At 47.5% G+C, this 57671-nt stretch carries 56 protein-coding genes and 1 pseudogene (1 of these 57 running past the window's edge); 44 read left to right on the forward strand and 13 right to left on the reverse strand.

The features are described from left to right. The first annotated feature begins 284 nt into the window (after positions 1 to 284). A complete protein-coding gene (locus ACO9K6_RS00005; protein WP_424765479.1) occupies positions 285 to 1226 on the forward strand; it encodes a tyrosine-type recombinase/integrase in 942 nt (313 codons plus the stop codon). Positions 1227 to 1354: 128 nt separating this feature from the next. On the opposite strand, the gene ACO9K6_RS00010 is transcribed toward ACO9K6_RS00005, so the two are convergent. From ACO9K6_RS00010 to ACO9K6_RS00020, 3 genes are all read right to left on the reverse strand, one after another. Beyond that, positions 1355 to 2158, reverse strand: a complete 804-nt coding sequence (locus tag ACO9K6_RS00010) for a hypothetical protein (protein WP_424765480.1) — start codon at positions 2156 to 2158, stop codon at positions 1355 to 1357. 109 nt (positions 2159 to 2267) lie between these two features. After that, positions 2268 to 3098 (reverse strand): sugar phosphate isomerase/epimerase family protein, encoded by an 831-nt coding sequence (locus ACO9K6_RS00015; RefSeq protein WP_424765481.1) that lies wholly within the window; start codon positions 3096 to 3098, stop codon positions 2268 to 2270. Between the two features lie 154 nt (positions 3099 to 3252). Further along, the gene (locus tag ACO9K6_RS00020; protein ID WP_424765482.1) at positions 3253 to 4215 is read right to left on the reverse strand and encodes a cation diffusion facilitator family transporter; all 963 of its coding nucleotides are present in this window, start codon (positions 4213 to 4215) and stop codon (positions 3253 to 3255) included. Between the two features lie 80 nt (positions 4216 to 4295). Between ACO9K6_RS00020 and ACO9K6_RS00025 the strand changes: the two genes are divergently transcribed. The 9 genes from ACO9K6_RS00025 (at position 4296) to ACO9K6_RS00065 (ending at position 13982) form a co-directional block, all read left to right on the forward strand. After that, the gene (locus tag ACO9K6_RS00025; RefSeq protein ID WP_424765483.1) at positions 4296 to 4733 is read left to right on the forward strand and encodes a GNAT family N-acetyltransferase; all 438 of its coding nucleotides are present in this window, start codon (positions 4296 to 4298) and stop codon (positions 4731 to 4733) included. A 51-nt stretch (positions 4734 to 4784) separates the two neighbouring features. Beyond that, positions 4785 to 4952 (forward strand): hypothetical protein, encoded by a 168-nt coding sequence (locus tag ACO9K6_RS00030; protein WP_424765484.1) that lies wholly within the window; start codon positions 4785 to 4787, stop codon positions 4950 to 4952. A gap of 111 nt (positions 4953 to 5063) precedes the next feature. Next, entirely contained in the window at positions 5064 to 6014 is a 951-nt protein-coding gene (corA, locus tag ACO9K6_RS00035; protein ID WP_424765485.1) for a magnesium/cobalt transporter CorA, read from the forward strand. A gap of 22 nt (positions 6015 to 6036) precedes the next feature. Then, positions 6037 to 6873, forward strand: coding sequence for a hypothetical protein (locus ACO9K6_RS00040; protein ID WP_424765486.1), 837 nt, complete (start codon positions 6037 to 6039; stop codon positions 6871 to 6873). Between the two features lie 27 nt (positions 6874 to 6900). Next, on the forward strand, positions 6901 to 9456 hold the full coding sequence (gene hrpB, locus ACO9K6_RS00045) for an ATP-dependent helicase HrpB (protein WP_424765487.1): 2556 nt from the start codon (positions 6901 to 6903) through the stop codon (positions 9454 to 9456). A 61-nt stretch (positions 9457 to 9517) separates the two neighbouring features. Continuing rightward, entirely contained in the window at positions 9518 to 9808 is a 291-nt protein-coding gene (locus ACO9K6_RS00050; protein WP_424765488.1) for a DUF1294 domain-containing protein, read from the forward strand. 76 nt (positions 9809 to 9884) lie between these two features. Beyond that, positions 9885 to 11963, forward strand: coding sequence for a HelD family protein (locus ACO9K6_RS00055; protein WP_424765489.1), 2079 nt, complete (start codon positions 9885 to 9887; stop codon positions 11961 to 11963). 82 nt (positions 11964 to 12045) lie between these two features. Continuing rightward, positions 12046 to 12891 carry an EcsC family protein gene (locus ACO9K6_RS00060; RefSeq protein WP_424765490.1) on the forward strand — a complete coding sequence of 282 codons (846 nt, stop codon included), beginning with the start codon at positions 12046 to 12048 and terminating at the stop codon, positions 12889 to 12891. Then, entirely contained in the window at positions 12888 to 13982 is a 1095-nt protein-coding gene (locus ACO9K6_RS00065) for a nitric oxide synthase oxygenase (RefSeq protein ID WP_424765491.1), read from the forward strand. Before ACO9K6_RS00060 ends, ACO9K6_RS00065 begins: the two co-directional genes overlap by 4 nt. 1 nt (position 13983) lies before the next feature. Here ACO9K6_RS00065 and ACO9K6_RS00070 read toward each other — a convergent pair whose 3' ends face one another. Next, positions 13984 to 15480 carry a phytoene desaturase family protein gene (locus tag ACO9K6_RS00070; protein ID WP_424765492.1) on the reverse strand — a complete coding sequence of 499 codons (1497 nt, stop codon included), beginning with the start codon at positions 15478 to 15480 and terminating at the stop codon, positions 13984 to 13986. Between the two features lie 205 nt (positions 15481 to 15685). Between ACO9K6_RS00070 and ACO9K6_RS00075 the strand changes: the two genes are divergently transcribed. The 7 genes from ACO9K6_RS00075 (at position 15686) to ACO9K6_RS00105 (ending at position 21440) form a co-directional block, all read left to right on the forward strand. After that, positions 15686 to 16813 carry a glycosyltransferase family 2 protein gene (locus tag ACO9K6_RS00075; RefSeq protein ID WP_424765493.1) on the forward strand — a complete coding sequence of 376 codons (1128 nt, stop codon included), beginning with the start codon at positions 15686 to 15688 and terminating at the stop codon, positions 16811 to 16813. Beyond that, positions 16803 to 17330 (forward strand): glycosyl-4,4'-diaponeurosporenoate acyltransferase CrtO family protein, encoded by a 528-nt coding sequence (locus ACO9K6_RS00080; RefSeq protein ID WP_424765494.1) that lies wholly within the window; start codon positions 16803 to 16805, stop codon positions 17328 to 17330. Before ACO9K6_RS00075 ends, ACO9K6_RS00080 begins: the two co-directional genes overlap by 11 nt. Before the next feature lie 2 nt (positions 17331 to 17332). Then, complete coding sequence (locus ACO9K6_RS00085; RefSeq protein ID WP_424765495.1) at positions 17333 to 18487, forward strand: DUF3900 domain-containing protein; 1155 nt, start codon at positions 17333 to 17335, stop codon at positions 18485 to 18487. Positions 18488 to 18532: 45 nt separating this feature from the next. Then, positions 18533 to 18892, forward strand: coding sequence for a Lin0512 family protein (locus ACO9K6_RS00090; RefSeq protein ID WP_424765496.1), 360 nt, complete (start codon positions 18533 to 18535; stop codon positions 18890 to 18892). Positions 18893 to 18922: 30 nt separating this feature from the next. Then, positions 18923 to 20236: a hemolysin family protein gene (locus ACO9K6_RS00095; protein ID WP_424765497.1), complete on the forward strand. Its 1314-nt coding sequence runs from the start codon at positions 18923 to 18925 to the stop codon at positions 20234 to 20236. A 51-nt stretch (positions 20237 to 20287) separates the two neighbouring features. Then, on the forward strand, positions 20288 to 21076 hold the full coding sequence (bacA, locus tag ACO9K6_RS00100; protein WP_424765498.1) for an undecaprenyl-diphosphate phosphatase: 789 nt from the start codon (positions 20288 to 20290) through the stop codon (positions 21074 to 21076). Positions 21077 to 21386: 310 nt separating this feature from the next. Further along, positions 21387 to 21440, forward strand: a complete 54-nt coding sequence (locus ACO9K6_RS00105) for a hypothetical protein (RefSeq protein WP_424765936.1) — start codon at positions 21387 to 21389, stop codon at positions 21438 to 21440. 194 nt (positions 21441 to 21634) lie between these two features. On the opposite strand, the gene ACO9K6_RS00110 is transcribed toward ACO9K6_RS00105, so the two are convergent. Then, the gene (locus ACO9K6_RS00110; RefSeq protein ID WP_424765499.1) at positions 21635 to 21928 is read right to left on the reverse strand and encodes a DUF3817 domain-containing protein; all 294 of its coding nucleotides are present in this window, start codon (positions 21926 to 21928) and stop codon (positions 21635 to 21637) included. Positions 21929 to 21948: 20 nt separating this feature from the next. After that, positions 21949 to 22569 carry a TetR/AcrR family transcriptional regulator gene (locus ACO9K6_RS00115; protein WP_424765500.1) on the reverse strand — a complete coding sequence of 207 codons (621 nt, stop codon included), beginning with the start codon at positions 22567 to 22569 and terminating at the stop codon, positions 21949 to 21951. 140 nt (positions 22570 to 22709) lie between these two features. Between ACO9K6_RS00115 and ACO9K6_RS00120 the strand changes: the two genes are divergently transcribed. Together ACO9K6_RS00120 and ACO9K6_RS00125 are read left to right on the forward strand one after the other, a co-directional pair. After that, positions 22710 to 24935: an MMPL family transporter gene (locus ACO9K6_RS00120; RefSeq protein WP_424765501.1), complete on the forward strand. Its 2226-nt coding sequence runs from the start codon at positions 22710 to 22712 to the stop codon at positions 24933 to 24935. 149 nt (positions 24936 to 25084) lie between these two features. Continuing rightward, positions 25085 to 25663 carry a hypothetical protein gene (locus ACO9K6_RS00125; RefSeq protein ID WP_424765502.1) on the forward strand — a complete coding sequence of 193 codons (579 nt, stop codon included), beginning with the start codon at positions 25085 to 25087 and terminating at the stop codon, positions 25661 to 25663. Here the strand turns inward: ACO9K6_RS00125 and ACO9K6_RS00130 are convergent. Further along, positions 25647 to 27059 (reverse strand): hypothetical protein, encoded by a 1413-nt coding sequence (locus ACO9K6_RS00130; RefSeq protein WP_424765503.1) that lies wholly within the window; start codon positions 27057 to 27059, stop codon positions 25647 to 25649. The two genes, ACO9K6_RS00125 and ACO9K6_RS00130, sit on opposite strands and share 17 nt — an antisense overlap. Positions 27060 to 27200: 141 nt before the next feature. Between ACO9K6_RS00130 and ACO9K6_RS00135 the strand changes: the two genes are divergently transcribed. Continuing rightward, the gene (locus tag ACO9K6_RS00135; protein WP_424765504.1) at positions 27201 to 27641 is read left to right on the forward strand and encodes a DUF6376 family protein; all 441 of its coding nucleotides are present in this window, start codon (positions 27201 to 27203) and stop codon (positions 27639 to 27641) included. A 26-nt stretch (positions 27642 to 27667) separates the two neighbouring features. Beyond that, entirely contained in the window at positions 27668 to 27940 is a 273-nt protein-coding gene (locus ACO9K6_RS00140; protein ID WP_424765505.1) for a hypothetical protein, read from the forward strand. Between the two features lie 93 nt (positions 27941 to 28033). Here the strand turns inward: ACO9K6_RS00140 and ACO9K6_RS00145 are convergent, their stop codons facing one another. Next, positions 28034 to 28651: a DedA family protein gene (locus tag ACO9K6_RS00145; protein ID WP_424765506.1), complete on the reverse strand. Its 618-nt coding sequence runs from the start codon at positions 28649 to 28651 to the stop codon at positions 28034 to 28036. Between the two features lie 269 nt (positions 28652 to 28920). Between ACO9K6_RS00145 and ACO9K6_RS00150 the strand changes: the two genes are divergently transcribed. From ACO9K6_RS00150 to fabI, 13 genes are all read left to right on the forward strand, one after another. After that, on the forward strand, positions 28921 to 30312 hold the full coding sequence (locus tag ACO9K6_RS00150) for an MDR family MFS transporter (RefSeq protein ID WP_424765507.1): 1392 nt from the start codon (positions 28921 to 28923) through the stop codon (positions 30310 to 30312). Between the two features lie 19 nt (positions 30313 to 30331). Then, positions 30332 to 31261, forward strand: coding sequence for a serine hydrolase domain-containing protein (locus ACO9K6_RS00155; protein WP_424765508.1), 930 nt, complete (start codon positions 30332 to 30334; stop codon positions 31259 to 31261). Positions 31262 to 31626: 365 nt separating this feature from the next. Then, positions 31627 to 32952, forward strand: coding sequence for a 5'-deoxyadenosine deaminase (locus ACO9K6_RS00160; protein WP_424765509.1), 1326 nt, complete (start codon positions 31627 to 31629; stop codon positions 32950 to 32952). Between the two features lie 93 nt (positions 32953 to 33045). Further along, entirely contained in the window at positions 33046 to 34149 is a 1104-nt protein-coding gene (locus ACO9K6_RS00165) for an XdhC family protein (RefSeq protein WP_424765510.1), read from the forward strand. Beyond that, complete coding sequence (locus ACO9K6_RS00170; protein WP_424765937.1) at positions 34082 to 34681, forward strand: nucleotidyltransferase family protein; 600 nt, start codon at positions 34082 to 34084, stop codon at positions 34679 to 34681. Before ACO9K6_RS00165 ends, ACO9K6_RS00170 begins: the two co-directional genes overlap by 68 nt. A gap of 23 nt (positions 34682 to 34704) precedes the next feature. Next, positions 34705 to 35646 (forward strand): FAD binding domain-containing protein, encoded by a 942-nt coding sequence (locus ACO9K6_RS00175; RefSeq protein WP_424765511.1) that lies wholly within the window; start codon positions 34705 to 34707, stop codon positions 35644 to 35646. 5 nt (positions 35647 to 35651) lie between these two features. Beyond that, on the forward strand, positions 35652 to 37946 hold the full coding sequence (gene pucD / locus ACO9K6_RS00180) for a xanthine dehydrogenase subunit D (protein WP_424765512.1): 2295 nt from the start codon (positions 35652 to 35654) through the stop codon (positions 37944 to 37946). Continuing rightward, positions 37936 to 38436 (forward strand): (2Fe-2S)-binding protein, encoded by a 501-nt coding sequence (locus ACO9K6_RS00185; protein WP_424765513.1) that lies wholly within the window; start codon positions 37936 to 37938, stop codon positions 38434 to 38436. The genes pucD and ACO9K6_RS00185 overlap by 11 nt, the downstream gene beginning before the upstream one ends. Next, complete coding sequence (uraD, locus tag ACO9K6_RS00190; RefSeq protein ID WP_424765514.1) at positions 38433 to 38948, forward strand: 2-oxo-4-hydroxy-4-carboxy-5-ureidoimidazoline decarboxylase; 516 nt, start codon at positions 38433 to 38435, stop codon at positions 38946 to 38948. The genes ACO9K6_RS00185 and uraD overlap by 4 nt, the downstream gene beginning before the upstream one ends. Before the next feature lie 52 nt (positions 38949 to 39000). After that, positions 39001 to 39957 carry a factor-independent urate hydroxylase gene (pucL, locus tag ACO9K6_RS00195; protein WP_424765515.1) on the forward strand — a complete coding sequence of 319 codons (957 nt, stop codon included), beginning with the start codon at positions 39001 to 39003 and terminating at the stop codon, positions 39955 to 39957. Beyond that, entirely contained in the window at positions 39954 to 40334 is a 381-nt protein-coding gene (uraH, locus tag ACO9K6_RS00200) for a hydroxyisourate hydrolase (RefSeq protein ID WP_424765516.1), read from the forward strand. The genes pucL and uraH overlap by 4 nt, the downstream gene beginning before the upstream one ends. A 94-nt stretch (positions 40335 to 40428) precedes the next feature. Continuing rightward, positions 40429 to 41490 (forward strand): adenosine deaminase, encoded by a 1062-nt coding sequence (add, locus tag ACO9K6_RS00205; protein WP_424765517.1) that lies wholly within the window; start codon positions 40429 to 40431, stop codon positions 41488 to 41490. Between the two features lie 236 nt (positions 41491 to 41726). Next, on the forward strand, positions 41727 to 42503 hold the full coding sequence (gene fabI / locus ACO9K6_RS00210) for an enoyl-ACP reductase FabI (protein ID WP_424765518.1): 777 nt from the start codon (positions 41727 to 41729) through the stop codon (positions 42501 to 42503). A gap of 139 nt (positions 42504 to 42642) precedes the next feature. On the opposite strand, the gene nagZ is transcribed toward fabI, so the two are convergent. Further along, positions 42643 to 43872, reverse strand: coding sequence for a beta-N-acetylhexosaminidase (gene nagZ, locus ACO9K6_RS00215; protein WP_424765519.1), 1230 nt, complete (start codon positions 43870 to 43872; stop codon positions 42643 to 42645). Between the two features lie 329 nt (positions 43873 to 44201). Here nagZ and hisA point away from each other — a divergent pair, with 329 nt between their 5' ends. From hisA to ACO9K6_RS00235, 4 genes are all read left to right on the forward strand, one after another. Beyond that, positions 44202 to 44957, forward strand: a complete 756-nt coding sequence (gene hisA, locus ACO9K6_RS00220) for a phosphoribosylformimino-5-aminoimidazole carboxamide ribotide isomerase (protein ID WP_424765520.1) — start codon at positions 44202 to 44204, stop codon at positions 44955 to 44957. A 105-nt stretch (positions 44958 to 45062) separates the two neighbouring features. Beyond that, complete coding sequence (locus ACO9K6_RS00225; protein ID WP_424765521.1) at positions 45063 to 45998, forward strand: aminoglycoside phosphotransferase family protein; 936 nt, start codon at positions 45063 to 45065, stop codon at positions 45996 to 45998. Next, positions 45995 to 46414, forward strand: a complete 420-nt coding sequence (locus ACO9K6_RS00230) for a hypothetical protein (protein ID WP_424765522.1) — start codon at positions 45995 to 45997, stop codon at positions 46412 to 46414. The genes ACO9K6_RS00225 and ACO9K6_RS00230 overlap by 4 nt, the downstream gene beginning before the upstream one ends. Positions 46415 to 46669: 255 nt before the next feature. Further along, positions 46670 to 47401 (forward strand): ZIP family metal transporter, encoded by a 732-nt coding sequence (locus ACO9K6_RS00235; protein WP_424765523.1) that lies wholly within the window; start codon positions 46670 to 46672, stop codon positions 47399 to 47401. A gap of 126 nt (positions 47402 to 47527) precedes the next feature. Here ACO9K6_RS00235 and ACO9K6_RS00240 read toward each other — a convergent pair whose 3' ends face one another. Further along, positions 47528 to 47668 (reverse strand): hypothetical protein, encoded by a 141-nt coding sequence (locus tag ACO9K6_RS00240; RefSeq protein WP_424765524.1) that lies wholly within the window; start codon positions 47666 to 47668, stop codon positions 47528 to 47530. 284 nt (positions 47669 to 47952) lie between these two features. On the opposite strand from ACO9K6_RS00240, the pseudogene ACO9K6_RS00245 reads away from it, so the two are divergent. The 6 genes and pseudogenes from ACO9K6_RS00245 to ACO9K6_RS00270 all read left to right on the forward strand — a co-directional run bounded on the left by ACO9K6_RS00245 (position 47953) and on the right by ACO9K6_RS00270 (position 53585). Then, positions 47953 to 49127 (forward strand): annotated as a pseudogene (locus tag ACO9K6_RS00245) (benzoate/H(+) symporter BenE family transporter). Positions 49128 to 49210: 83 nt separating this feature from the next. Then, positions 49211 to 49381 (forward strand): hypothetical protein, encoded by a 171-nt coding sequence (locus tag ACO9K6_RS00250; RefSeq protein WP_424765525.1) that lies wholly within the window; start codon positions 49211 to 49213, stop codon positions 49379 to 49381. Positions 49382 to 49589: 208 nt separating this feature from the next. Then, complete coding sequence (locus ACO9K6_RS00255) at positions 49590 to 50822, forward strand: aminopeptidase (RefSeq protein WP_424765526.1); 1233 nt, start codon at positions 49590 to 49592, stop codon at positions 50820 to 50822. A 57-nt stretch (positions 50823 to 50879) separates the two neighbouring features. Then, positions 50880 to 51788, forward strand: coding sequence for an NAD(P)-dependent oxidoreductase (locus ACO9K6_RS00260; RefSeq protein WP_424765938.1), 909 nt, complete (start codon positions 50880 to 50882; stop codon positions 51786 to 51788). Between the two features lie 4 nt (positions 51789 to 51792). Beyond that, on the forward strand, positions 51793 to 52776 hold the full coding sequence (locus tag ACO9K6_RS00265) for an aldo/keto reductase (RefSeq protein WP_424765527.1): 984 nt from the start codon (positions 51793 to 51795) through the stop codon (positions 52774 to 52776). Positions 52777 to 52868: 92 nt separating this feature from the next. Further along, the gene (locus tag ACO9K6_RS00270) at positions 52869 to 53585 is read left to right on the forward strand and encodes an SDR family oxidoreductase (protein ID WP_424765528.1); all 717 of its coding nucleotides are present in this window, start codon (positions 52869 to 52871) and stop codon (positions 53583 to 53585) included. Positions 53586 to 54054: 469 nt separating this feature from the next. Here the strand turns inward: ACO9K6_RS00270 and comA are convergent, their stop codons facing one another. The 3 genes from comA to ACO9K6_RS00285 form a co-directional block, all read right to left on the reverse strand. After that, a complete protein-coding gene (gene comA / locus ACO9K6_RS00275; protein WP_424765529.1) occupies positions 54055 to 54921 on the reverse strand; it encodes a phosphosulfolactate synthase in 867 nt (288 codons plus the stop codon). Positions 54922 to 55115: 194 nt separating this feature from the next. Beyond that, complete coding sequence (locus ACO9K6_RS00280) at positions 55116 to 56411, reverse strand: MFS transporter (RefSeq protein ID WP_424765530.1); 1296 nt, start codon at positions 56409 to 56411, stop codon at positions 55116 to 55118. A gap of 1119 nt (positions 56412 to 57530) precedes the next feature. Then, a protein-coding gene (locus ACO9K6_RS00285) for a sensor histidine kinase (RefSeq protein WP_424765531.1) crosses the window boundary here: on the reverse strand, positions 57531 to 57671 show its 3' end. It continues 1212 nt past the right edge of the window; 141 of the gene's 1353 nt are visible here — the last part of the coding sequence; its start codon lies off the right edge, out of view; the stop codon is at positions 57531 to 57533.

Here is a 57671-nt window from a genome sequence, read left to right on the forward strand (position 1 = left end):
TTTGTGCGTATTTTTAGAATTCAACAAAAACGGGGCTGCCAGAAGTCAGTTTTCACTGACTTTCTGGACAGCCCCTTTTTGTATGGATGATATATGGAATATAGAAATAGAGGGATAAGATTTACTGCGAGGAGGGTGGTTGCACTCTTCTTTTTTCACGGTAAAAAATTGCGTGAAATACATATTTCGTGCAATTTGCTTTTAAAACGACTTTTAAGCTATGATGATAGAGTTCTATCTGCTTAATTAGAGCACCATATGGCATTTTTTACGGAGGCATGACTTTGCAAACTAGACAACATGATCTATTGGAACATTATAGTACTGAGCTCGAGCTATTTTCCATCTGGATGAAAAATAAAGGGATGACCAAATCGACGCACCAAGCTTACATGAATGACGCGTCGCATTTTCTGAATACCGTCTATCCAACCGCAACAAAGGAAATGACAAAAATGGACGTGATGCGTTTTCTATCAGTATGTCGGGAAAGAGGGGCGGGTGATGAGGCGCGCAATCGAAAACTGTCCTCGCTGCGATCATTTTTCAAGGCACTTATTGAAATGGAGCATCAGGACAGTAATCCCGCGGCTTTCATTGCCAAGTCCAAGCAGGAGAAAAACCGTATTCCAGTATATCTTGAGGAAAATGAGCTGGATGCGATGCTACAGGCGATGCAAGGGAAATACTACATAAGAAATGTTGCGATTGTGCTGCTGATGGCTTATGCGGGACTGCGCGTTGGAGAAGTCCATCGTATGAATATACAGGATTTACGTCCGGACGGATCTCTGCATATCCTTGGAAAAGGACGAAAATGGCGCGTGATTCCACTGCCTGAGGCGCTGCATAGTGTTTTGCAGGAATCTCTTCTAGAGCGCAGAGATGCTAGACAGGGGAAGGAGAAGCCGTTTTTTGTTTCGCAATTCGGTAGAAGGCTGTCGATTAGAATGATCCAGACCATTGCGGATAACTCATTTCAGCTGCTGAAGGAGGGTATGCCGTCACTTATGGACAAGAAGCTTTCCAGTCACAAGCTTCGTCACTCCTTCGCGACGATGCAAATTCGTAGCGGAACAGATATTCGAACGCTCCAGGAGCTGCTTGGACATGCAAGCATTGAAACGACGCAAATTTACACACATATCGATAACAAACAGCTTAGAAATGCAATGAATAACATTTCAAGTAAAATTCCCGCCCGTAAAATTAATGTATTTACGTAATTATAATTATGTAAACTAATTGCACTTTAAAAAGGACTACGGATTCTAAAACGGGGCTGAGACAACCTTCATTCATTAAAAAAAGCTGATGACGGATACGAGAGGGTATCTGTCATCAGCTTTTTCGTTTATGTTGCTGCAGCAGCAAGGACCTGCCGGCGTTTTTCTTCCCGCTCCTCAGGCAGCATTCGCGGACACGTATAGCATTTCTGTCCGTCGACTCGGCAATCGTACATGCAGCAGGAGGAACGCAGCATGAATTTGCCATCGGGCGGAGACCAAGGATTATCGATGTAACGCGGCTTATGCTCGAATGGATTCCTCTTTCGATTAAAAACCGCAGGTGGAAGTCCGATGAGCACCTTGAACCCTTGTTCAAATTGTTCAAGGCTTGGCTTGAAATTCTCGTGCTGACGAATATAATCTCGAATTGAATGATATTGACCGCCAAATTGGCCCCATATCATATCCGACTTCATATTAACGCTCTCAGCAACGGCTTCTATCATCATATTGATTTCCCGCTCGAAATAGGATGAAAAATCAGCAATTAAAAAAGCATTGCGGGCTGCGTTGTCCCCAGGCAAGTCAGTCCAGCGCAAATCGTTGATTTTAAAGCCGAAATGAGCAAAATTTCCATGTTTTTCAAGCTGAAAGGTTAAGTTGTTTATAGTTAAGTCCAACAAACGGTTATATTGTGCTGCGAAAATCAGCTTCGTAACGCATAAGTTAAAGAATGACATTCCTATGAAGGATGTGGCTAATTGCATGCCAATAGCCTGAACCAAGTCTCCGCCCTTCATGATGGCTTGGCGTGCTTTCTGCCGATCAAGGAAGTCCGTCGCAGGCATTTGAAATGTGGGATTCCTCGCTCCGACAGGCGAAATATGAAAAAAGGTTTCCACGAGCGTAAAATTCATATCCTGTGTCATTGCAGTTCTCCTCTTAAATAGATATATGATGATTCATCATTGTCTATACGAGCGATAATGATTATCATCACCTTGATTATCTAAGTATAGGAGCTCCGCTGGCGTTATGTCAATTGATATAAGGCGTTACAATTGCTTTAACTCGATCGAGTCCTTCCCACATATCGCCAGGTCCATCATAGATGAGAACATATGCGCCATCAAAGCCCGCGTTTTTGACCTCATTAAGGTAGTTGACCAAGGAGGTCTCATCCGGATATCCGTTTTCGTCATAGTTCGGCTTTACATGAACCGAGACGCTCAGCGGTGTTGTTGCAGCAATTTCAGCTAACTTCCTGTCATCACGATAATTGCCAAAGTCGGTAATAAAGCCTACGTGGTCACCTGCGTATGCAAGCAGCTTAAGTGAGCTGTCAGCGGTAGAGGTCAGTGACTTAAAATTTTCCGTGACGACCCGCACATTCCTTGCAGCAGCATATTGCGCCAGCTCTGCCAATGCGTCAGCGGATTGACGAATGGCTGCTTCATCAGATGGAGCAGCTTCTCCGGCGACGATGCGTATTTGCTTGGCACCGCTAAGGGAGGCAATGTCAACCCATTGGCGCATTAGCGATAAGTCAGCGGCTGCTCTAGTTTTATCCGGGTTTGTTAAGTCACCATAATCCACCAGCAGGGTATCAAAGGAAACATCTGCAGCCGTAAAGGCTTGGCGAAGCTGCTCTAAGTAAGAGGCTTCCATAGCAGGGAAGTGGAAATGACATACCTCAATAGCTTGATATCCTTTTGATGCAGCTGCAGCAGGGAGCTCGAGCAAGGTTAACTCCTGGGGCTGCTCCAGTGCTTTCGTTTGATGGCTTCCGGTTTCTGTATCCCAATTCGTTAAGTGGAGAGGACCTAGTAAGCGATGTAAGCTCCAGGTGCTAACGGATAAGTATGACAAATTCGTTCCTCCTCATTTCTTTGTGACTAGCTTATGTTTAAGGATAGCATCACGGCAGAAGAAAAGATTGTCCCTGATTTGGTCATTTATTGTGCTCGTTGGTCTTTCCATAAAAAAAAGCGACCAGTTGAGCGCTGATCGCCTGATTTTTGAATTATTTGGTGGTGATCCAGGTATTCACGCCATTATCATCCAGTATGCCAAGCGTAATATCCGAAATATCAGTATCTGTTAGCAGCTTATCACGGAGCCTCTGCATAATTACGGTTGCATCTGCCAAAGAGAGCCCTTTATGAAGCTCTATGTAGGCATCGACATGATAACGCCGGCCTTCCTGTGTGATTCGAAGTCTGTTAATATCGGTAACATCGTTACCTGAGAGGATCATCTCGGCAATCCGCTCCTCCACGTCCTTAGGAGCTGCAACACCAATAAGTCCGACCATGTTATCATAACCAACCTTAAAGGCTACCCCTATCATCAAGAAAGCGATGAGTATGGTTGCTATACCATCCATGGCTTTAAAGGAAGAGAACTGGGCAAACATGACAGCTGTGAGAGCGAAAACAGCACCTAAAGTCGCAACGATATCCTCATAAAACACAAGGCGTGTCGGAGGTGCAGCCCGATTGGCGTTACGGAAAGCCGAGGCAAATATACCAAAGCCCTTGGCATCGGAGCGGGTTTCTTTTATAATTTCTTTCATGGCTTTCAACAGGATGCTGCTATCAATAACGATTGCAATAAGTAGTACGATGAAATTTAACCAGAAATTCGTTGCTTCCTCAGGATGTTGAAGAAGCTTGACGCCTTTGTGAAACGTTTCGTAAGCCATAATCGTGACGACAATAACCGCAATCATGCAAAATAAATTGATGACTCGTCCAAAGCCGGTTGGAAAACGTTTCGTTGGTGCGCGCTCGGCAAGCACGCTGCCGAAAAAAACAAAGCCTTGGTTGACAGCATCGGCGACGGAATGCATGGCGGAAGCAAACATCGTTCCGCTGCCGCTTATGGATGCGGCTATCGCTTTAATAACGGCTAGTCCTGTATTGCCAAGTGCGGCGGTCGCTGAAGAGGTATTGCCTTTCTTGAGGAGTGCGATCCATTTGCTCAAGTTAAACCATACCTCCTGATAGTCGAATTTTTAAAGTAAGTATAGTATGATTCTGGTAAAACAGCAAGGAAGGGCAGAGGATGATCATGATTAGGACGATACGAGTAACTGCAAAAGAACAGCTGGAGGACGCGTTTCAGGTGCGAAAGGCTGTATTTGTCAAGGAGCAGGGTGTTGCGGAAGAGGTTGAACTGGATGAATACGAGGAGATTGCGGAGCATGTGCTCGTCTATAATGATCATAAGCCTGTAGGTACAGGAAGGGTTCGTATTGTGGAAGATATGGCAAAGCTGGAACGCATTTGCGTGCTGGCTGATCATCGCAAGCACAACCTGGGCAAAGCGATCATGCAGGAGCTGGAAGCGATCGCTTTAGAGAAAGGCGTAACAAAAGCGAAGCTGCACGGCCAAGTGCAAGCTGTTCCCTTCTATGAAAGACTTGGCTATGACGTTTCTTCGACTGTTTTCCTGGAGGAGAATATCCCGCATGTGAAGATGATTAAAGATTTATCACGTTAAATAATTAATGACAAACAAATAACAAGCTCATCATCATGCGCTGCAATCCGCTTGATGATGAGCTTGTTTGATTATGAAATTACAGCGCGAAGCAGACAAGCCTTGCCCGCTTTACCCCAAATGGTACTATTGTGGGTGCTGCGCAACTTCGGCGCTTCTCGCTTCAGCCGCGCCAGTCCGATCGAAGAGAACGTGAAGGCGCTCGAAAGCGCACCTTAATCTTCGGAGGAATGGATGGAGATTGAAACAATTTTCATGTAAAATAGATAAGTCGTGTTCATAGATGACACATCGTGTGCTTCAAGGCTTCTATTGAGGGAGGGATTGTCATTGCTTCGAATTTTAGGCTATACAAATGATATGCAGTGGGTAACGGACTTGACGATCGAGCAGGTAAAGACTGCGGATCTTGCTTGGTATTGGGTTGATTTTTTCGATCCGAAGGAAGAGGAATCTATGCTGCTCGACAGCTTTTTTCATTTTCATCCGTTGGCCATCGAGGATTGCTTTCACTTGCTGCAGCGGCCCAAAATGGATCACTATCATGATGTTCACTTTTTGGTGCTGCACGAAATTGTGCCATCGACGCTTGAGGTTAATGAAATTAATATGTTCATAGGTCCCCGTTTTCTCGTTACGTTTCACTATGAGCCTTCTCCTGAAATAGATGAGGCACGTGCAAAGCTGCTGGCAAGCCAAAAAGTCGGGGAGCATGGTCATTTATTTGCGGCTTATCTCGTCGTGGATAAGCTGGTCGATCAGTATTTTCCGGCCGTTCATGGACTTGATGATCAATTGCTGGATATGGAGGTAGGGAGTGGCGAGGGACCAAGTCAGACGGCGATGGGCGATATCTTTAGCATTCGTTCAAGGCTGCTCCGATTGCGCAAATCGATTATGCCGATGCGTGATCTGTTGTATCGGTTAACCAATTCTGATCGTATCGAGGGGCTAAAGCCATACCAGGCGTTTTACCATGATATTTATGACCATCTGCTTAAACTGTCCGAGATGCTCGATGCCTGTAGAGAAATGACAGCGGATCTGCGTGACAGCTATATTTCTTATAATGCCAATAGAATGAACACGATCATGAAGACGCTGACGGTGATCACGACGATTTTTATGCCGCTCACTTTTTTGGCGGGCATTTATGGCATGAACTTTACGAATATGCCTGAGCTGGAGTGGAGCTGGGGGTATTTTGCCGTTATTACGGTCATGCTCGTGATTGGATTAAGCATGTATGCCTGGTTTCGGGCGAAGGGCTGGTTTAAATAAAGGGTACAAGGGAGGTTAGACCATGATTCAGCAGAAGGAAGAGGACCGTTTGAACAGGAAAAAGATCATGGCCATTATTGGAATTATGGCGGGGATTTTGACCGTACTGGTCGTGATGTTATTTTTAATGATAGGCGCACTTGGAAATCGTGCTCCTGTGAATGAGCCCGGCCAGGAAGCCTTAGATCAAACCCTGCATTATACATACTTCAAGGAGTCAGCAGCGAACGGCATGAAACTTCATGTCCTTCAGACAAAGCCCGCCTATGTGACGTTGGAAGCGATCCAGAATAATGTGACGCTTGCTGGAAAAGTAGGGATAAACGGCGGATTCTTCCAAGGGAATCAGCTGCTCAGCATTGGAGTTGTGAACAGCATCCCCGTCAATGGATCGATTGGGAATTACGGTACGGGCAGTGAAAATGTAAAATACGCGCGCGGCACATTAGTGTGGGACGGCGCTTCTGATTCGCTTAGCGTTCAGGTAGCCAGCTTGGCTTCTGAAATAAAGGTGAAGGATAATACCCGCTTCTGGGCGCAAGGCGGCATCAGCATGAGCTTAGACAACGACGAGCAATGGGTGGATCAGACAGAGAAGGAAAGAGCGCCATTCCCTGACGATGATCGTTTGCGTTCGGCTGCAGTATTTGACAACAAAGGTGATTTATATTTAATCGTAAGTGAAACGAAGGGCTCGTTAGCGGTGTTTCGGGAAGCGATCGTATCCAGCATTGGAGATGGAAGTCTTGTCGACGGCATCTTCCTTGACGGTGACGGCTCCTCGCAGCTGTTAAGCAGCGAAGCGTCATTGCCAGGCGATAACCGCCCGGTCGTGCAGATGCTGCGAATTGTGAAATAAACGGGAAATTAATGAGGGGTAATCCGCATGAATCAACTGCATTTGCCAATAGATGAAGTACTGCCGCAGCTATTAACGTCTTTACGTGATAGGAGTAATGCGGTGCTGATTGCAGAGCCCGGCGCTGGCAAAACAACGCGTGTGCCGCTTGCGCTGCTAGACCAGCCGTGGCTGTCCGGCAGGAAAGTGATTATGCTGGAGCCGCGCAGGCTAGCGGCTAGATCGGCGGCGCAGTTTATGGCGAATTCGCTTGGCGAGCAAACGGGCGAAACGGTTGGTTACCGCGTGCGTCTCGACTCGCGGATCGGCCCGCGTACGCGGATTGAAGTCGTTACCGAAGGCGTGCTGACGCGCATGCTTCAGGAGGATCCAGCGCTAGCGCAGGCAGGCGTTGTCCTCTTTGATGAATTTCATGAACGCCATCTGCATGGCGATCTTGGTCTGGCGCTTAGTCTGCAGACACAAGCACTGCTCCGCGAGGACCTGCGGCTTGTCGTGATGTCAGCGACGCTCGATGCCGAGCCGATCTCCGCGCTGCTTGGGGGGGCGCCGGTCGTTCACAGCAAAGGCCGAATATTTCCGGTAGCAACGCATTATGCTCCCTCGCGTCTAACCGGCCCAATTGAGCCGCATATGGGACGGACGATCTTGGAAGCGGTTCGTGAACATGAGGGTAACGTTCTGGCCTTCCTGCCCGGCATATCGGAAATCCGCCGTACGGCGAGATGGCTTGCAGAGGCTGGTCTTCCCGCACTTATGAGGGTGGAAGAGCTCCATGGCAGCCTGCCGCTGGAGAAGCAGAATGAGGCTGTGGCCCGAAGCGTACAGGGGGAGCGGAAAATTGTGCTCTCAACCTCAATCGCGGAATCCAGTCTAACGGTGGAAGGCATTACGATTGTCGTTGACAGCGGTCTTATGCGCGTACCAAGATTTTCTCCGCGAACGGGCATGACCCGCTTGGAAACCGTGCCGGTATCACTTGCTTCCGCTGAGCAGCGCAAAGGCCGGGCAGGGAGATTAGCTCCCGGTGTATGCTATAGATTATGGACGATGCAGGAGCATTCGAACCTTACCGAGCAAAGTAAGCCTGAGATGCTCGAAGCGGACCTCGCTTCGCTGGCAGTGGAGCTTGCAGCATGGGGCATTCAGGATCCGCTTGAGCTTGAGTGGCTAACGCCTCCGCCTGTGGCTGCTTATGAACAGGCTGTTGCTTTATTGCGGGAGCTGAATGCGATGGATGAGAAGGGTAAACTGACTGCTGTAGGCTCGCGAATGGCGCAGTTCGGTCTTCATCCACGATTAGGAGCGATGATCATCCAGGCTTCGGAATTCGGCTGTTTGCGTGAAGCTTGTGTGTTAGCGGCGCTGTTAAGCGAGCGGGAGCTGCTGCCGCAAGAACGAAATGTGGATGTCCAGCATAGGTTGGATTTCATTCAGAGATCATTAGGCCGAGGCAGCCAGTCCTCTAAGGACGGGAAAGCTGATCATCCCGCTGCGGGAGCAGCGTATCGGATCATGGCTCAAGCCGGGCAGTGGGAGCGGCTGGCTCTGCAGCAGCAAGCAGATTTGAGGAAAGCGAGCGACAAGAAGTCATTTTCTTCTGACGCTGCTCCCCTGCGGGTACCTTTAGGCGTGCTTCTCGCTTTCGCCTATCCCGATCGGATTGCGCAGCGACGCAGCGATGGCCGTTATTTGCTGGCTAACGGGCGGGGAGCGGTGCTGCCGGAGCTGCAGCCTCTGTCAAGCTTCGCCTATCTGGCAGCCTGCGAGCTGGATGATACAGGTACGGAAAGCCGTATTCGACTAGCGGCTGAATTAAGCCAAAAGGATATAGAGCAATATTTGTCTGCCTATCTGACTAATGAAGATGTTATTGAATGGGATGAAGCGGCAAGCCGGGTGCATGCAAGGAAACGCCTTCGTCTCCGTTCAATTATCATGAAGGAGTCGAATCTTCAGCAGCCGGATGAGAAAAAAGTGGCGGAGTGTTTGCTGCAAGCGATTCGTCAAGCAGGCTTTGCTATACTTCCAATGACGAAGCAGGCGATCCAGCTGAAGGCGCGAATGAAGCTGATGGCTCGCAGCGGCGGGGATTGGCCGGAAGCTGACGATGAGTCGCTGCTGGAGTCGATGGAGGAGTGGCTTTTGCCGCATTTGTATGGTATGAAGAGCCGCGGCGACCTGCAGAGACTGCCGATACTGCAGCTGCTTGAAGGAAAGCTTACCTGGAAGCAAAAGCAGGAGCTGGATGAGCAGGTTCCGACTCATATCGTCGTTCCCAGCGGCTCGCGAATTCCGTTGGATTACAGTGATCCGGAATCGCCTGTGTTGGCCGTGCGCCTTCAGGAGCTGTTCGGACTGGCGGATACACCGCGCCTTGCAAGGGGGCGGCTGCCTGTTACGCTTCATTTGCTTTCTCCCTCGCAGCGCCCGGTGCAGGTGACGAGAGATTTGCGCAGCTTCTGGGAAAACACTTATTTCGAGGTGAAAAAGGATCTAAAGGGCAGGTATCCGAAGCATTATTGGCCGGATGATCCTTATGATGCAGTACCGACGAATCGCACGAAGCCGAGGAATACATAACGAATTCGGCTTCCTCGTTCTACTTACAAAGTATGTTCGACGAAAGGAGCAGTTGACCAGTATGGCTTATACGATAGTATTGCTCTATTTCGTGCTAATTAATAGCCTGACCTTTTTGCTTATGGGCTTCGACAAGCAGCGCGCGAAGCGGAAGAAAAGGCGCGTGCCCGAGCAAAGGCTATTTCTGTTCAGCGCGATCGGCGGTGCGGCTGGAACCTGGCTGGGCATGAAAAAGTGGCGGCATAAGACGCAGCATCGTTCTTTTACAGTCGGTATTCCGCTGCTGCTTGCTTTGAATCTCGCGCTAATTATTGGCTTTATTTGGCTGATTGGTATGCATGACAAATCTTGATTGCTACGTGCGCTTTTGCTGTGGTATAGTTGGAGTTCGCTTTTTTCTAAATCTTACGACTTAGGAGGTAACTGACTTGACCGTTCAAAGTGCCTATCAAGAGGAGCAGCAGCGGCTAACGGAATCTCTTCGCGACATTATGATGCAACTGCAAGCGATCGGACCGCGCTATACAGGTAATGACTTCACGGAGCAAATGCTTGATTTGCAGCAGGAGGAGCGGAGACTAAGGCTGGAGGTTTCGAAGAAGGAGCCTTATTTTGGCCGCATAGATTTTCAAGAGCAGCCTAATGGGGAGCCGAAGCCTTTGTATATCGGCAAAGCAGGTGTGGCGAAGCAAGGCAGCAATGAGCTGCTTGTTATCGATTGGCGAGCGCCGGTCGCAAGCCTGTTCTATTCCTTCACCGGCGGGGATTTGCCGGCAACGTATGATTCTCCGGATGGAGAAATTGCTGGCTTTGTTCATTTAAAACGGAACTTTATGATTCGTCAGGGAGAGATCGTCCGCTTGGTCGACAGCTACGTGCGCGGCCAGGAGGAAGGCTCGGTCACTGACGAATTTCTCTTATACAGACTTGGCGAGAACAAAGATAACAAGCTGCGCGATATCGTCTCCACGATTCAAGGCGAGCAGGACCGAATCATTCGCGCGGAACGCAGCAAGGCGCTGTTTATTCAAGGAGTAGCGGGGAGCGGTAAAACAACGGTTGCGCTCCATCGCTTGGCATTTCTTCTCTACCAGTATGCTGACCGGATGCGAGCGGAGAGGATGATTATTTTCGCGCCGAACCGGATGTTTCTTGACTATATCTCCGGGGTGCTGCCAGAGCTTGGCGTAGGCGATATCCAGCAGACGACCTTTAATGACTGGGCGGTTCAATTGCTGGAGAATACCGTAACGCTCAGCGATCCTTCGCTCACGATGGCCTACTGGTTCGAGGAGCACCGGACGGCAGAGGAAATCCAGCATGCTTCCGGCCGCTACAAAGGAAGCCTTTCCTTCAAGACAATAATAGACGAACGGATTGCTGATTTCGAGAGTCGAATTGTACCGATGGTGCCATTCGTGCCGATCGAAGGATTAGAGCTGCTGCCGGAGCAAATGAGAGAATGGTACGACACGGATTACGGCGAAGAGCCGCTAATGAAGAAACGTGATCGACTCGTAAGCCGAATTCGCCGCTGGCTCGAGTCTGAGCTTAAGTTTAAAGGCGTTGGAGACAAGAAAGTTAGAGCCAAAGCACTGACAAAATTCAACAGCTTCTCGAAAAAAATCGCTTCGTACACCTCGTTAGAGCTGTACTTGTCATTGTTTCAAGGCAAACTGGCATCTTCCAGCGTCCCCAAATCAATCGCTGCGCCGACGGCTGAAAGGCTGAAGCTCGGGATAGCCGCAGCCGAGGATCTGGCACCGCTAGCATATATACAGCTTGAACTGTTTGGCTTGCCAAAGCAAGCTTTCGATCATATCGTCATTGACGAGGCGCAGGATTATTCGCCATTACAGCTTGAAGTGCTGCGTCGCTGTCAACGAACGCCATCGATGACGGTGCTGGGCGATTTGCAGCAGGGGATCCATGGTTATGCCGGTATACAAAACTGGTCGGAGCTTACCTCTCTATTCGAAGAAGAGCAAATTGGATACTATGAGCTTAACCGTAGCTATCGTTCGACGATGGAGATCATTGAGTTTGCGAATAAAATCCTAGGTGAAATGACGGGCGGTGTAAAGCCTGCCGTTCCTGTATTCCGGAGCGGCGACCCCGTCGTTACCGAAGCGGTAGCGCATGACCAATGGCTGGCAGCTATAATAGCATCGGTTCGCGAGTGGCAGAATAAGGGAGACTATGAAACGATATCAGTCATCGGGCGCACCGCGCTGGAATGCGAGCGGATATACGAGTACTTCATGGCTGAAGGTTTAGACGCATCGCTTGTCCAAAGCAAGCAGCCAGCGTATGGCGGAGGCTTGTCGGTCGTTCCAGTGTATCTCTCAAAGGGACTGGAGTTCGATGCGGTGCTTATTGCGGATGCAGGAGAAGAAGCCTACACAGGGCTGGATGCAAAGCTGCTTTACGTCGGGTGCACGCGCGCGCTGCACAAGCTCAAGCTGCTGCACAAAGGCCGGCTTACTGGTCTGTTGGGAGCTGAGTGAAAGCATAATTGAAAAAACTGTGAACGCCGAATCCGAAAAATGTAATTCGACGTATTACATTTTAGAAGGAGTGTGAAGAACGGTGCAGCACGCCGCGGATACGAAAGAGCAATTGACGGCTTCTCTGCATGAAATTGAAGCCTGGGAACGTGAGCAGAAGGATTTGTGGTTTTGGGAGAAGCTAGGACGACTACCCTTCATGCTGCTTGATAAATTGACGCCTTCATTTATTCAAGAGAAGCTGGGCCAAGCTGTTGATGAGATTGGCGGTTATATTCAGAACGGCGGAAAGTATCTCATTTCCGAGCGGTCGGTGTTGGAACGTTTGCGCAAAAATGCCGGTTCAACTGAACTCGGAACTGCTGGTGAAGAGGACGAGCGTACCACTAACAGTGTGGCATTTATGCCCTTATCTGTGATGAATGTGACTGCAGGGCAATTCGCATCGAGTCGTTCGACAATGGCTACGCTGCAGGGCGCGACGACAGGCTTTGGCGGATTATTTACGCTTGCGGTAGATATTCCGGCCGTACTTGGCTTGTCCTTGAAAATCATTCAAGAAATTGCAATCTGCTATGGCTTTGATCCGAAGCTCAAGGAGGAACGGGTATTTGCCGTTAAGGTCATGCAATTCGCTTCATCGGATATCGTAGGCAAAAAAGCGATTCTCGAAGAGCTGAGCGCATACGACAAGGCGAATCGAAGCCATCACATGATGTCGCAGCTGCAGGGCTGGCGCGAGGTCGTCACGGTTTATCGGGATAATTTTGGCTGGAAGAAGCTTTTTCAAATGATACCGGTGGCCGGCATGCTGTTCGGTGCCTTCATTAACCGCGGGATGCTGAATGATGTGGCGGAAGCCGCATCGATGCTTTATCGAAAAAGAAGGGTTTTGTTAAAGCTGGCAGAGGATGAGGTGGTACAATGACTTCAATAACGGCAAGCAGACCGTTAGCCGAAGAAGCTGCCGCTTTTTTGGGCGAAGTGTATTTCGAGCTGGGCAAGAGTGAACAGTCCGCTCAGGAAAGAATTCGAGAGGCAACGGCTGAAATCGAACGTACGGGCAGCTATACCCATACCTACGAAGAATTAAAGCATGGCGCGAAAATGGCGTGGAGGAACAATAATCGCTGCATTGGTCGGTTATTTTGGCATACGCTGGAGGTGTTTGACGCCAGAGCCGCGAAGGATGAGGATGAGGCTGCCGAGCACATTTTTCAGCATATGCGCTATGCAACAAATAACGGGCGTATTCGTCCTGCGATTACGATTTTCCCGGCTTCGCACACGGCTAACCCATTACGCATTTGGAATCATCAGCTTGTTCGATATGCCGGTTATCGCTCGGAAGGCGGAATGGTGGGAGATTCCTCGTCTGCCGCTTTTACGGAAGCTTGTGTTCGGTTAGGCTGGAAGAGCAAGGGTACGCGATTTGATGTGCTTCCTTTGGTTATTCAGAAAGGGGAGCAGACCCCGAAGCTCTACACTTTGCCGGACGATACGGTGCTGGAAGTGCCTTTGTCGCATCCTGATCGTGATGATTTTGAAAGCTTGGCGCTGCAGTGGTACGCCGTACCATTCATCTCGGATATGCTGCTGGAGATGGGCGGGATCCACTATTCTGCAGCTCCGTTTAACGGCTGGTATATGGGAACGGAAATCGGTGCAAGAAACTTGTCTGATCAGGATCGGTATAATCAATTGCCGGTGGTGGCTGGGCTGTTTCAATACAATACCTCGACCAATACCTCGCTCTGGAAGGATCGTGCTTTGACGGAATTGAATTTAGCCGTGCTTCATTCGTTCAAGAAACACGGCGTCAGCATTGTGGATCATCATACGGCAGCGGAGCAGTTTCTACGGTTCGAGAAGCAGGAGCAGGAAAGCGGCAGAATAGTAACCGGCCGTTGGTCTTGGCTAATTCCTCCCATGTCCCCTGCTGCTACAGGCATATGGCATAGGAGCTATGACGACACGGAGCGCACGCCAGCTTATCGGTATCAGCCTGCCCCTTATTAAACTAGATCACCTGCTGCTTGAGCAAATCCTCGCGAATCAAATCGGCAGTCAATTGTCCGCTAAGCGTCACCATCGGAACCCCTCCGCCAGGATGAGTAGAGCCGCCGACAAAATACAGATTGCCGAGCAGGGAGCTTCGTGAAGCAATCTTAAAGCCGCCATTAAGTCTGCGGTCGGTGACAACCCCATAGATCGAGCCGCCACTGGCGCCATATAAAGCTTGGATATCGTCAGGCAAAAATTCATGCTCCCATGCGATGTGCTGACGCAGCTTGTGAGCTCCCATTCGCTCGAGCTTATCGAGGACAAGCTCACGGTACGCATCGCGGTACATCGACCAGCTTTCACCTTCGCGAAGCGGAGGGACATGCGTGAGAACGAACCAATTTTCACAGCCTGGCGGAGCCTGCGATGGATCGCTTTTGGACGATATGCCTACATAAACGGTGGGATCGGCTGTTGGTTTTTTGCGAACAAACAAATCATGAAATTCCTTTTCAGACTGCTTGGCGAATAGGAAGTTATGGTGCATAAATTTCTCATAGCTGCGATTGACACCGAGCAGCATTACATAACCGGAAACAGAGGGCTCATATTTGGCCAGCTTTTGCACGGTCGCGGCACTCTGCGGGTGATGACTTAGCAGGCTCTTATGTGCAGGGACTGCTTCTAGATTACATACAACGAGATCGCAAGCAATGGACTCGTGATGCGTGCGTACGCCGATCGCGCGGCCTTGATCATCGATAATCTCCAGCACCTCGCGGTTTGTCCGAACCTCGACGTCCAGTTCCGCAAGCAATTGCAGCATGCCTCTAGCTATATTGTACATCCCGCCTTCAATATAGTAGATGCCGAGTCCCATCTGGACATAGATGAGCTGAGAAAGCGCGGCAGGAGCGCCATAAGGCGATGATCCGACATACATAATCATGAAATTGAAGAGCTGCCGCAAATGAGGATGCCGCAAATATTGCTCTGTTTTCTGGGCCATCGTTTTCAACGGGTCCATGGCCAGCAGCTCCTTGAGCGAATGCTGCTGACGCATATCCGAGATGCCTGTAATGGAGCGGCGATAGAAGCTTTTCATGCTGAGATCGTACTGCTCGCGGCAATAATCTACATACCGCATAAACCGCTCCCGATCCTCCGTTGACAAAGAGCCGATTTGCGCCAGCATATTCGGCAGGTCGCCTAGCACGTCAAGCTCGGTTCCATCCTCATATATTGCCCGCCATTGCGGCTCAATACGCTTCAGCGTCATATAATCTTCTAATTTCTTTCCTGCGGAAGCAAATAGCTGCTCCAGCACCCAAGGCATCGTCAATATCGATGGACCGGTATCAAATCGGTAGTCGTTTCCCTCTCGTACGTTCAACTTACCGCCTGCTGTTTCATTTTTTTCTAATACGAGCACCTCATGCCCGTCAGCGCGAAGTCTGATCGCAGCCGATAGGCCGCCCAACCCTCCGCCAATAACGACAATTTTTTTACGCATGCCTCATACTCCTCCTAGATGGATTAATGTGATTTCAATCAACATCAACACAACCAAACTATCATTTTTGATTATTCATAGTTTGTACGCTTTCGTGTCCGGACATACTAGGAGCAGGAAGTTTTGTCATTCCGTTGAGGCTGACTCAAATGAGCAGCGTATCGGTAACCGAGTGGATTAGATGAGAGAGGGGAAACATGCGTAAATGCTTTACTACATTTGGGATTTGACCTGTGTGACTATCGGGTTTCTATTATTTGCTCCAAAATGGTTGACAAGCGGGAAACAGTCTAATGATGGCAGTCCCGCAAAGGGGAAGGATATGAACAATACGAGTCAGCTCTGCAGACTGTCCATCATTATTCCCTGTCGTAATGAAGAAGCTAACCTTCAGCTATTGCTGCCCCTACTAAAGAAGCAAACGCTTCAGTCGTTTGAGATTATTGTAGTTGACGATAGTTCAGAGGATAGGACGGCGCTTATCGCAGCTCAGCATGGAACGATTGTACTCTGTGCGCCGCCGCTGCCGAAGGGCTGGATTGGAAAGTCCTGGGCTTGCTGGAACGGTGCCATCGCCGCTAACGGAGAATTTCTTCTTTTTCTCGACGCAGATACGAGACCGGCTGCTGCTTTTGTTGAGCGGCTGGTCTCGCTTCTGTCGAATAAGGAAGGGCTTGTGACCGTTCAGCCTAGCCATGCTGTGCCCAGTTTTCGCGAGCAATGCTCCGCCTTCTTTAATCTCGTTATTACGGCGGGGTCTGGGGCAGCCAGCGCGCTGCCGATGCAAACGGACGGCTTTGGCCCGTGTGCGGCATGTGTCCGAGAGCAATATTTTGAAATAGGAGGTCATGAGATCGTACGGGAGGAAATGCTGGAGCATTTGCATTTGGGCAAACGGTTTAAAGAAAAAGGACACACGTCTAAGCTGCTGCTAGGGAATCAACTGCTCCAATTTCGAATGTATCCCGAAGGCTGGAGGACGCTCTTGCAGGGCTGGTCCAAAAGTATCGGGCTGGGAGCAGGCTCAACCCCTGTCGGCGCATTATTTCTTGTCATCCTGTGGTTCTCCGGTCTTGTCTCGTCGGCTGTTCGCATGCTTGCACTGGCAGGCTCCAATCAGTGGCTGGAGTGGATCGCTGCAGCAGCTATTTATGCGCTTTCGGTGTGGACGGTCAGCAGAGGCTTGAACGCCAGCGGTTCGTTTAAGTGGTACACGAAGCTATTTTATCCGCCTTACCTCGTTTTCTTTGTCGCCTTGTTCAGCTATTCCGTCCTGCTTTCCTTTATTGTCCGTAAAGTATCATGGAGAGGAAGACAAATAAATGTTCCATGATCTGCCCCCAATTGTTGTATGGCTTGCAAATGTTGGAGGTTTAGCGGGTATGCCGATCCTGATCAGCCTCCTCTTCATCCGGCTGCCGGACCGCTATTTCACCCAAGATGGCGGAATGACAAAGCTTCTGGCTTTCGAGCGCAGCGGCAAATGGTATGAGCGGACGCTAGCTATCCACCGTTGGAAGAATCGGCTGCCTGATGGGGGCGCGTGGCTTAAGGGCGGATTCCATAAAAAACGTTTGTCCACCAGAGATAATAGCTATATGAAGCAGTTTGAGCTTGAAACGCGGCGCGGGGAGTGGGCGCATTGGTGCATGCTGCTCGTTACTCCAATCTTCATGTTGTGGAACGAGGGTTGGAGTGCCTTTATCGTTCTTGTCTATGCGTTAGCCGCCAACCTGCCATGTATTTTTGTGCAGCGCTATAACCGCGCAAGATTCATTCGTCTGATGTTCCGCAGGGGTGAGATATGCTATGCTAAGGAGATGAAATCAGCTAGTATGGAGGAATTATAAACGTGGATTTTCAGATGCAGTATTTGTCCTTTTTCGTTATTCATACAGATGGTGAAGAAAGCGCGACCTCGTCCGGCAAACGGTTTAAGCATTATCAGACGCTTGATGAGGAAACGTATGAAGATAGTGAAATTCAGCGGTTTCTCGATGATGAATTTAAGCGAATTGTCAAAAGAAAGGTAGAACGCAATCCCAATTCGGCTGGCGCGCCTACGAAAATTGGCCGATTTATGGTAGAACCGGGCTACGAGCTTGGAAGTAACCAAAATTATAATTTGTTCCAGCGTCTTCGCGATGCGGATTCAAAAGAGCGGTTTATCGGAATCGCAGACGAACTTGTCCGGATTTATATGGATACAAGCGCGGTGAGGGGCGGAGCTTTTATTATCGCGCTTTCGAAGTTGAATACCTATTTCAATGAGCCTTTTTTATTTTTGCTGAAATGTGACTTTGAGCCAAAAATTGCCCGTATATCAGATGAACGCAATTTGATTTCGCAGGTGGAGATGGCGATCAGCGCGCGCAGTATTAAGTCAATTCAATATCCTCACATGCCGGAGGAAGGAATGCTGGAGCATTGGGAGTTAAAGATTCATCAGGCTTCCCATGCGCGGTATTTTGAGGATTTTTTGAAGTATGTCTCCTATGAAAAGCCGCTTCCTGAGGTAATGGGCGAGCAGGTTGTCGAGATGGTGCATCAGTATATTGCGGACAAATGGCAGGAGGACGAAAGCTCGGAGCGCCGCGAGGAGGAGAATGCGGTGGAGGTATGGGCCGCCAGCGAGAAGCGTGATCTGCAGGAATGGTGGTCGCAGGAGCAGGTTGAGGTTGCAGCCGCAGCTTTAGTGGAGCAGAAGCCTGATCTGCCGATCGCATTTAAGCTGGATAGCGTAACCGTGAAGGGACTGCTGGCCGACTTCGGGGCAGCGATTCATTTTGCCAAGCATAACGATCGTTATTTAGTCGTGATTGAAGGAGATGCGTTTCAATTCGATAAGGGGATGTCGCCTGTTGAGCTGCTTCAGCCGCTTGATTTGGTCGATATTATGCCGTTAATCGGCAGCAAGAAGCGTACAGACGAGACAGAAACGACTTCAGGCGATAGCAGTGCTGGAGGAGGAAGCAGCCGCGGCGGCCATGATGATGTGCCATGTTAATTTAAATCTTGTATAAAATAGATAAATAAAGGAGAGCATGTATAAGTGGATAACTTATTTTTTATAGAAATCGGCATGGGATGCGATTTGCACGGTCAAAATATTACAAAGGCTTCGGTGCGCGCGATACAAAATGCGATTCACCATAATTCAATGCCGGGACTTCGCTCCGTGCTGCCAGGCGGCACCTTGGACAATATGAAGGTACGCGTGAAGCTCGCATTGCCTTGTGATAAAGAGCTGCTGGATATCGAGCAGGTGAAGGCCGTGCTGCCTTACGGTCAGGTGACGGTTGAGCTGGTCGACGGCGGCATGCTTACGACGAGTGGCGTAGTCCTGCCCGATAAAGATGATAAAAACGATTTGATCTATGTCGTAATTGCGTCTGTTGAGGTGGGCTACTAATCGCATCTCCATAGCAAGAAGGAGATTACAATGATTACCAACCTTGTTTTATTTGCTGCTCTGCTTGTTTTTACGGCATTTTTCGTTGCGACGGAGTTTGCCATAATTCGAATGCGTTCCAGCCGTGTACAACAAATGGTGGCCGAAGGCGTTAAAAATGCGAAGGCGGTCGAGCGTGTAACGACCAACCTAGACGGTTATTTATCTGCTTGTCAGCTAGGAATCACGATCACTGCGCTAGGTCTTGGCTGGCTTGGTGAACCAACGATTGAAAAGCTGCTTCATCCCTTATTCGACCGAATGAATATTGAGGGCGACGTAAGCTTATTGCTTTCGTTTCTAATCTCGTTCATTCTCGTCACTTATTTGCATGTCGTGCTCGGCGAGCTCTTCCCGAAAACACTCGCTATCATTATGTCGGAGCGGATCAGCCTGCTGACCTCACCGCTGATCATCATTTTTTATAAGGTGATGTTTCCTTTTATATGGCTCCTTAACGGCTCGGCGAACGGCTTAGTGCGGTTGAGCGGCTTTAAGCCGGCGAATGAGCATGAGACGCATTCTGAAGAGGAAATCCGGATGATTTTGTCCGAGAGCTATGAAAGCGGAAAAATTAATATAAGCGAGCTTGGTTATGTCAACCGGATTTTCGATTTCGATGAACGTCTTGCTCGCGAGATTATGGTGCCCCGTACGGATATGGCGTGCTTGTACATTGAGCAGTCCCGCGAGGAGAACGTAGCGACGATTAAGCGCGAGCAGTACACGAGATTCCCCGTAGCGAAGGGAAGCAAGGATAATATTATCGGCATCTTGAATACGAAGCAGTTTTTTCTGCTCTATGACAGCGACCGGGAGCTCGATGTCCGCACGATTTTGCAGCCTGTCATGTCCGTACCTGAGGTTACTCCGATCAAGAAGCTCCTCAAAAAAATGCAGCAGGAGCGCGTTCATATTGCCATTCTGCTTGACGAATATGGGGGAACAGCAGGACTCATTACCATTGAAGATATTATTGAAGAAATTGTCGGTGAGATTCGAGACGAATTCGATGCGGATGAAGTGAAGGAGATTGAGCTCCTGGAGCAGCAGCGCTATCTCTTAGAGGGCAAGGCGCTAATCAGCGAGGTAAACGAAGCTGCAGGTACGAATTTGGCATGCGCGGATGTAGATACCATCGGCGGCTGGTTGTTCAACCTCAAGCCGGAGTTGCCTGAAAACGAGCCTTGGACTTATGAGAATTTGACCTTTATTATTCGCGAACGAGACGATAACCGGATCCGCAAAATTGAAATGATTACAGATTTCACAGAAAATGAAATGAACGAATACGGACATGCATAAGCTTGTATAGAGAATGCTTTGTAATCTCTATAGGGCAAGGGGTGTCGTGCGTTGGAGGATTTAATACATGCGATTATTATGGGGATCGTGGAGGGATTAACCGAGTTTTTGCCTGTGTCATCCACGGGACATTTGATCTTGGCGGGCGAGCTGCTGGGGTTCACGGGCGATCGGGCCAAAACGTTCGAGGTCGTCATTCAGTTTGGCGCAGTGCTGGCCGTTCTCGTCCTTTATCGTCAGCGTTTCGCGAGTCTGCTTAATTTTAAAATCGGCAAGGGGTCGAGACTTAATGCGCTTCATATTCTGCTCGCCATGCTTCCCGCCGGCGTGTGTGCTGTACTGCTGCACAGCTTGATTAAGCAGTATTTGTTCGGCCCTCAGACGGTTTTGATTGGTTTGGCAGCGGGCGGCGTATTAATGATTGTTGCAGATCGGGTGAAAAAGAAGCCTGTCGCTGAAGAGCTTGATGATCTTACATATAAACAAGCTTTCGCGGTAGGGTGCTTCCAGGTGCTGGCCCTATGGCCAGGCTTCTCGCGCTCGGGCTCGACGATCTCCGGAGGCATGCTGTTTGGCGCAAGTCAGAAGGCTGCCGCTGAGTTTACGTTCATCGTATCGGTACCGATTATGGCGGGGGCTAGCGGGGTGGACCTGCTGAAAAGTCGCGAATTTCTTACGATGGCGGACCTGCCGCTGTTTCTGATCGGTCTGATCGCCGCCTTCCTCGTTGCGATGATTGCAGTCGTTACTTTCATCAATTTGATGAAAAAGCTCAGGCTCTCTTGGTTCGCGTATTATCGTTTCGCGCTGGCTGCGCTTTTTTATTTTATTATTTTTTAATATAAAGTAATTAAGATGCTGAAAGACATCAGGGACTCTTAATGGGAGCGTATCTTGATGTCTTATTTGATCTTTGCTTAATTTTAATGCTTGAACGGATGATTTGCGTCATTAAAAGTGTTTCATAAACAGGAAACAGAACACTTGTTCGTGTGTCGGATTGGTGGTAGAATACAGATACAATTGAATCTTGGGTGGGTTCGGTTTCCCTTCGAGAAGATGCTTTCGAAGCGAGTATTCCTTCGGAATGCTTTGAGGAGGTGAAGCTATGGAGGTTAAAGATGCGCTTACGATTATGTTCCTATTTGGAATGTTTATCCTTGCACTCTTGACATACATCAACATAACCAATAAGAAAAAATAAAAACCCACCCTAAGATTAGCAGCCGAAGGTGGGTTTTGTTCCTTTGTGACTTCGAAGGGAATTTACCATCCGAGCCAATTGTATGGACCAAGTGTTAGCGCACTTGGTCTTTCTTATGGATATGATACCACACTTGAAAAATTGCATCAATTGCTTTCAAAGACAATTTTAGTTCCAAAGGTACATGCTAAGCCTTAAGCCTGATCCCGAAGCAGCTTTCTATCAACAACGAAGGGGCCAAAGGGGAGGAAGGCCGCAATCATCGCGGCAGCGACCTTCAGCAGCGACCAGCGATGCACAATCCATACATGAATGACAGCTAGTACATACAGCACAAATAGCAACCCGTGAAGTGCCCCGACTACAGTGACAACCTGCGGGATATCCGCCCAGTATTTGAGCGGCATAGCAATTAAGAGGAGTACAAGAAACGAGACACCTTCATAAAATCCGATAAAACGAAGCCGGCCTATTGCGGTTTTGAACATTAGATAACCTCCAAATGAATTTAGATGCTGCGAGGGGCTAAGCCCGTCCATAATAATTCTACGATTTCTGCGGCCGCTTGTTCCACCGATTTGTGAGCATGTATCATCTCTTTGCGATTTTTTATAGCAAGCATAGCCGTAAAGACATAGGCAAGCAGTAAAGTGTCCTTGCGAACAATTTCACCCTCATCCATCCCTTTCTGAAATACGCCAGCTAACAGCACATGAATGGCTTGTTCGCTTGCGCGTATTTGTGAGATTTGATCCTCGCTTAGTCCTGCTGATGCTTCACGCATCATCGTTTCAAATTCTACATGCGCGTTATTCATATGTCTTGTGGCTACAAGCAGCATCCGTTCCCGGAGCGTGCCCTCGCCATGAACGATTTTTGCCGTTTGATCATGTGCCATTTTTAAGACAAAGAGAAGACATTCTGTGAACAGCACGCTTTTGTTGTTGAAATAATAATAAACACTAGCCTTCGTAATGCCGCAAGCTTGGGCTACGCCCTCCAGTGACACCTTCTCGAAGCCATGCTCCATAAAAAGATAAGCCGCGGTGCGCATAATTTGCTGCATCGTCTGAACAGTGCCTGTACCTTTGGGCCGGCCTGGTCTGCGCTTTGGTTGCTCCTCGTTCATTGCTGTGCCCTCCAATGATCCAAAAATGTATGAAAATATGGCTTGATTAATTAACCTTCGGGTATATATAATTAATTCAATTCACCACTTAATTTTATACGATAAAGCTTAATATGTGAAATGGAGGATTGATTCATAACATGTTGGAGAAATGGTCTGATAAAATCGCTGGACCGAAAGCGCGTTGGGTAACGTTGATTGCGTGGATAGCGATTGCTGCGCTGCTAACCGTCATGCTGCCGGCTGTTGGAGAGAAAGAGACGAACAATGCTCCGAACCTAGAGGCGGATAGTCCGTCCGTGCTGGCCGATCAACTCATTAAAGAGAAGTTTCCAAGCTCCTCCGGAGTGCCTGTCTTAGTGGTATGGCATCGCGAAGGAGGATTGACGAATGGAGATTACGCGCTCATTCAGCATTTATCTCAAGCGATTTCAGATAAACCATTAGAAGCGCAGGGAGCGGTATTCCCGTCGCATCAAACGCCGATTCCGGCATTGCAGCAATTTGCCTCCGAGGATCGCTCGACAATTGTGCAGTCAATTTCGTTTGCGGAGCAAACCGAGACCGAGCTGCTGAAGGAAAACCTGGAGGAATTGAAGTCGATAATTAAAGCAGCCTCTGGATTTGATCCGTTTGCAACTGCCATTGATGACGCGTCTGAGCTAAGTGTTAGACTCAGCGGTCCGGTTGGGATAGCGGTAGATGCGACTGCCCTGTTCCAAGGCTCGGATGTGACGCTGCTTATTGCGACGGTGCTTCTCGTGCTCATCCTGCTGCTTCTCATTTATCGGTCGCCGGTTTTGGCGTTTATTCCACTCATCGGGGTCGGCTTTGCTTATGCGGTAACGAGTCCTTTGTTAGGATGGATGGCTGGGCAAAACTGGATTATCGTTGACTCGCAAGCGGTTGCGATCATGACGGTACTGCTGTTCGGTGCAGGAACGGATTACTGCCTTTTCTTCATCTCGCATTACCGTCAGGAGCTGACGCGTGAGAGCGACAAGATGAAGGCGATTAGGCGCTCCTTCCGAGACGCATCCGGTGCGATTGCGATGAGCGGTTTCACGGTCGTGCTCTCTTTGCTGGCTTTGCTTGCTGCCAAATACGGTGCTTATGAGCGCTTCGCCATCCCATTCAGCTTATCGATTCTTGTTATGGGGATCGCAAGCTTAACGCTTGTACCCGCTTTGCTTGCTATTATAGGTCGCGGCGCCTTTTTTCCGTTCATTCCTCGCACGGAAGCTATGGAGCAGGCGCGCGCGGCTAAGAAAGGGCAGACCTTCCGCAGACCGGATCACAATAAAAAGCTGGGCTCTAAGGTCGGTCAAATCGTCATCTCCAAGCCATGGACAGTTGTCATTTCCTGTGTATTGGTGCTTGGTTGTTTCGCTGCTTTCTCAACACAAGTAAAATTCACTTACGATTTATTGTCTTCGTTTCCAAAGGATATGCCTTCGCGTGAGGGCTTTGACGTGATCTCTGAGACGTTCACACCGGGCGATCTTGCGCCAGTCACGGTTGTCGCACAGACGGAAGGCGCTGCTGCTGCTCAGGTTGCCGATAAGCTTGCCGGCGTACCGCTCGTTGATCATGTTCAGGAGCTGCAGCCAAGCCAAGATGATCCTCATTTAATTGCCTATTCTGTTATTTTAAACACAAATCCGTACTCTCAAGAAGCGATGGATGTGATTCCTCTGCTGTATGAAGCTGCTGAAGCAGCTTTAACCGGCGCCAGCGATAGCGATTCCAATCAGAAGGTATGGATTGGCGGTCAAACCGCGGAGCAATTCGATTCGAAGCAGCTTACGGACCGGGATAATTCCGTCATTATTCCGTTAGTCACCGGTTTAATTATGCTGCTCCTGCTGGCCTATCTGCGCTCCATTACGGCGACATTATATTTGATCGGCACCGTATTATTATCGTATGCGGCTGCGCTTGGGCTTGGCTGGATTATACTGCATTACTTTATGGGGGTTGATGCGATCCAAGGCGCGATTCCTCTGTATGCTTTCGTATTCTTGATCGCGCTTGGAGAGGATTATAATATTTTTATGATCTCTAGCATTTGGCAAAAGAGAAAAAAGATGCCTCTTAACCAGGCGATCAAGGCAGGCGTTGGCGAGACAGGAGGCGTGATCACGTCGGCGGGTCTCATTCTTGCAGCAACATTTGCTGTACTGGCAACGCTCCCGATTCAGGTACTTGTCCAATTTGGCCTAATTACGGCGATCGGGGTTCTGATGGATACGTTTATTGTGCGCCCATTTCTTGTGCCGGCAATTACGACGCTGTTAGGAAAGAAGGCATTCTGGCCAGCAAAGGCCCAGTTATTTGAAGAAACGAAACAAACAAAAGAAGGATAAAAATAGAGGGCTGTATTCGAAGCAGATTATTCTGCCAGGATGACAGTCCTCTTTTTCGCTTGGAATGAATGCAACATTTTACCATTTAATCCCGTCTTATTAAAAAGACTTTTTGTGCCAGCACATAGGCTAGAGGGGCGGTTTTTTTAATGAGAGTTTTTCGAACGTTTTATGTTTGTTTGATATTCATGATAATAGCAGGCAGTATCCTTGCTTTTCCGAAGGACGTTTTAGCATGCACTTGTGTTGATCCAGGAGCAGTACTGGAAAGAAAAGATAGAAGTCATGCTGTTTTTGAAGGCACGGTAACCGCTGTGAAGGATTCTTCCTCTTTATTTCTGTCATCGGCAAAAGCTGTGAAGGCCAGCTTCCAAGTTCATGAGGTATGGAAGGGCCAGGTTGCGCCAACGATTGACGTGCTCACGGCTGAAGGAGAGGAGAACTGCGCCTACCCTTTTCTAGAAGGAGAGCGCTATTTGGTCTATGCGCGGGATATCGGGAACTCACTGGAGGCAAGTCTTTGCAGCGGCACTCTGCATGAGAGTGAGTCCAGCGAGCACCTCGCTTTTCTAGGCGGCGGGTCTATCCCGCCGCAGCTGACGGAACCAAATACTCCTAAAGAGCTTGCAACGGGTCTTATTATTTTGATGATCATTCTCCTTGTTGGTGCAACAGCTGCGATTCTTATCGTTTACCGGAAGAAAAAAGGGTTTAAATTAAAAACATAGCAACAATCGTGGTTACAATAAGTCCAATGATGACGGGCTTCAAGTTACGGCGGGCAAGCTCGAACGGATCTACCCCGCAAATCGCCGCTGCGGGAATAAGCGCCCAAGGAATGATCGTGCCGCCGCCAACCCAGATGGCTGCAACTTGACCAAGTGCGGTTAAAGTCGCCAGACCTGATCCAATGGCGTGGCCGAATAGCTGCGCGATAGAGCCTGCCAAAGAAATACCTGAGAAGCCTGAGCCGTCTAGACCGGTTACCGCACCAACTATCGTAAGCGTGATAGAGCCAACAACCCCGTTGACGGGGACAACCTGGGCGAGTGCTACACCGAGATCGTTCACGATACCGAGTGAGGACTCCGGCAGTTTCTCGCCGAACAGGGTCAGAAACCCCGAGTCTCCTAAATAGAAGAACGCTGCAATGGGGATGACAGGACCAAAAACCTTGAATCCGAACAAGAAGCCTTCAATTAAATAACTTGTCGTTTTCTCTAAGCCCTTGCCCCGATGTGTCAGCATGGTAATAAGGAGCATGATAAGAATCGCGGTGCCGCCTACGAGCGCTGTTGCGTCTCCGCCTTGGAGCTCCAGCATAAACATAGCGATGACATCAAGAGCGAATAGGACGGGGATAATCACGGCAAGCCATCGTTTGGTCGTGAGTGACAGCGCTTCGCGATCTGCTTCAGAAGATTGGTCTGCTGCCTGAAGCGGATTATTAGGCGCTACAATAAGAGCATCACGCCATGTACCGAGCTTCTGATCTCGACGCATCATCCAATATGCGGTGGTCGTCGTAACGACGCCCATTATAATGACAAGCGGAATGCTTGCTTGCATGACCTCGCTTACAGGTAGACCGGCTGCAGCAGCAGTAAGCTGCGGTGCACCTTGAATAATATAATCTCCGGACAAGGCGATGCCGTGACCGAAAAGGTTCATGGCAACAGCTGCGCCAAGCGCAGGCAAGCCCACTCGGATGGCTACCGGAAGAAGGACAGCACCGATGAGCGCAACGGCTGGCGAAGGCCAGAAAAACCAGGAGGTGACCATCATAATGAGTCCGATGCCCCAGAATGCAAGCGCGGGCGTACGCAGAAATCGCGTGAAGGGTGAAATCATTATTTCATTTATGCCGGTGCGTATGAGAATCCGACTCATCGCAACGATGATGGAAATAATTAAAATTGTACCTATTAGTTCTTTAATCGCATAAATAAAGCTATTAAATATACCGCTTACAGAACCGCTTGCCGATGTTGTCGCCAATATCCCGATTCCTAAAATACCTGCGATACAAATAAGGGTAGTATCGCGCCGCATGAGCATAAATCCAATAATGACAATGATGAAACTTAAATAAACCCAGTGAAGCGCTGATAATTGAATGTCCATCCCGATCATCTCCTTGTGACATACACGAAACCAGTTAGAATCAATTTCGTAATGTAATGTATGCAAGAGTTGGGATAGGCGTTCGCCGCTGTGTATTGACGTTTGCCAGAAGCGGATAACATTTTTCTCAGGAGGGTTTTTATGATTAAAAAGAGTATGTCTTTGATCCTTCTCTCTATAATGCTAATGACAGCCGGCTGTGGTATTATGGATGAAGTCGACCAAACGGTGAATTTTGCGACGGAAACGACGGAGTATCTGCAATCGTTAACGGATTTCGGTCAAGATATGAATGCTCTTGCGGAGCAAGCGATGACGGATTTAGATGCAAGAACAGTTCTGAAGGAACGCCTGCTGGCGCTCAAGGAGCAGGTGCTTCAATACGAGGGACTGCAGGTGCCCGACTATGCGAAGAAGCTTCATCAGTCCATTGCGGAATATAACGCAACTCTGCAGCAAGGTATTGATCAGGCTTTAACGAACATTGAGCAGGGAAGAGCCGTGTTTGAATCGACGGGAATACCAGATACGATGAATCGTATTCATGAGCTGCTGAATCAAGTTAATCAGCTGACTCCGTAACCACAGAATAGGAAGGAAGAGCTTAAGTGATAAACATCAAGTTACTGGATGCATCCATGACTTACTCGAAGGAAGACGGCTATGTGGGTAAGGTTCAATTCGGAGTAGAGGGTCATCTCAATGCGTATGAAATGACTTTGCATCGCAAGAAAGGCAAAGATTGGGGCTACGGTTTGTTTTTTCTGCATGAATCAGGCAAGGAAGAGCAGCTGTTAGCGCTTGAGGATTTGATCGAAGAGGATGATGAGCTGTTCGATTTTCTTGTAGAAGCGGCAGAGGCGAAGCTAGTTAAGGAATGAGATGATTGTAAACAGGCTGGAATTGAGAAAGGCTCACCCGCATGGTCTATCACCAGCCGGATGAGCCTTTTCTTCGTTTGCACCGTTTAATCGTTACATATAACGCTCCATTTGATCCTTCTGGTTCTTGTGCTTTAGATACCTATAGGTTGCATAAATGAGAACAGCAGCTAAGATTGCATAAACTACCCACAAGCCGTATTTGTAAATATGATTGGATAAGTCCTGCACCTGATCACCAACGATTGAACCGATTATGAAGTAAGTAAGCGACCATATAAAGGCCGAAGGGTAGGCGATGAGGATGAACCTCTTGAACGGCATCCGATTCAAGCCCAGGACATATGGGGTTACATGTCTTAGAAATGGCAGGCAAAGGCTCATGCTTATTGCGTAGCCGCCATAACGCTCGCTTAATTGCTCTGATCTGGCGACGAATTTGGCTACATTTTTTTTGCTGCTGAACCAGTTGGACAACTTGCTGCCTGCGAATCTCCCAATGCTGTATCCGAAAGACATCGCGGAGCAAACACCAAGAAAGGTCATCATATATGCGGGAACGGGTAATAGAACGCCAGCATCGGATAAAGCACCGCCTGTCATGACAACTGCTTCATTCGGAATTGGAAGTCCGATTAAGCCTAGACACAATACTAGAAACAAAGCGAAATAACCAATTTCTTCAATTATAGACAATAGCAACTCATACATTTGAGTAACATCCTTACCTTCCAAATAATTGAAATAAAATGGATTCATAATAGCTAGATTAACACAAACGGCTACCAAAGGATACCATTCATACGTTGTCGAGGAAAGAAAGATTCAAATTTAACCAATTCGTAAACGATTCGGCTGCCTTAGTCGATAGCATTTGTTTGCTGATGAAATTATCCGTTGATATTTCGCGTATCCAGTGATCATAATAGAAGAGGAATTATTTTTCTGTTTTCTAATCAAAGGGGCGGAAAGGGTGCAGTATGAACGCGAATCAAACACGAAAAAAAATAACGATTGCCTTGTTCGTCGCCACCTTCCTGGCCGCAATTGAGGGGACGATCGTAAGCACCGCCATGCCTAGCATTACAGGAGAATTGCAGGGCATCCAGCAATACAGCTGGATTATTTCCATTTATTTGCTCGCAACCGTCATTACAACACCAATATACGGCAAGCTCTCCGACCTTTACGGTCGAAAAAAAATGTTTATTATTGGCGCGTTCATTTTTCTTTCCGGCTCTATGCTATCTGGCGCTGCGCAATCGATGGATCAGCTGATTTGGTTTCGAGCGCTGCAAGGCTTAGGTGCGGGTGCCTTAACGACGATTCCGTACACGATAATCGGCGATCTGTACCCGTTCGAGCAGCGGGCGAAGGTGCAGGGCTGGATGTCAAGCATTTGGGGGATCGCAGGAATAACCGGCCCGCTGCTAGGCGGCGTGCTGGTTGATTTTGTTTCATGGCGGGCTATTTTTTATATGAACCTGCCATTTGGCATCGCAGCTATTTATTTGCTTTCAACTTCTTTGCGAGAGTCCTTTGAGAAGAAGATTCGTCACATCGATTATCCGGGCATCCTCACGTTTGCGATCGGAATGTTCAGCTTTCTGTATGCGATGACACTGCTTCAGGAAGGAGGAGCCAGCTGGCGTCTAGGGCTGTGGTTTGCAAGTGCCGTCGTTTTTCTCGCGTTATTCGCATGGATAGAGCGCCGTTCGACTGAGCCCATTATTCCGTTCAAGCTCTTTCGTAACCGAATCATAAGTATGGCTAATCTACATAGCTTTCTGATTTGTGTCATAAATGTCGTTATTATTTTCTATTTGCCGCTTTGGATTCAAGGGGTGTACGGCAAACCTGCCACCTATTCCGGCTTAGTTATGATCCCGCTCTCGATCGCTTGGCCGCTCGGCTCTATTCTGGCAGGCAATTGGATTGCAAAAAAAGGTTTGCGCTATATTAGTGTTATTGGTGCATGCTTGCTGCTTGCAAGCAGTATCGGCTTTTCATTATTGACCGCAACGACTCCAATTTATTTATTTATTCTCTACACGTTTATGGCAGGTCTATCATTTGGCCTATCTCTTACATCCTTAACCGTGGCTGTTTCTTCATCTGTAGGCTGGGAGCTGCGCGGCGCTGCCGTCGCCAGCAACAACTTCATTCGAACGCTGGGCCAGACAATCGGCATTACAATATTCGGTTTACTTCTGCATACCGGCCAGGCCGACCGGATAGAACCAGCCGTGCTGGCAGCCAGCTTGCATACAATTTTCCTATGGATGGCTGTGCTATCGGTACTGATCATAATTGTAGCAATTGGACTCCCTAAGCTTCAGCAGGCTGAGCAGCAGCAAAGAAACGCTTCTTAGGAAAGGTCGAATAGACGAAATGAAGCATTTAGATTTGGAAGCATGGAAAGAGCTTTTGACCAATTGGAAAATGAAGTCAGTCATTGTTCTGCACAGGGGGGAGCTGGCAGCCGAGTGGCATGATCGCGGAGACGACGCGATTGGACCGCTTTATTCGTGCACGAAGAGCATATTATCAGCATTGCTTGGCATTGCGCTTGATAAAGGCTACTTATCGTCTATCGAACAGCCGATTACTGATTTTTTGAAGCATCCCGCCGAAATTAGCGAGGCGCTCCAGCGAATCAATATTGCTCATTTGCTCACGATGACACCAGGTTTTGATTGGCCTGATTTTGACAAACCCTATAAGGCGTTTAAGGAAGCTAAGGATCCGATTAGGTTTGTATTCGAGCAGCCAATCATTTCTGAGCCTGGCACGGCCTTCGCTTATAATTCGGGGTGCTCCCATTTGTTGTCAGCCATCTTATCGACCGTGACAGGCATGTCGGCGCTGCAGTTCGCGAAGGAGCATCTTTTTGGCCCGCTGCAGTTCAGCAGCGTCCATTGGATGGAACGTTATGGCGTGAATGAGGGCGGGACAGGCTTATATCTGTTTGGACGTGATCTGGCAAAAATCGGACAGCTGTTTGTGCAAAATGGCCAGTGGGGCGGTGATCAGCTTCTATCCTCAAATTGGATAAAGCAGTCGACAAAGCTTTCGCACCGGGGCTTGCTGCAATATGAACCTCCGATTTATGGCGGTTATGGCTATCACTGGTGGCATTCACCGGAAAATCACAACGGACATGCTGACTGTTATTTCGCTTTTGGACATGGGGGACAGCATCTGTTGATTTCTCCTGAAGATGAGCTTGTTATTGTTATTCGCAAGCAGGTGACGAAGCGCAATGATGCGATTTTATCTAGAAGGCTGATCTTTGAGCATATTATTCCGGCATTAACTTAGATTTGTTAGAGAACAAGGATCAAAAATGATGTAACTTTAAAAGCAAAGTCATGAAGGCATCAATTTAAGATTGATGTCTTTTTTGCGTCACATCTATGTTAACTAGTGTCGTTTCAATTGTTAATCACATAATAATATTTAATGAAATATGTTGCCTAACGGTCCATTCTACATTATTATGTTATATAATCTTACACAAATACAGCGTGTAGACTGATATTCTCCTTCTTTGCTGACTAGGAGGACATACATCTGTTTATAGATGTCCGAATTTTCAATTAATTTCAGTCTTCGTAAAACTCGATCGTCCGCATAGGGTAAGGAGTGAGGGGTTGGAGGTTTTCCAGACAGGAGGGGAGAAGGACATGTCAACTATTCTTATTCGAAACGCCGTTGTGATGACGATGAATGCAGAGGATCAAATCTTCAGGGGTGAAGTATTAATAGAAAATAACTTCATTAAAGCCATGGGGGAGCGAATTGAGCATGGTCAGGCGGAACGCATCATCGATGCCGGGGGAAAAGTGCTGCTGCCCGGCTTTGTGCAGACGCATATTCATCTCTGTCAGACGTTGTTTCGCGGCAGGGCGGATGATCTTTCGCTCATCGAATGGCTGAAGGAGCGGATCTGGCCGCTTGAAGCCGCGCATAGCGAGGATTCTGTCTATTACTCCGCAATGCTCGGGCTTGGTGAGCTGATCCGCAGCGGCACTACGACGATTCTAGATATGGAAACCGTTCATCATACCGGGTCGGCTTTCGAAGCCATTATGGAAAGCGGGATTCGCGCTTTATCCGGCAAGGTGATGATGGATCACGGGACGGAGGTTCCGCATGCGCTTCAGGAGAATACGCAAAAGTCGTTGCAGGACAGCGTAGACCTGCTGGAAAAGTGGCATGGCGCCGCAGATGGCAGAATACAGTATGCCTTCTGTCCGCGTTTCGTCGTTTCCTGTACGGAGGAGCTGCTGATAGGCGTACGAGATTTATCGGCGAAGTATGACGTGATGGTGCATACGCATGCGTCGGAAAATATGGGCGAAATTGCAATGGTTGAAGCAGAAAGAGGCATGCGTAATGTTGTTTATCTGGATCATATTGGACTGGCAAAGCCTAATTTGATTTTGGCTCATAGCATTTGGCTGGATGAGGAAGAGAAACGAATCATTCGCGACCGAGGTGTGAAGGTGACGCACTGTCCGGGCTCGAATCTAAAGCTCGCCTCAGGTGTAGCTGAAATACCGTTTCTGCTCGAACAGGGCATTGCAGTTGGATTAGGGGCGGACGGCGCTGCCTGCAATAATAACCTGGATATGTTTCAAGAGATGCGCTTAACAGCCTATATTCAAAAAGTGAAGCACGGGCCAACGATTATGAATGCAAATACGGTGCTCCGAATGGCTACGATGGGCGGTGCTCGCGTGCTTGGGCTGGAGGATAAGATCGGCAGTATTGAGGTCGGGAAGCTGGCGGATTTACAGCTTCTAGATTTGGAGGATTTTCATGTGTACCCTTCCTTCGATACGGACTGGTATTCAAGAGTTGTATATGCGGCTACTAGAGGAGACGTTGATACGGTCATTATAGATGGCAAGATCGTGATGGAGAACAAGCTATTGCGAACAGTGGACAAAAAGATCGTGCTGAAGGAAGCGGATCGAGCATTGCAAAGATTAATCGAAAGATTGTGATGATCATGGACTTACAAAGCGAACAGGTAAAATTAATAAGACAGTAGTGATTTACGGTTAAAGTGACTATCACTGCTGAAGGAGGGCCGGCTGATGGATATGCAGCATGTGCTTATGGCGGTAAAAGCGGACGATCTGCCCAGCGTGCTGGCGACGATAGTATGCGTAGAGGGTCATTCTTACCGCAAGGCAGGAGCCTCAATGCTGATTAAGCTAAATGGGGAGCAGACCGGGACGTTGAGTCCCGGTTGTCTCGAGCTTGATTTGTTCGAACGCGCGCAAGAGGTGTGGGATTCCGGCTGTTTTTCATTCATAGAATACAATATGAAGCCGGAGGAGGATGTGATCTGGGGCGAAGCAATCGGCTGCGGCGGTAAAATCAGCCTGTTGCTGGAACCTGTTAATGAACGCTTGCGCCCTCTATTGCTTCATGTCCTGTCATGCAACGCTGCGGGTATGACGGTAAGGCTGAATCGAACATGGAAGGAAAATGAAATGAAATACGTGTTGGATGTACGTGATGCTGCAGCCAGTGCTCTGAAGGATTGGAACGCTGAAGAACCGAGGGCAAACGGGCTGTCGATGGTCATTTCTCCGAGACCGAGACTGGTGCTGTTCGGGGCTGGCAAAGATGCTGATGCCATTTATTCTCTAGTGAATACGTTAGGATTTCAAGTGTTTGTCGCGGATTGGCGCTCTTCGTTATGCACGAAGGAGCGTTATCCCGAAGCGGAGTGCGTGATAGGTACGCCTGAAATGATTATGGAGCAGCTTCAATTACGAGCGGATGATTATTTGATCGTGTGCAGTCATAATCTCTATCAGGACAAAGAGATGCTGCGGCTCACACTTCCATTGCAGCTTGTTTACATTGGCATTATGGGTTCGAAGCAAAGAATTAGGCTGCTGTTTGAAACCTTTCTTATCCCATCGAATGTCAGTGCTCCGATTGGTCTCCCGATCGGGGCCGACGGACCCGATGAAATAGCTGTCAGTGTAGCGGCTGAGCTTATTGCTGTACGTGCGAGACGCAATGAACGTCCTCGGAGGGAGACGGTAAAGGATGGCTATTTCGGCGCTATATTTAGCAGCGGGACAGAGCAGAAGAATGGGTTCCCGCAAGCAAGCGATGGAGCTGATGCCAGGGAAGCCGCTTGGAAGCATGGCGCTGCATGCGCTGATAGACAGCCCACTTGAAAAAATAGCGGTTGTTGTTCATCCGGACGATCCGCTGCATTGGCTTATTGCAGATGAAGGTAGTGGAGGAGACGCTTTAGCTTCTAAGCCGCTGGTTCAAATCGTTTTATGTTTGAATGCTGGGCAAGGAATTTCGCAATCGATTCGAAGCGGAATGCGGTCGCTAATGGCCGATCAGGCTGAGCCTGAAGCAATAATCATTGTTCTGGCTGATCAGCCCCTCATCACAAAAGCTATGGTGGCGGAGCTTATTCGATATTGGAGGGAGCACCCGCAGCTTGATTTTGTAGCAACGGCAGCGCAGGATGAATCACGCACGGCAAATGTGCTCATGCCTCCAGCCCTTTTATCCAGAAAAATGTTTGCAGAGCTTCTGACGCTGGAAGGAGACATCGGCGCACGAAGGGTGCTTATGTCTCCTGCCTTTCATGGCCGTGGTTTAGCAGCGAAAGAGCGGACGGCTACCCTGGACGTAGATACGCCGGATGATTTGGAGCAGGCGAGAAAATATATGCTGCAAGACGATAAATAGGGCTAAAATAGGAGGGAATAGGGATGGGCATGCATGTTCAGGAAACGATCGCTTCTCCTCTTGTATGGCATCCACTTTCAGCCGAGGAAGCATGGAGATATAAGCAAACTTATGGGACTAACAGCGTTTATGTCGCTGGCAGTACCTTGCTTCGTACACAGTGGGAAGCGGGGATAGCCGCTATGCCGCCGTATTTCATTGATCTAAGTCGTATTAGAGGGCTGAATGAGATGCGAATTGGCGAAGACGGCCTGCAAATTGGCAGCCAGACCAATCTGCAGACATGTTGTTCGAACATGTTGGTGCAGCGGCATTTTCCCATGATGGCTGAAGCTCTCAGATCCATAGCGGCTCCGGCCATTCGCAATTTGGCTACAATTGGCGGAAATGTCGCGTCGATGGTTGGCGATTCGATCGCAGCCCTGCTAGCTTATGATGCCGTTTTAGTTTGGTATAACGGGCAGGGCGAGCAGGAGGAGGAGCTCGCGCAATGGCTATTGACCGCTAGACAGACGGGCAACGGAAATGAAAAGCTTTTGCTCAGTATAAAGCTACCTTTCAAAGATGCGCATAGCGAGAAGCCGATAGGTGCAGAGGAGAAGAGAGAAAAAATATGGTCTTTCCAGGCCTACCATAAAATCGGAAGACGCGAAGCTTTCACGCCATCTGTAGTGACGGCAGCGGTTAGCGGGGTTTTATGGGATACAGGTAGGGTTCAGGAGCTGCGTATCGCAGTAGGAGGCGGACAGACCATTGCCCGCCGTCTTGAAGAAATAGAGCAGAAAGCGATTGGTAAAACAGTGGATACGTTGCTGCTCCGAGATATGTATGAGGCGATCATTGAGCATTATGAGCCGCGGGAGGATGTATTCGCATCGGCAGCTTATCGCAAGCGGACGGCAGCCAATCTAATCGTGACAGAGCTTTGGCAAGCATGCAATGTTTTAACCGAACGAGGAGGTTGAAGCTTATGCTGTTAAACCGCGGCAGCAGTGGGGGACGATGGCGCATACGTCCCGACGGACCGGCGAAAGTAACCGGTTCATTAATCTACTTAACGGATATGACAAGAGCGGATATGCTCTATGGTCTAGTGCTGCGAAGCGAGCACCCGCATGCGCGAATCGTAGCAATCCGAACAGATACAGCGAAGCAATTACCGGGTGTGCATGCCGTGTTAACCTATTTGGACGTACCAGGCTTGAACGCGTTTGGCATTGCTCATCCCGATCAGCCCGTACTTTGTGAGGATCGGGCGCGATATGTTGGTGATGCGTTAGCAACGGTGGCGGCCGATACGCTGTCAATTGCAGAGCAGGCAATCAAGCTTATTGAAGTCGAGTACGAAGTACTGCCCGTAATTGATGATCCGGAGCAAGCGACAGACGATGAAGCTGTGCAGCTTCATTCGAATGGAAATATACTCCATCGGTCAGACTTCACCAGAGGTGATGTAGAGGCAGGCTTTAAAAATAGCACTCATATTATAGAAGAAACCTATTACACGCCTAGACAGATGCATACCTACATGGAAACGGAAGGCGGCTTGTTTGTGCCGGGAGAGGATGGCCGACTAGTGGTTTATTCTCCAACGCAGCACGGTTTTATGGATCGATTGCAATTAAGCCGCATTCTTGCTATGCCGCAATCTGATATCCGGATCGTATCGAGTCCAATCGGCGGCTCGTTTGGCGGGAAGGATGAGCTGAATGTGCAACCGTACGGCGCTTTGCTTGCCCTGAAAACAGGGAAGCCGGTGAAGATTCACAATTCCAGATGGGAATCTGTCCGTGCGGGTATAAAGCGACATCCGATGAAGATTATGATGAAGACAGGCACAGACGCCGCAGGCAAGCTGCTTGCCCATCAGGTCAGTATTCTATCTGATACGGGACCTTACTCCACACTCGGGGCAGAGGTGCTGAATTTTACTTCGGAGCATGTTATTGGACCGTATCGCTATGAGAATATAGATGTAAAAGGCGTTGCTGTCTTTACAAATAACGGTATGTCAGGCGAGTTCCGCGGCTTCGGTGGTAATCAGGCGATCTTCGCGCTAGAAGGCCAAATGGACCGTCTCGCAGAAAGACTCGGAATGAATCCCTGGGAATTTCGAAGGCTGAATATGCGGCAAATGGAGGATACGGGGCCGTTCGATCAACAGATTGCGATGACGGAAGGCGCCGAGCAGGTGTGGAACGCTGTTGCAACCAGTCCTCTGTGGCTGGAGAGAGAAGAGATGCAGGAGAAAGATCTAGTAAGGGGGGAGCCTTGGATCAAAACCGGCATTGGCGCTGCTATTACAATGCACGGCGCTGGTCTAGGTGTCGGCATACCCGATCCAGCGGGCGGACGATTGCTGCTGGCGGCTGATGGCAAAATCGAGGCTTTATTCGGCTATGAGGAATTTGGCCAAGGCCTGATTGCAACGCTGGAGCAAATGCTTATCGAGCAGTTCGAGATCGCAGCTGAGGATATCCGGATTATCATCGGCGATACCGATGTTGTGCCGGACAGCGGCTCAACAACGGCTTCCCGGGCTACGGCGATGATGTGGAAATCGCTTCAACGAATGAAAGCTCCCTTTACGCTTCTGCTGCTGGACAGAGCAAGCGCAAGGGTGGGGCAGCCGGTGGAGCAGCTTCGTCTCAGCGAGGGCGGCATTCGTAAAAAAGCAGACGATGAGCTGCTGATTACGTATAAGGAGCTGGCTGGCGTGGAAGGGCCCGCGATCCGCTGTGAAACGTCCTTTAGTTTTCCTGCGTCAACAACGGATCGAGTAGGCGCTCATTTTATATACACGTATTCGGCTGTTGCTGTAAAGGTCGAGGTGAACACATTGACCGGTCGAGTGAAGGTGCTGAAGCAATTTCATGCGGTTTCAGCCGGCCCGGTCATGAACCCGCAGGGCTTTGTCGGGCAAGTTGAAGGCGGAAGCAGTATGGCCCTTGGTTTCGCCTTAACAGAAGACGCCATGATGGAAAAAGGGTGCTATTTGACACGTAATTTGGACACGTATCTTGTGCCGACGATCGCTGACCAGCGGGGGGTGGTTGAGGTGCAGCCAATCGAGGAATTGCCAGCAGCTGATCAATATGGGCCACGGGGGATCGGAGAGGTTGGCTCTGTCACAGTGGCGCCGGCTATCGCAGCCGCTATCAGGCATGCAGCTGGAAAATGGGTTAATAAATTGCCGGTTGATCCTGGTTATTTGCAGGAAGCTCCGTTTTTCCTGAGTAGGACGGTGAACGTAAATGAGCGATAAAGCTTTTGAGATACAGGCAGTGTATGAGCTGCAATGCTCGATTAATGGAGAGGATCACAACATTGCAACGTCGCCCACTAGAAAATTACTGTCCATTCTGCGGGATGAATTGGCGATGACGGGGACAAAGCGCAGCTGTGATATCGGCCGCTGCGGGGCGTGTATGGTTATGGTGGACGGGAAGGCGATGAATGCCTGCTTGACGATGGCTTATCAATGCTCTGGCAAACATATTACAACGATAGAAGGCGTATCTGCGAATGGAATCGATCCGATTCAGCAGGCTTTTCTGGAGGAAGGCGGCTTTCAATGCGGCTATTGTACGCCGGGAATGATTATTTCCGTTAAGGCTTTGCTCGATGAGAATCCAAACCCCAATCAGGATGAGATTGAGGAAGCCTTATCCGGCAATATATGCCGGTGTACGGGCTATGGCGGAATATGGCGCGCGGTTGAGCGGGCTATTGAAGGGAGACGGTTAGCAACATGACCAACATCAAATTAACTATGACGATTGATCAAATCAATACGATGAGCAAGGACGTTTTTGTCGAGCAGCTGGGTGCGATCTTTGAGCATTCGCCTTGGGTGGCTGCAGCTGCATGGGAAGCGCGTCCCTATCGTTCCGTTCAAGATCTGCATGACGCGATGATGAATGTCATACGAGAATCCCGTGTAGAAACAATTGTTGATCTGTTTCGCGCACATCCCGATCTAGGAACTCGGCTTGCCGTGGCTGATTATTCCAAAAAGGAGCAGCAAGGAGCAGGCTTGGACCAATTGTCCACCGAGGAATACGAGCAGTTTGCTGCCTTAAATCAGCTTTATGTACGGACATTTGGTTTTCCATTCATTATGGCGGTGAAGGGGAAGACAAAGGAAGAAATATGGGCAGCGATGGAAGCGCGGGTTTGGCAAACAGCCAGTGAAGAATCGGAAACAGCTTTGCGCGAGATTGAGAAGATTTCTGGCTTCCGACTATACGATCTAATTGTGGAATAGGACCATCCGGTGAGGTCGATTGACAAACAGAATAGAGAAGGGACAGATTGACATGATGAAATTACGCAGTGGACGAACGCTTTATTATGGCAAAGGAGACGTACTTAGTTATCGGACCTATGCAGCTCCGCTCTCCGTGGAGCCGATTCCGGAATCTGCCTTCACAGGCGAAAAGAACATTATATTTGCCCATAACATAAAATTTTCTGTAAGCAGCGAGGTTCTGCTTACTTCATTCACAAAGGGCGACAACACGCAGGTCGTAGCGACGGACTCGATGAAAAATTTCATTTTGCGTCTTACCGCCCAATACGAAGGAAGTACGACGGAGGGATTGCTCTCCTTCATAAGCAAGCGGTTCATGGAGAGGTATCCGCATATTGACGCGGTCGAGGTAAGCGCTGACCGTATGCCATTCCTTGCAGTGAGCATCGCGGAAGAAACCGGCCTGCGCAACAGCGAGCTTGTGTTCCGTCGATCGCGCAATGAGCATGCAAGCGCAGCTATGAAATGGAACCGCGGTGCTGATGCTTTGGAGCTTGAAGTGCATGAAAACGCGTTGTCGCATATTCAGCTTATTAAGGTTAGCGGAAGCTCTTTTTATGGCTTTGTCCGCGACGAGTATACGACCTTGCCGGAGAGTTATGACCGGCCTTTATTTATTTTTCTGGATATTTTCTGGACTTATACGGATGCAGAGGATTCGTTCGACAGTAAGCGTGGACGCTACGTTGCCTCTGAGCAAATTCATGATATTGCACATTCTGTGTTCCATTCCACCAATACGCCGTCTATTCAGTATCTTATTTATCGGGTCGGTCAACGAATTCTGAAGAGATTTCCGCAGCTGTCTCAGGTACGATTCGAATCGAACAATCGGACATGGGAGACGATCGTGGAGCCTGCAGATCCCTCTTCGGCAGGAGTTTATACAGAGCCTCGTCCGCCTTATGGCTTTCAGGGCTTCACGATGACAAGAGAGGATCTTGATAACGGAGACGACGAATGATGAGCGGCCGAATTACGACGCATGTACTCGACATAGCGGGAGGAAAACCCGGTGCCGGGATGACGGTCGAGCTTTGGTATTTGGGCGAGAGTGTTGATTCGGTAGCGGAAACACCGGTATTTCTTGGTTCATTTATAACGAACCAAGACGGGCGAGTGGATCAACCTCTTCTGGAGGGAGAAGCTTTGCAGAATGGAGCCTATAAGCTCATATTTGCGGCTGGAGATTATTATCGGCGTGAGGCGCATTTAGCGGCTATCGCTCAAAGCTTATTTGAGGTTATTCTTATTCAATTCCATATCCATGACAAAAGCTCGCATTATCATGTACCGCTGCTGGTTTCGCCTGGCGGTTACAGCACCTATAGGGGAAGCTAGAAGGACAACAGGTATACTTAGAGTAAGGAAAGCCCATGAATGTAAGGAAGGTCATATTCATTCGGATTAGTTCATGAGGAAAGGGGTTCTGGCGATGACTTGGTTAACTGAACACTCGGCAGCTGATGTGTTATTACAAAAGCTGCCAAAAGTAGATTTGCATGTGCATTTGGACGGAAGCGTGAAGCCTGGCACATTGAAGGAGCTGGCTTTGGAACAAGGGCGGCCTCTGTCGATTCGTTCGGATGCCGAGCTCTTATCCAATATGCGGGTAAGCGAGAGTAATGACAGCCTGAAGCAATATTTAAGCAAATTCAGCTTTGTGCTCCCTTATTTGCAAGACGGAGCAGCGCTTGAACGAGTAGCTTATGAGTTAGTTGAACAGGCAGCCGGGGAACGTGTACTTTATATGGAAGTCCGTTTTGCGCCTGAGCTGCATCGCAGGAAGGGATTATCCAATGATGAGGTCATTCATCATGTCGTTGAAGGCTTGAAACGGGCTGAACGAACGTTTGGTGTTCTGTCGAGAGCAATCATAATTTGCATGCGCAATCATCCTTTCGAGTTGAATAAGGATACGCTTGAAGCCGCTGCCCGATTTTATCGCAATGGGGTTGTGGCGGTTGATTTGGCTGGGGATGAGGCAGCCTTTCCGGCAGAGCTGTTTTGTCCTTTGTTCGAGGAAGCAAAGCGGCTTGGCTTGCCCATAACGATTCATGCGGGGGAAGCCGCAGGACCGGATAATGTGCGCGTGGCCATATCCGAGCTTGGTGCGCTGCGCGTTGGACATGGGGTTCGGATGCTTGAAGACTCGGAGGTTATGGCACTTGTAAAGGAGCGACAAATTCCACTGGAAATGTGCCCCCTAAGCAATATTCAAACAAAGGCTGTACCCGACTGGGATGCTTATCCGATTCGTCAATTCTTGGATGAAGGGATTATCGTGACTGTGAATACGGATAATCGGACGGTGTCGGATACCACGCTTTTGAGAGAATACAAGCTTCTAATGAAGCACTGCGGCTTAACATTGACTGATCTATCGAAAGTAATTTGGAATGGCGTCAAATCGGCGTTTGTCGAGGAAGAGAAGAAAGCTTTGCTGCTAGAACGCTTTGAGACTGAATTTAATGCTTTAGGAATACAAATAAATTAACGCGGGCAAATTGCTTCTTACATGAAGCTGGAAGGACATGTGCCTGTCAATACGGATTACATTACCTACGTGAGACAACTAGAAGAGTGATATAGTTGAACATAGATGAGGTTTTCGTTTAGTATAGGATAGTGATTTCAAAAATCGACGCTGCCTATGATGGGATCGTCATTTTCAACTGCATATGGATACAATTCCGATGTTAAAGCTTTAGGTAAGCAACTAGGAGGAGCAGCATGTCTAATTTAATGGAAAACAAAAAAATTGTTATTATGGGCGTAGCCAATGATCGAAGCATCGCTTGGGGAGTGGCAAAGTCGCTTCACAATCAGGGCGCCAAGCTTATTTTCACTTACCGAAAGGAAAGATCGCTGGACAAGCTGCAAAAGCTGCTCGCGCAGCATCAAATCGAAGCACTGCAAACGGTATCCTGTGATGTGCTGGATGACAATAGTGTAGTTGACGCATTCAAAGAAATTGAACGCGTATCCGGCACGATTCATGGCGTCGTGCATTCCGTCGCTTTTGCCGAGAAGAATGAGCTGCAGGGTGAATATTTAGACACGACAAGAGAAGGTTATATGCTGGCGCAGAACTCAAGCACTTACTCCTTGGTGGCCGTCGCTCGTGAAGCGAAGAAATTGATGAAGGATGGCGGGAGCATCGTAACGCAAACATACATCGGCGCAGAGCGTGTTATGAAAAACTACAATGTGATGGGTGTAGCGAAGGCGGCGTTAGAAGCTAGCGTCATGTACTTGGCAGAGGATTTAGGAAAATACGGAATTCGAGTGAATGCCGTATCAGCAGGACCCATCCGTACGTTGGCGGCAAAGGGCGTGTCTGGCTTCAATGATATTATGTCTACAATCGAAGAGAAGGCTCCGCTTAGACGCAACATTGACCAGGAAGAGGTCGGCGATGCGACGATGTTTTTATTGAGCAGCTTATCCCGCGGGATCACTGGCGAGGTTCTTCATGTCGATGCGGGCTATCATATTTTAGGCATATAGGCGTCAAAACAACTCATAAACATATAGTCGCGCCCTTCATAATAAGGTAATATCTTTCGCGGGAAAGAAAAACTATATTATGAAGGGCTTTCTTTATGGAATGATTAGACATTCAGACTACGATGAAAGTAATAGGAAGTCATTTCGATTTTGCGAGCTTAAGCGCTGCTTCGATTTGCCGGTTAACCGCTTGAACATCAACATGGTTTACGGGTGTGTCCTGGAGCTTATATTTCTCTTTTAGCCTTAGAATCCGATATACGCTTTTATTCAGCATATCCTCCGTCAAAACGCCTTCATCGACGCTTTTCTTCAAAGCTTTGATCACTGTCATTTGCAGATCATAATCATGTCCAATGAGCAAAATGTCACTTCCTGCTTGAACGGATCTCACGGCCGCTTCACCGATATCAAAATGCTCAGTAATTCCTCCCATAGTCATATCATCGGTTATAATAACGCCCTCGTATTGAAGGGTATTCCGCAACAGGTCAGTCATGATCTTCTTAGATAGGGATGCGGGATACTTTTCATCCAGCTTAGGAATAAGCAAGTGAGCAATCATAATCGCATCTGTATGCTGCTTAATCGCTTCCTTGAAGGGAAGCAATTCGAAATTTTCCAGCTCGCTAATGCTTTTTTTCACAACCGGCAAATCCAGATGAGAATCAATTGATGTATCCCCGTGTCCAGGAAAATGCTTGACGACAGCGGCGACTTGCTTCGATTGAAGTCCCTTCATCGTTTCCATCCCATGTTGAATGACCCTTTGCGGGGTGTCTCCGAACGCACGGTTCCCAATGACAGGGTTTAGGGGATTGCTGTTAATATCGAGCACAGGAGCAAAATTCATGTTAAAGCCTAAAGAATGGAGGGCTTCACCGATGACTGCTCCGATTTGAAAAGAATATTCCGAATTATTCATGCGTCCGATCTGTTCCGCTGTTGGAAGCTTGGCATATTGTTCAGGCAATCGGTTTACTTTTCCGCCCTCTTGATCAACGCTTAACCATAAAGGAGCTTTATTAACACGATTGGCATCCTTTAGCTCATTTAGCAGTGCTGCGATCTGAGAGGAATCAGTCATATTATCCTTATATAAAATAAATCCGCCAATGTGCTTATCTTCAATCAGCATTCGGCTTTCCGAGTTCACGGTTGTTCCTTCCAAACCGACAAGCAGCATTTGCCCAATTTTTTCATCAATAGACATCTCCGCTATGCGATCTTTGATGGGGTCATTGGGCTCGGGTACTTCGATAGGCTGTGGAGATGGTTGCATATTACCTGAAGAAGCATCCTTTCCGCAGCTTATTAATAATGCGCCAAGCATCAAAAAAGTGAGCAGTAATGTCAGTGTTTTCTGCATGAATAATTCCTCCTCAAAGGTTTGTGCAGCAAGCCTGCTTCGATAGTAATTGTTTCACCAATATCGCCAGCAATGGAACACTCTATACAAAGATATCATAGTATTAATTTATTGCACAAAATACATCGTAGCGATCGTAGGCGCAGATATTCGACTAATGTACTGTATAAAGTACAACGTAGATATTCGTGGGCTGAAAATCTGCCTTTATCTTTTACGCAAATCTCTTGGACATTAATTCGCAAAACGGTTGATTTATGTATGCGGGATAGGTTATTTTTTTTATAGGGATGTTCGTACATAGAAAAATACAGAATTGAGGAATCGGATTGAAGTTCAGACCTTGTATCGATTTGCATGATGGGAAAGTGAAACAAATCGTTGGAGAAACGCTTAATACAGAAATTATCGAAAACTTTGTATCCAGTTATGATTCTGCCTATTATGCAGAACGTTTTAAACGGGATGATTTAACGGGTGGACATGTCATCATGCTTGGCGGCGGCAATCAAGAGGCTGCGGTTAATGCGCTGAAGCAATATCCAGGAGGGCTTCAGATCGGCGGTGGCATTACTGCGGATAACGCTGCCTTCTATTTAGAGCAAGGGGCCTCTCATGTTATCGTCACTTCCTATATATTTAAAGATGGGCAGCTTAACGAAGAGAACTTGTCCAGAATCGTATCCGAGGTTGGCAAGGACCAGCTCGTAATTGACCTAAGCTGCAAGCAAAAGGACGGCAAATGGTTTGTCGTTACGAATCAATGGAAGCAGTTCAGCGATTTTGAAGTAAATCAAAGCAACATCGCTTATTTAGAGCAATTCTGTGATGAGTTTCTTGTTCACGCCGTCGACGTGGAAGGCAAGCAGAGCGGGATTCAGCAAAGCCTAGTACGTGCGCTTACCGAATGGGTCACGATTCCTGCGACTTATGCCGGTGGAGCAAGATCCATTGCAGATATGGAGCTGTTCGATGAGCTTTCTAATGGTAAGCTGGATATTACCATTGGCAGCGCACTTGATATATTCGGTGGCAATCTTCCCTATGAGGAAGTCGTATCGTACAGCCGGAAGAAACAAGCCTAGCCTATAACGGAACAAGCTTATTTTCGGTTTGGCTGCAGACTCTCCATGCTGCTTCATAGTGCATTTGAGAGCATCATGCTTTTACTGAAAACCGAGGTGGACAGGATGAATGATCAAGAATTCCAAAATTATCTGCATCAGCAGATCAAATCTTTACATGGAAGCAGCGGTTTAACAAAGATTTATAAAGGGTATTCCAGCGATCAGAAGTTTATCGTAGAGAAGGACGGCGAGAAATATTTGCTCAAAAGCTTTGCTCTCTCGGAGCTAGAAAGCAAGCAAATCGAATTTGACGCTTTGATCCATATGAAGCAGTTAGATGTGATTTGTTCAAGGCCGCTCGAGTTCGGTACAATTGATCAAGCTGGCATTGGATATATGCTGTTAACATATATGGAAGGCGCTGAAGCAACTGATGAGCTGCCGAACTATTCCTCTGCCATTCAGTATACGATTGGTGTTGAAGCGGGCAAAGAGCTTGCCAAAATGCATAAGTGGCAAGCGCCTGCTGAGATGGCATCGTGGTATGACCGCAAGCTGGCCAAGCATAAGCAGTATGTGAAGGCGTATTTGAACGGAGAGGTGCGCATAAAGCACGACGAGAAATTTCTTTCCTTCATTGAACAGAACCTGCCTCTTATGAAGGATCGGCCGAGCGTGTTCCAGCATGACGATTTTCATGTTGGCAATCTAATCGTCCAGGATGAGAAGCTGTCCGGCGTTATTGATTTTAATCGTCTTGATTTTGGAGACCCGGTGCATGATTTTTTGAAGCTGGGTATGTTTAGCTCGGAGGTAAGTATTCCCTTTGCGACTGGCCAGATCAAAGGTTATCATGGCGAGCATGAGCCTGACGAATTATTTTGGAAGCTGTATTCTCTCTATTTGGCAATGACGATTATCTCTTCCATCGTATGGATCTTGAAGGTAAAGTCCGAAGAGCTTCCAATTATGATAGAGAAGCTTGAACGGGTGCTGAACGACCACGATTATTTTAACCAAATCGTTCCGAGGTGGTATGTGAAGGAGCAGCAGCGATGAGACCGGATCATTACGAATTATTGTATCCATTTGTGAAATGGGCTGGCGGGCAAACTCATATCGCAGGTATTGCATTAGCAGGTGCTTGCGCGGATGATGAGAACGAAGAAGATGCCAATCTCAGCTTTATTCTTGTATCATACAAGCGTACGAAGACATTGGACGCTATTTTGCGGCAATTTTCTTTCGATTCGATTGTGGAAGCGACACATGAAGAATTTCATTTATTTACTTCGTTGCGCATTGAATATGCTAACGGAATGGAAGCCGAGTTTGGCCTTGTTGATGAACTATGGCTTCAAGAGCCGTTGGATGAGGGCATGATGTTTGTTTTTTTGAAGGGCTTTAAGGTACTTTGGGAGCGGGAGGAGTTATTTGCGCCTATTCTGCGTTCAATCGAAGCTCAGAAGGACTAGGCGTATACAATATACAGATAATGGTGGAACAAATCGGCAATGGCAATTGGTTAAAATCAACTAACATAGTAAAATAAGTAGGCAGCCTCTTTGCAGGCTGTCTACTTATTTATTAGGGATGTGTACCAATAATACAGAAGGACCGACTTCATCCATAACATAATTGGATACACAAATATATCTATTGCATGAGAAGCAAATAAGCCGCATAATGATTAAAATTACCAATTATCCATTTTAATGAGGAGAACCAACATGACGCAAGCGCTAATAGGAAGCTTCATATCGGCAATGGCTACCGTGCTCGGAGCAGTACCATTGCTTTTTGTCAAAAACTTATCCGAGAAATGGAAGGACATCCTTATCGCATTCACTGCTGGTATTATGGTGTCTGCGTCCACCTTTGGACTGCTGCCGCAAGCGCTTGAGCAATCCGGAATAATCCCGCTTACAATCGGATTGATCATTGGAGTCATTGTGCTCGATTTGTTGGAGAAAAATATACCGCATATCGATATCGAGCAGAAGCGGGGCATAAGCTCCTTCGAATCGAAATCGTTGCTTGTTATCTTCGCGTTATTCATCCATAATATCCCGGAAGGGCTAAGCACAGGGTTCAGTTATGCCAGTGCGAATGACAGTCTTGGTCCAATGGTTGCCATTGCTATTGGCGCGCAAAATATGCCGGAGGGTTTAGTATTAGCAGTTTTCTTATTGCATTCGAAGGTCAGCAAGCTGAAAACGATGCTGATTGTTACACTAACGGGCTTGATGGAGGTCTTGTCTGCGATCGTGGGCTATTTTACAGCAAGCTATATTGAATGGTTAATTGGTTATGGACTTGCTTTTGCCTCAGGCGCTATGCTGTTCATCGTATATAAGGAGCTTGTACCTGAGACGCACGGCCATGGGTATGAACGATCGGCTACCTATTCTTTTATTGTCGGACTGCTGCTTATGATATATATCAGTCATTTCTTTGGTTAGTCACGAATGGAATGGAGGTCCGGAGAAAATTCCTGCTAGTATCCGCCACGGCGAGGGCGCGATGTAACAGCCATTTATTTGCAATAAGAAAAGGCAGTCCTGAGAAGGACTGCCTTTTGCTTTGTCTTAACAGTTTTTACCGTTGTTTTTGCTGGATTTATTCGGGGCTGGCTCCGTATTCTCTGCAAGCTTGTCGCCGAATTGATCTAATCGTGAAGGATTTGATGCTGGGCCATCATTATCTGGCTTATTGTTTCTTCCTGACATAGTCATCACCTCCAACGATTCTAGGTTGAGCTTTGATAGTTATTTTCATACCCCCGATATGCCTTTTTTTCTGTGGAGGACTAATGCTTTATCGTGTTTCCGAAGTATAATTTCTTATGTAGATACCGCTTATAGCAGTGAGAGACCCATGCATTTAAGCACGGGTCTCTTCTGTTTGGATGGTTTACGGATGTTTACAAATAATCGGGAGTAGATTAGACTAACATTTTATATCCAGCCGATATTCATCAAGAAGGCACATCTATTTTAGGAAGGATTAAGAAATGAAGCGCAATCTAACATTTACTTATCAGCATATTTTGACGGGTTTTTTATCCGCTTTGCTTGCCTGTACAGGCGGTGCGGTTTTAATAGTGAGCAGCGCTGAGAAAGCGGGCTTTACTAATCTTGAGCTTGTTTCCTGGTTGTTTGCTGTTTATTTTTTTGGCGGCATTTTAAATCTGCTTCTATCGATTTATTATAAGATCCCATTTGGCGGGGCTCATTCTATAACGGCGGTTGCTTTTCTGAGCACATCGGTTGCACATTTTTCGATAGAAGAGTTAGCTGGAGCAGCCATTATGTCAGGGATTATTATTACTGTTTTTGGTTGTCAGGCTTGGGAGACAGGCTCCTTGCTGTGCTGCCAAAACCGTTAATGGATGCCATGCTTGCAGGACTGATTTTGGGCCATATCGTAAAAATTGTCCCGGCCTTCAAGGATAGTCCCGTTATCGGCATAATGGCTCTGCTTGGATTTTTATTATTTCCGAAGCTATTTAAGGGATGTCCGCCTGTATTAGGCGTTGTATGCATGGGATTGCTTGCACTTTGGATGAGCTACGACTTTCCAAGCATGGAAAGCATCCCATTCAACTGGCCTCAAATGATTACTCCTGTATTCTCATTCAATAGTTTTATTTCGCTCGCTTTACCGCTTGCCCTGCTTGTATTGAGCAATGATCTGTTTATTGCCCTGGCAGCTTTAAGGAAAAATGGATATAATCCATCTGCAGCCAAAACATTAACGATTAACGGTATAGCGACCACACTCGTCGGCTGGTTAGGCGGACATGCGATAAACATTGGCGGAATGATGAGCATGCTTTGCAGCAGCGAGGAGGCAGGACCTAAGGAGAAAAGATACTTGGCAGCCGTCGTATCGGGTGTCCTTGTCGCGTTATTTGGTTTGTTTGCATGGAAGGTAATTGCCTTCATCCAAGTACTGCCGCTTTCATTTATTTTTATCCTTACAGGCTTTTCACTTATGGGTATATTCATACACAGCATGCATTCCGCATTCTCGTTGACGAATTACCGGTATTCCACTGCGTTTGTGTTTGCGATTGCAGTATCGAATATTTCATTTTTGGGCGTCACGGCCCCTGTGTGGTGTTTGGTGATCGGCATGATTACGATGAAGTGGTTTGGCGAGGAGAAAAAAGTCGAAGAAAAATAACGAACAGAAATAACAATATGAACAGTTAATCTTAATAATAAGGAAGGATCATATAACGTCATTTTTGGATAGGAGGTCTGTATGTGAGACTATCGAGGTTGTTTCTCGCTATTGGTATTCCATTGGCAGTAATTTTTGGTATAGGTGGTCTTATAGACAATGAAAATCCTGATTACTACAAGTATTTAGGTTTATTAGGAGTAGTTTTTGTCTTTATTTCAATTGGTATGCAATGGTTTAAAAAAACATCATGAATAGAATGACTAATCTAAACAGAAGCCCACGACCTTTATGGTTTGTGGGCTTCTGTCAGCTTATTTAGTTTTCACATGCTACTCCATCCCTGTCACGATCTAATCACCCTTTAAGCTTATTTGAGCAATTCAGGTGAGAGCTTTATAATGGAGAAGAGTGATCGTTTCGTTAATATTTCATTTTGTTTATGGAGGTTGATCTACATATATGTATCCTACACAAGAGCAATTAGAAAATTATGCGACGCTGGCGGTTAAGATTGGCGTAAATGTGCAGCAAGGGCAGACCGTTGTGGTCATGGCGCCGATATCATCCGCTCCATTAGTCCGCCTTATTGCATCGAAGGCTTATGCCGCCGGAGCGAAAAACGTGTATGTGGAATATAACGACGAGGAGTTGTCACGCATAAAGTTTAAGCAAGCGCCGGAGGAAGCTTTCTCGGAATATCCGATGTGGCGCGCCAAGGCTTGGGAAGAATATGTGGAGATGGGTGCAGCTTTTATTCAAATTTACTCCCCAAACCCCGATTTGCTTAATGATGTCGATCCGAATCGGGTTGCAACAGCCTCTAAGACAGCTTCCACTGCGCTTAGCAGCTATCGCGGTTCACTAATGAAACACACAAATGCGTGGACTCTCATTTCTTATGCGACACCTGAATGGGCAGCTAAAGTATTTCCGGACATGACGACAGAAGAAGCCGTTCAGAAGTTGTGGGAGCGGATTATTGATGCTACCCGCATCGGATTGGAAGATCCGATTCAAGCATGGAAGGACCATAATGCGAAGCTTCTCCATATGGTTGAGCTGCTTAATAAAAAACGCTATAAACAGCTTCAATATGAAGCGCCAGGCACGAGCTTGACCGTTGAGCTTCCGGAAGGTCATATTTGGCTTGGTGGTTCCAAAGCGAACGCCAAGGGGATTTACTTCAACCCGAATATGCCAACCGAAGAGGTATTCACGATGCCTCATAAGGATGGAGTCAACGGAGTCGTTCGCAGCACGAAGCCGTTAAATTATAACGGCCAGGTGATTAGCGGCTTCACCTTGACCTTCAAGGAAGGGAAGGTCATTGATTACTCGGCCGAGCAAGGCTATGAGGCGCTGTCTCATTTGTTGAACACGGACCAAGGGGCTAGACATTTGGGAGAAATCGCTTTAGTGCCTAACGACTCTCCCATCTCGAACTCCAATGTGATTTTTTTAAATACGTTATACGATGAAAATGCCTCATGCCATCTGGCGCTTGGTCAGGCGTATCCGGTTAATCTCAATGGCGGGACCAAAATGTCACCAGAAGAGCTTCTCGCTCATGGAGCGAACAGAAGCCTTACTCATGAAGACTTTATGATCGGATCATCCGATATGAATATTGACGGTGTGACGCAGGATGGCACTCGCGAGCCAATCTTCCGCGACGGTAATTGGGCAATCTAGCTTATTTTCCCTAACTGTTTTTGTGCTTCTGCCATATTGAAAAATAGCTTTCATAAATTGGAGGGTACTTCCATGCATACGGTGGGTTGGATCGGTTTGGGCGCTATGGGCAAACCTATGGCGGGAAATTTACTTCAAGCGGGATATCAAGTTCACGTATATAATCGTTCCAGGGAAAAAGCTGAGACATTGCTGCAGTCAGGTGCACAATGGGCCCAATCACCGCGAGAGGTTAGTGATCGTTCGGATATTATCGTCATCATGGTCTCCGATGCTTCTGCCCTTAAGCAGCTATTAATCATGCCCGATGGCATCCTTGACTCGGATCTGCAAGGCAGGACTGTCATCAATATGAGCACGATCGGTCCAGACGATTCGCGAAAATTTGCGGAAATGGTACGCGCGCGCGGAGGAAGCTTCTTGGACGCGCCCGTTTCGGGCTCAGTCAAACCTGCCCAAGACGGACAGTTGATCATTCTTGTTGGCGGAGAAACCGATGTTTTGGAGCAGTGCCGTCCAATTTTCGATGTACTGGGCAAATCGTCCATCCATTTCGGGGATGTCGGCAACGGCAGTTCCGCCAAGCTCGTTATCAACTCGCTTCTCGCTATGATAATGCAGGGTATTTCGGAAGCGCTTGTGATGGCAGCAGGTTTGGGACTAAACAAGGATCAAGTTGCCCAATTGATTTCCGAGTCCGCTTTAAATTCACCCCTCTTTCAAGCGAAGAAGGAGATGCTGCTGCAGGAAGAGTTTCCGCCTGCATTTGCTTTGAAGCTGATGGCTAAGGATTTGAAGCTTGCGGCGGATGAGGCGATCAGTCATAATGTACCGCTGCCTGTTGTTTCTACCGTACTTAACACTTATCTGGCCGCAAACGCGAACGGTAGAGGAGATCTTGATTTATCCTCCGTGTACCTGCAATTGAAAGAGATGGCCGGTTTAGGAAAGAAAGAGGAGGGCTGAACGAATGGATTATGTAAAACTAGGTCATACAGGCATGGATGTATCCCGCCTTTGTCTCGGCTGCATGAGCTACGGCAATCCGGAGCAGGGTGCGCATCTTTGGACTCTAAACGAAGAACAGAGTCGACCGTTCATCAAAAATGCGCTCGAGCTCGGCATCAACTTCTTCGATACAGCTAACGTTTACTCAGACGGCTCAAGCGAAGAAATTGTCGGCAGGGCGTTAAAGGAGTTCGCTAAGCGAGACGAAGTCGTAATTGCGACTAAGGTGCATGGCCGCATGCGGACAGGTCCTAATGGTGCAGGGCTTTCTCGCAAAGCGATCATGTATGAAATCGATGAAAGCCTCCGTCGTCTCGGTACCGATTATGTTGATCTCTATCAGATTCACCGCTGGGATCCAAACACGCCAATTGAAGAAACGATGGAGGCTCTTCATGACGTGGTAAAAGCGGGCAAAGCGCTTTACATAGGTGCCTCGTCCATGTATGCTTGGCAGTTCCTCAAAGCACTCCAAACTGCAGAACGGAATGGATGGACGCGGTTCGTCACCATGCAGAACTACTTGAATTTGCTGTATCGTGAAGAAGAACGCGAGATGCTGCCGTTATGCCAGGCGGAAAAAATCGGCGTAATCCCTTGGAGTCCGCTTGCCCGTGGACGGCTGACACGCGATTGGGACGAGACCAGCGAACGGTCAAAAACAGACGAATTTGGCAAAACGCTTTATTCAGCTACCGCTGACGCCGATCGTAAAGTGGTCCAGCGGGTGGCAGAAGTCGCAGCGGAGAGGGGGGTTCCACGGGCTCAGGTGGCATTGGCCTGGGTTTTACAGAAACAACCCGTGACAGCGCCAATAATCGGTGCTACCAAGCCGCATCATTTGAATGATGCGGTGGCTGCATTGTCCATTAAGCTAACAACTGAGGAAATCGCAAGACTGGAAGAGCCCTACGTGGCACACCCCGTTCTCGGCGGAATGAATTAACGAAATCACAAAAAAACACCAGCACTTTATTTTTGTAAGCAAGTTAATTATAATAGGCATATCCACAAAATTTGCTTAAGGGGGCTCTCGGAATGTCATTAAAAGGGAAACGCATCGTTGTCGTAGGAGGCACTTCAGGCATTGGATTTTCGACTGCCAATGCATTTCTAAATGAATCAGCACAGGTGATCATCGCCAGCCGCTCCGCAGCCAAGCTTTCGGCTGCAAAGCAAACGCTTGGTGGGAATGTCGAAGCATACGAGTTGGATTTTCGAAGCGAAGAGAAAGCTGCGGAATTTTTCAAACAGGTAGGCAAATTTGACCATTTAGTAATCACGGCGGGCGAAGGCGCGATGGGCGATTTCCTCGAATTGCCGATTGAACAAGCGCAATCCGCATTTGACAGTAAGTTCTGGGGACAGTATAACACTGTTAAAGCAGCGATCCCTTATCTGAATAAAGAAAGCTCCATCACCCTTACTTCGGGCGTATATGGCAAACGGCCACCCAAAGGTGCATCCACGCTGGCTGCGATCAACTCCGCACTAGAGGGTTTGATGCGGGGGTTGACCGTCGATCTTGCCCCGATTCGAGTCAATGTGGTCTCCCCAGGAATCGTAGACACGCCAGTTTATGCAGGCATGCCGGAAGAACATCGTAATGCCATGTTCAGCGCCATCGCGGAGCAATTGCCGGTAGGACGAATCGCACAGCCGGAAGACATTGCCGAATCCTATGTTTATCTTGCTAAGAATGGATTCACTACCGGCACCGTTATTCTGATCGAGGGCGGAGCACTTTTGTCCTAATCGTAACAGCAAGAATTAACCTTATGATTGAGAACTTTAATATGGCCATGAATTTCTATTTAAGTAGAGTTCATGGCCTTTTTTTTGTTGTGGACACACATATCTAAAACAGAAGAGTGGTATATTCCTCCTTGGCTTATTGCAGTTTGTACAAGCTATGGTACATTAGTAATCGATTTAGTATCGATTTGCACAAATGGCAGCGGATGAGAAGCGCGCTGCGTTCAAAGCGGAGAATCCGTAAGGACAAAATAGGACGGGGCCATAGTTCATGACAGTGACCCGGAAGACAGACACTTTTTAAAGAAAGTGCGTGTCTTTCGGGTCTTAATCATTTATATCGGTTCTATCTTGAGTAATGAACCTAAACCGGATGCAACATAATGATTATGGTTAGTATTAAATGGCGTTATGTAACCATTATGGCTTCGAAAAGGCTAGATGCAGCCGGCTATGGTTTAGCGAACAATTAAATCATGTAATAATGTTCCTTAATTTGTTTTTCACGTTTCCCGAATTCAAATGTATCTGAACGAAGTCCGCGTCGCATCGTCTCAAGTGCGAGCACGTCGCTTGGAGGAATATTCCCCAAATGCACGTCAGAACCGAATTTTTGGATAAGCAGCACCTGCTGATGCTTAAGCGGCGTTTCCCACATCAAACGTTTTGACTCCGGGACAAATTTCAAGACGGAATCCAAGACATCTTCTCGGCAATCACCATTTTCATCGAAAATTCCGACGCCAATGCCAGACTCACGCGCTTCTACCGTTACAAGCTCAGCGCCTGCTTCCCAATCCGCCTCGGCTGTTACAGCGAGCAGTGAGGCGTCCACGAGCGATCCAGACAACTTTTTACCAAATTCAGTAACGACTCGAAGACCACGCTTTGTGCCTTCTTGGATTAGCTCTGTTCTTTTTTTGCGAGAAAGCTCAACTGTACCATCAGACACCTCAATACCAGTAAATCCGAAAGAGCTTATCGTATCGAAAAATGCCGGGACCACATCCTGCTGTACGGCCGTCTCCAGCAATGTACCGCCTGGCATGACCATGATGTTGTAACGTTTGGCGAGCATGATTTTGTAGAGCAGCAGCTCAGGTTTGTAGAGAGTGGCAGTTCCGAATCCGAACTTTACACAATCGATATAATCTCCGGCTGTTTCAATTAAATCCATAAATGCGTTCTTGCCAAGGCCTTTATCAATAACCATCGTACGACCGCGTCCTGCGACTGGATCTGAGCTGCCTTTACTGGCTTCATATTGAGCGGCACTACGCTGACCGCTAGGATCATGCAGCTCAGAGGGCCAAACAGCATAAGGGAAACGTTTCATCTGGAATCTCCTCACTTCTTGTAGATCATCTCACGTCTTAGTATGACAAGAGCATCATATGCGGACCGTTTAGGGCGTGTGCCTAACCCATGAACGATTTACGTTACCCTTGTTATGATCGGATAGAGAGATCGATCTTTTTGCATAGAGTGGAGGGTCAGATCCTCATGCAGTACGTCTATGTTCGACACATATTAGTTGATCTGACGAGGGGGTTTGATCAAGAAGAAAACAAAAACCAGCGTAAGCAATGACAGTGCAGATACAGTGATAAAAACAACACGGTCCGATTTATCCATCATCCAACCGAATAATGGGGGTCCGACCGCTACTCCTAAAAATCGCAAGCTATTGTAAAGAGAAGTAATCATGCCGCGTTCACTTTTTTGAACAGCGCCGATGATTATCGTATTCAGACACGGAAGAAGCAGACCAGTGCCGATGCTGCTAATCGTTAACAATCCGATAAATACATAAATATTTTTTAAAAAGAAAATCGTAGAGGCAAGAGAAATGGTCATGGCAATCAAGCCGATATTCATGAGCCATTGAATCAACACACCATTCTTTTTGATCAGACTTCCTGTAGTATAAGATGTGATCACCATACCAAGCAGAGGGATAGCTAATATTAAGGATTTTTTGACTCCGTCGATGTTGTATGGAGCCTCTTCAAGTATATTGGACAAATAAAAAAGCACGCCGAACAATATAAAAAGACCTAATGAACCTGCAAAAAAGGAAGTAATTAGCCAACTGCCTTTTTCCTTAAGTAGCTCGCCGATATTTTGGATATACGCCTTTAATTTTTGCTTTTGGTTATTTTTTGGTTCTTTAATAAAAAAAAGCACAGCTAGCAGCGACAAGACGCAAAAGACTGGAAAAGCGAAAAAAGAGGCGTACCATACGATTAAAGCAAGTAAGGAACCGATGATTGGACTAAGAACTTTACCCGCACCATTAGAAGCCTCGGTCAAACCAAGTGCCTTGCTTTCTGTGCCGCCCTCGTATAAATCACCTACAAGTGCCATGGCAATCGGTGCAGTTCCTGCGGCAGCAAGTCCTTGAATAGCTCTAGCCGTAATAATGATGCCATAGGAGCTCCAGAGAGCGCCAAACCCAGCCAAAATCCCGCCGCCTCCATAAATAATCAATGCGGGGATGATAATGATTTTTCGGCCGAAGCGGTCCGATAAATAACCAATTATCGGGATGAAAACTCCGGCGGCTAAAGAGAAAATCGTAATAATCAAGCTGCTTTGGAATTTACTGATGCCAAGCTCTTTCTGCATGACTGGGAGGATCGGCACCAGCATGGAGTTGCCAAATACGAGCACCATTGGAATGGTGGCTATAGCAATAAACTCCCAAATACGTCCTTTTGAACCGTTATCCTGTTTGGATTTCGTCTTTTTTAATTCATTTGATTCCAATAGGTTAATTTCGCTCTCAAACGTAATGTTTAATTTCCGTGATTTGGTCTTTTCCAAATTAATCGCTCCTGTAACCGGAATGTGCCTTAATGTAAGCCATGTGACTAGAAGCAAATTTTTGTGCAGTATTACGTGATTCACCTCATTATTTTCAAACAAGCGAGATTGTATTCATTTCTTTATCAAGTTTGAAATTGGTTTTGAATGAAAGGGTAAAGATGATTTTGTTATAGTAGAGAGGGGTGTAAAACCTATATCTGAATCCATCAAAAAAACTATCGGTGATCATTCGGTAGTTTCATCATTTATTTCAAGTTTCTTGAGTTGCTTTTATTCCATAGAAGAGGTTGAATGTTTTCTTTTCTGCTGCACGAAATAATGAATCGGAATATATTCGTTGATTCCAATGAATATAATTAATAAATGACTGGCTGGCGCATTAACGGAGTTTGATTAATAATCGAATTAGTATAATCAATTTCATTTAAGTTGCAATTAAGAAGATGAGCTATTCAGCTAGCAAATAATAATTGATTCATTGAACAAATTGAAATGCATGCGAATAGCTTATGCATCTTTCATTTATTGCATTACTTTTTCACAAAACCCGTATTTTGTACATATGTTTCTAAAGCGGCTTTTTTCCATACTGGTATTAGTTTTTTTTCTAATGACACAAACATACCCTTTATTTTTACACTAATTGCTTTCTTTTCAGAGTATTCTATATAGTCGCGGCACTGCTCACAATATACAGTCAATTATATGTCTTAAGGATCTCGGTTCAAGCCCTTTCTGAAACTGAACCCTGAATGTGAAAGGTTTCATACAAAAAAAGGTTTCCGTCTATCGATCTTACCGCTAATTACTTTTATATACTCCGCATCTAGACCCTCGACTGTTGTCAAACATACATTATTGGAACTTCATCTACCGCTTAAGATCGTTTATACTGGATAATTTCACTGTTTTCCTTGAATAATGATACTGGCATTTTCCCACTGTACGGCTTCCAAGTACGACTTAATAAGTCGTAAATTCCGAAAGCGCGTTTAGTATATAATCTCGAATGCATAAGCAAATCAATCCCTCTAACTGTCACAATAAGAATAAAAACAACTAACATATACGGTATAATTCGAAAAGCAGAGCTGGATGCAGCTCTGCTTTTTCATCTTAAGCACGCGGCAGCCAGACCACGAATTGCGTACCTTTGTTCACTTCGCTCTCAATCGATATGGTCCCTCCGATTTCATGAATAATGGACCTAGCGATAGGCAATCCAAGTCCTGCTCCTCCTGTTTTTCGGTGCCGAGA

The sequence above is a fragment of the Paenibacillus praedii genome, assembly GCF_049725345.1.
Taxonomy (GTDB): Bacteria; Bacillota; Bacilli; order Paenibacillales; family Paenibacillaceae; genus Pristimantibacillus.

Bases quoted from the DNA above. Each gene is read 5' to 3' on its own strand.
- ACO9K6_RS00010 (WP_424765480.1), bottom strand. From the start codon at position 2,158: ATGACACAGGATATGAATTTTACGCTCGTGGAAACCTTTTTTCATATT.
- ACO9K6_RS00025 (WP_424765483.1), top strand. From the start codon at position 4,296: ATGATCATGATTAGGACGATACGAGTAACTGCAAAAGAACAGCTGGAG.
- ACO9K6_RS00040 (WP_424765486.1), top strand. From the start codon at position 6,037: ATGATTCAGCAGAAGGAAGAGGACCGTTTGAACAGGAAAAAGATCATG.
- hrpB (WP_424765487.1), top strand. From the start codon at position 6,901: ATGAATCAACTGCATTTGCCAATAGATGAAGTACTGCCGCAGCTATTA.
- ACO9K6_RS00050 (WP_424765488.1), top strand. From the start codon at position 9,518: ATGGCTTATACGATAGTATTGCTCTATTTCGTGCTAATTAATAGCCTG.
- ACO9K6_RS00065 (WP_424765491.1), top strand. From the start codon at position 12,888: ATGACTTCAATAACGGCAAGCAGACCGTTAGCCGAAGAAGCTGCCGCT.
- ACO9K6_RS00070 (WP_424765492.1), bottom strand. From the start codon at position 15,480: ATGCGTAAAAAAATTGTCGTTATTGGCGGAGGGTTGGGCGGCCTATCG.
- ACO9K6_RS00075 (WP_424765493.1), top strand. From the start codon at position 15,686: ATGCTTTACTACATTTGGGATTTGACCTGTGTGACTATCGGGTTTCTA.
- ACO9K6_RS00080 (WP_424765494.1), top strand. From the start codon at position 16,803: ATGTTCCATGATCTGCCCCCAATTGTTGTATGGCTTGCAAATGTTGGA.
- ACO9K6_RS00095 (WP_424765497.1), top strand. From the start codon at position 18,923: ATGATTACCAACCTTGTTTTATTTGCTGCTCTGCTTGTTTTTACGGCA.
- ACO9K6_RS00110 (WP_424765499.1), bottom strand. From the start codon at position 21,928: ATGTTCAAAACCGCAATAGGCCGGCTTCGTTTTATCGGATTTTATGAA.
- ACO9K6_RS00115 (WP_424765500.1), bottom strand. From the start codon at position 22,569: ATGAACGAGGAGCAACCAAAGCGCAGACCAGGCCGGCCCAAAGGTACA.
- ACO9K6_RS00120 (WP_424765501.1), top strand. From the start codon at position 22,710: ATGTTGGAGAAATGGTCTGATAAAATCGCTGGACCGAAAGCGCGTTGG.
- ACO9K6_RS00125 (WP_424765502.1), top strand. From the start codon at position 25,085: ATGAGAGTTTTTCGAACGTTTTATGTTTGTTTGATATTCATGATAATA.
- ACO9K6_RS00130 (WP_424765503.1), bottom strand. From the start codon at position 27,059: ATGGACATTCAATTATCAGCGCTTCACTGGGTTTATTTAAGTTTCATC.
- ACO9K6_RS00135 (WP_424765504.1), top strand. From the start codon at position 27,201: ATGATTAAAAAGAGTATGTCTTTGATCCTTCTCTCTATAATGCTAATG.
- ACO9K6_RS00145 (WP_424765506.1), bottom strand. From the start codon at position 28,651: ATGTATGAGTTGCTATTGTCTATAATTGAAGAAATTGGTTATTTCGCT.
- ACO9K6_RS00150 (WP_424765507.1), top strand. From the start codon at position 28,921: ATGAACGCGAATCAAACACGAAAAAAAATAACGATTGCCTTGTTCGTC.
- ACO9K6_RS00155 (WP_424765508.1), top strand. From the start codon at position 30,332: ATGAAGCATTTAGATTTGGAAGCATGGAAAGAGCTTTTGACCAATTGG.
- ACO9K6_RS00160 (WP_424765509.1), top strand. From the start codon at position 31,627: ATGTCAACTATTCTTATTCGAAACGCCGTTGTGATGACGATGAATGCA.
- ACO9K6_RS00165 (WP_424765510.1), top strand. From the start codon at position 33,046: ATGGATATGCAGCATGTGCTTATGGCGGTAAAAGCGGACGATCTGCCC.
- ACO9K6_RS00170 (WP_424765937.1), top strand. From the start codon at position 34,082: ATGGAGCTGATGCCAGGGAAGCCGCTTGGAAGCATGGCGCTGCATGCG.
- ACO9K6_RS00175 (WP_424765511.1), top strand. From the start codon at position 34,705: ATGGGCATGCATGTTCAGGAAACGATCGCTTCTCCTCTTGTATGGCAT.
- pucD (WP_424765512.1), top strand. From the start codon at position 35,652: ATGCTGTTAAACCGCGGCAGCAGTGGGGGACGATGGCGCATACGTCCC.
- ACO9K6_RS00185 (WP_424765513.1), top strand. From the start codon at position 37,936: ATGAGCGATAAAGCTTTTGAGATACAGGCAGTGTATGAGCTGCAATGC.
- uraD (WP_424765514.1), top strand. From the start codon at position 38,433: ATGACCAACATCAAATTAACTATGACGATTGATCAAATCAATACGATG.
- pucL (WP_424765515.1), top strand. From the start codon at position 39,001: ATGATGAAATTACGCAGTGGACGAACGCTTTATTATGGCAAAGGAGAC.
- uraH (WP_424765516.1), top strand. From the start codon at position 39,954: ATGATGAGCGGCCGAATTACGACGCATGTACTCGACATAGCGGGAGGA.
- add (WP_424765517.1), top strand. From the start codon at position 40,429: ATGACTTGGTTAACTGAACACTCGGCAGCTGATGTGTTATTACAAAAG.
- fabI (WP_424765518.1), top strand. From the start codon at position 41,727: ATGTCTAATTTAATGGAAAACAAAAAAATTGTTATTATGGGCGTAGCC.
- nagZ (WP_424765519.1), bottom strand. From the start codon at position 43,872: ATGCAGAAAACACTGACATTACTGCTCACTTTTTTGATGCTTGGCGCA.
- ACO9K6_RS00225 (WP_424765521.1), top strand. From the start codon at position 45,063: ATGAATGATCAAGAATTCCAAAATTATCTGCATCAGCAGATCAAATCT.
- ACO9K6_RS00230 (WP_424765522.1), top strand. From the start codon at position 45,995: ATGAGACCGGATCATTACGAATTATTGTATCCATTTGTGAAATGGGCT.
- ACO9K6_RS00235 (WP_424765523.1), top strand. From the start codon at position 46,670: ATGACGCAAGCGCTAATAGGAAGCTTCATATCGGCAATGGCTACCGTG.
- ACO9K6_RS00240 (WP_424765524.1), bottom strand. From the start codon at position 47,668: ATGTCAGGAAGAAACAATAAGCCAGATAATGATGGCCCAGCATCAAAT.
- ACO9K6_RS00255 (WP_424765526.1), top strand. From the start codon at position 49,590: ATGTATCCTACACAAGAGCAATTAGAAAATTATGCGACGCTGGCGGTT.
- ACO9K6_RS00265 (WP_424765527.1), top strand. From the start codon at position 51,793: ATGGATTATGTAAAACTAGGTCATACAGGCATGGATGTATCCCGCCTT.
- ACO9K6_RS00270 (WP_424765528.1), top strand. From the start codon at position 52,869: ATGTCATTAAAAGGGAAACGCATCGTTGTCGTAGGAGGCACTTCAGGC.
- comA (WP_424765529.1), bottom strand. From the start codon at position 54,921: ATGAAACGTTTCCCTTATGCTGTTTGGCCCTCTGAGCTGCATGATCCT.